This window comes from Acinetobacter sp. UBA5984, from assembly GCF_002429925.1.
Taxonomy (GTDB): domain Bacteria; phylum Pseudomonadota; class Gammaproteobacteria; order Pseudomonadales; family Moraxellaceae; genus Acinetobacter; species Acinetobacter variabilis.
In genome coordinates, this window is sequence record NZ_DJBE01000026.1 from 1 (window position 1) to 48433 (window position 48433).

Annotated in this window: 34 protein-coding genes and 4 pseudogenes; 29 read left to right on the forward strand and 9 right to left on the reverse strand. The window is 41.0% G+C overall.

Annotated elements, in window-relative coordinates:
• Positions 1 to 336: 336 nt before the first annotated feature.
• The 17 genes and pseudogenes from ampC to B3J29_RS04040 all read left to right on the forward strand — a co-directional run bounded on the left by ampC (position 337) and on the right by B3J29_RS04040 (position 20342).
• The gene (ampC, locus tag B3J29_RS03960) at positions 337 to 1497 is read left to right on the forward strand and encodes a class C beta-lactamase (RefSeq protein ID WP_261634943.1); all 1161 of its coding nucleotides are present in this window, start codon (positions 337 to 339) and stop codon (positions 1495 to 1497) included.
• A gap of 274 nt (positions 1498 to 1771) precedes the next feature.
• Positions 1772 to 2689: a LysR family transcriptional regulator gene (locus B3J29_RS03965; RefSeq protein WP_261634942.1), complete on the forward strand. Its 918-nt coding sequence runs from the start codon at positions 1772 to 1774 to the stop codon at positions 2687 to 2689.
• A gap of 205 nt (positions 2690 to 2894) precedes the next feature.
• The gene (locus B3J29_RS03970) at positions 2895 to 3377 is read left to right on the forward strand and encodes a VOC family protein (RefSeq protein WP_261634941.1); all 483 of its coding nucleotides are present in this window, start codon (positions 2895 to 2897) and stop codon (positions 3375 to 3377) included.
• Positions 3378 to 3707: 330 nt separating this feature from the next.
• A complete protein-coding gene (locus B3J29_RS03975) occupies positions 3708 to 4409 on the forward strand; it encodes a VIT1/CCC1 transporter family protein (RefSeq protein WP_261634940.1) in 702 nt (233 codons plus the stop codon).
• A gap of 532 nt (positions 4410 to 4941) precedes the next feature.
• On the forward strand, positions 4942 to 6282 hold the full coding sequence (locus B3J29_RS03980; RefSeq protein WP_180052686.1) for an MFS transporter: 1341 nt from the start codon (positions 4942 to 4944) through the stop codon (positions 6280 to 6282).
• 40 nt (positions 6283 to 6322) lie between these two features.
• Positions 6323 to 8869: a nitrite reductase large subunit NirB gene (gene nirB / locus B3J29_RS03985; protein WP_261634939.1), complete on the forward strand. Its 2547-nt coding sequence runs from the start codon at positions 6323 to 6325 to the stop codon at positions 8867 to 8869.
• 24 nt (positions 8870 to 8893) lie between these two features.
• A complete protein-coding gene (nirD, locus tag B3J29_RS03990) occupies positions 8894 to 10504 on the forward strand; it encodes a nitrite reductase small subunit NirD (RefSeq protein ID WP_261634938.1) in 1611 nt (536 codons plus the stop codon).
• Between the two features lie 272 nt (positions 10505 to 10776).
• The gene (locus B3J29_RS03995; RefSeq protein ID WP_261634937.1) at positions 10777 to 13557 is read left to right on the forward strand and encodes a nitrate reductase; all 2781 of its coding nucleotides are present in this window, start codon (positions 10777 to 10779) and stop codon (positions 13555 to 13557) included.
• Positions 13554 to 14019, forward strand: a pseudogene (gene mobA, locus B3J29_RS04000) (molybdenum cofactor guanylyltransferase). Before B3J29_RS03995 ends, mobA begins: the two are co-directional and overlap by 4 nt.
• Before the next feature lie 135 nt (positions 14020 to 14154).
• Positions 14155 to 15207: a GTP 3',8-cyclase MoaA gene (gene moaA, locus B3J29_RS04005; RefSeq protein WP_286964448.1), complete on the forward strand. Its 1053-nt coding sequence runs from the start codon at positions 14155 to 14157 to the stop codon at positions 15205 to 15207.
• A 1-nt stretch (position 15208) separates the two neighbouring features.
• Entirely contained in the window at positions 15209 to 15460 is a 252-nt protein-coding gene (locus tag B3J29_RS04010) for a MoaD/ThiS family protein (RefSeq protein ID WP_034170381.1), read from the forward strand.
• 1 nt (position 15461) lies between these two features.
• Positions 15462 to 16010 carry a molybdenum cofactor biosynthesis protein MoaE gene (locus B3J29_RS04015; protein WP_286964449.1) on the forward strand — a complete coding sequence of 183 codons (549 nt, stop codon included), beginning with the start codon at positions 15462 to 15464 and terminating at the stop codon, positions 16008 to 16010.
• A gap of 49 nt (positions 16011 to 16059) precedes the next feature.
• Entirely contained in the window at positions 16060 to 16983 is a 924-nt protein-coding gene (gene moaCB / locus B3J29_RS04020; protein WP_180002449.1) for a bifunctional molybdenum cofactor biosynthesis protein MoaC/MoaB, read from the forward strand.
• Positions 16983 to 18212 (forward strand): molybdopterin molybdotransferase MoeA, encoded by a 1230-nt coding sequence (locus tag B3J29_RS04025; protein WP_286964450.1) that lies wholly within the window; start codon positions 16983 to 16985, stop codon positions 18210 to 18212. The genes moaCB and B3J29_RS04025 overlap by 1 nt, the downstream gene beginning before the upstream one ends.
• 15 nt (positions 18213 to 18227) lie before the next feature.
• On the forward strand, positions 18228 to 18989 hold the full coding sequence (gene modA / locus B3J29_RS04030; RefSeq protein ID WP_286964451.1) for a molybdate ABC transporter substrate-binding protein: 762 nt from the start codon (positions 18228 to 18230) through the stop codon (positions 18987 to 18989).
• A 26-nt stretch (positions 18990 to 19015) separates the two neighbouring features.
• Positions 19016 to 19699 (forward strand): molybdate ABC transporter permease subunit, encoded by a 684-nt coding sequence (modB, locus tag B3J29_RS04035; protein ID WP_286964452.1) that lies wholly within the window; start codon positions 19016 to 19018, stop codon positions 19697 to 19699.
• 1 nt (position 19700) lies between these two features.
• Positions 19701 to 20342: an ATP-binding cassette domain-containing protein gene (locus tag B3J29_RS04040; RefSeq protein ID WP_286964453.1), complete on the forward strand. Its 642-nt coding sequence runs from the start codon at positions 19701 to 19703 to the stop codon at positions 20340 to 20342.
• Here the strand turns inward: B3J29_RS04040 and B3J29_RS04045 are convergent.
• The 3 genes from B3J29_RS04045 to B3J29_RS04055 form a co-directional block, all read right to left on the reverse strand.
• Entirely contained in the window at positions 20332 to 22884 is a 2553-nt protein-coding gene (locus B3J29_RS04045; RefSeq protein WP_286964454.1) for a bifunctional diguanylate cyclase/phosphodiesterase, read from the reverse strand. The genes B3J29_RS04040 and B3J29_RS04045 overlap by 11 nt on opposite strands.
• Positions 22885 to 23034: 150 nt before the next feature.
• Positions 23035 to 24621 (reverse strand): sensor domain-containing diguanylate cyclase, encoded by a 1587-nt coding sequence (locus tag B3J29_RS04050; protein ID WP_286964455.1) that lies wholly within the window; start codon positions 24619 to 24621, stop codon positions 23035 to 23037.
• 505 nt (positions 24622 to 25126) lie between these two features.
• Complete coding sequence (locus B3J29_RS04055; RefSeq protein ID WP_004783133.1) at positions 25127 to 25624, reverse strand: Dps family protein; 498 nt, start codon at positions 25622 to 25624, stop codon at positions 25127 to 25129.
• 665 nt (positions 25625 to 26289) lie between these two features.
• On the opposite strand from B3J29_RS04055, the gene katE reads away from it, so the two are divergent.
• From katE to B3J29_RS04090, 7 genes are all read left to right on the forward strand, one after another.
• On the forward strand, positions 26290 to 28413 hold the full coding sequence (gene katE, locus B3J29_RS04060; protein ID WP_286964456.1) for a catalase HPII: 2124 nt from the start codon (positions 26290 to 26292) through the stop codon (positions 28411 to 28413).
• A 57-nt stretch (positions 28414 to 28470) separates the two neighbouring features.
• Entirely contained in the window at positions 28471 to 28680 is a 210-nt protein-coding gene (locus B3J29_RS04065; RefSeq protein ID WP_034705508.1) for a hypothetical protein, read from the forward strand.
• 51 nt (positions 28681 to 28731) lie between these two features.
• A complete protein-coding gene (locus B3J29_RS04070) occupies positions 28732 to 29715 on the forward strand; it encodes an acyl-CoA dehydrogenase (RefSeq protein ID WP_286964457.1) in 984 nt (327 codons plus the stop codon).
• Positions 29703 to 30488: a PIG-L deacetylase family protein gene (locus B3J29_RS04075; protein ID WP_286964458.1), complete on the forward strand. Its 786-nt coding sequence runs from the start codon at positions 29703 to 29705 to the stop codon at positions 30486 to 30488. The genes B3J29_RS04070 and B3J29_RS04075 overlap by 13 nt, the downstream gene beginning before the upstream one ends.
• A complete protein-coding gene (locus tag B3J29_RS04080) occupies positions 30478 to 31092 on the forward strand; it encodes a class I SAM-dependent DNA methyltransferase (RefSeq protein WP_286964459.1) in 615 nt (204 codons plus the stop codon). The genes B3J29_RS04075 and B3J29_RS04080 overlap by 11 nt, the downstream gene beginning before the upstream one ends.
• Positions 31089 to 31802: a glycosyltransferase gene (locus tag B3J29_RS04085; RefSeq protein ID WP_286964460.1), complete on the forward strand. Its 714-nt coding sequence runs from the start codon at positions 31089 to 31091 to the stop codon at positions 31800 to 31802. The genes B3J29_RS04080 and B3J29_RS04085 overlap by 4 nt, the downstream gene beginning before the upstream one ends.
• Before the next feature lie 204 nt (positions 31803 to 32006).
• Positions 32007 to 33254 carry an MFS transporter gene (locus B3J29_RS04090; RefSeq protein ID WP_286964461.1) on the forward strand — a complete coding sequence of 416 codons (1248 nt, stop codon included), beginning with the start codon at positions 32007 to 32009 and terminating at the stop codon, positions 33252 to 33254.
• A 30-nt stretch (positions 33255 to 33284) separates the two neighbouring features.
• Here the strand turns inward: B3J29_RS04090 and B3J29_RS04095 are convergent, their stop codons facing one another.
• The 3 genes and pseudogenes from B3J29_RS04095 to B3J29_RS04105 all read right to left on the reverse strand — a co-directional run bounded on the left by B3J29_RS04095 (position 33285) and on the right by B3J29_RS04105 (position 36222).
• Positions 33285 to 34718 (reverse strand): alpha,alpha-trehalose-phosphate synthase (UDP-forming), encoded by a 1434-nt coding sequence (locus tag B3J29_RS04095; protein ID WP_175966962.1) that lies wholly within the window; start codon positions 34716 to 34718, stop codon positions 33285 to 33287.
• Positions 34711 to 35459 (reverse strand): annotated as a pseudogene (otsB, locus tag B3J29_RS04100) (trehalose-phosphatase). Before otsB ends, B3J29_RS04095 begins: the two are co-directional and overlap by 8 nt.
• A gap of 568 nt (positions 35460 to 36027) precedes the next feature.
• Positions 36028 to 36222 carry a hypothetical protein gene (locus tag B3J29_RS04105; protein ID WP_004783113.1) on the reverse strand — a complete coding sequence of 65 codons (195 nt, stop codon included), beginning with the start codon at positions 36220 to 36222 and terminating at the stop codon, positions 36028 to 36030.
• A 514-nt stretch (positions 36223 to 36736) separates the two neighbouring features.
• Here B3J29_RS04105 and sbmA point away from each other — a divergent pair.
• The 5 genes and pseudogenes from sbmA (at position 36737) to B3J29_RS04130 (ending at position 44878) form a co-directional block, all read left to right on the forward strand.
• Positions 36737 to 37934: pseudogene (gene sbmA / locus B3J29_RS04110) on the forward strand (peptide antibiotic transporter SbmA).
• A 616-nt stretch (positions 37935 to 38550) separates the two neighbouring features.
• Entirely contained in the window at positions 38551 to 39534 is a 984-nt protein-coding gene (locus B3J29_RS04115) for a hypothetical protein (protein WP_286964463.1), read from the forward strand.
• A 481-nt stretch (positions 39535 to 40015) separates the two neighbouring features.
• On the forward strand, positions 40016 to 41986 hold the full coding sequence (locus B3J29_RS04120) for a M13 family metallopeptidase (protein ID WP_286964464.1): 1971 nt from the start codon (positions 40016 to 40018) through the stop codon (positions 41984 to 41986).
• Between the two features lie 193 nt (positions 41987 to 42179).
• Positions 42180 to 44228 carry a M13 family metallopeptidase gene (locus B3J29_RS04125; RefSeq protein WP_286964465.1) on the forward strand — a complete coding sequence of 683 codons (2049 nt, stop codon included), beginning with the start codon at positions 42180 to 42182 and terminating at the stop codon, positions 44226 to 44228.
• 155 nt (positions 44229 to 44383) lie between these two features.
• Entirely contained in the window at positions 44384 to 44878 is a 495-nt protein-coding gene (locus tag B3J29_RS04130; protein ID WP_180002467.1) for a hypothetical protein, read from the forward strand.
• 42 nt (positions 44879 to 44920) lie between these two features.
• Here B3J29_RS04130 and yddG read toward each other — a convergent pair whose 3' ends face one another.
• From yddG to gatB, 3 genes and pseudogenes are all read right to left on the reverse strand, one after another.
• The gene (gene yddG, locus B3J29_RS04135) at positions 44921 to 45856 is read right to left on the reverse strand and encodes an aromatic amino acid DMT transporter YddG (protein WP_286964466.1); all 936 of its coding nucleotides are present in this window, start codon (positions 45854 to 45856) and stop codon (positions 44921 to 44923) included.
• Between the two features lie 747 nt (positions 45857 to 46603).
• Complete coding sequence (locus B3J29_RS04140) at positions 46604 to 47623, reverse strand: hypothetical protein (RefSeq protein WP_286964467.1); 1020 nt, start codon at positions 47621 to 47623, stop codon at positions 46604 to 46606.
• Between the two features lie 108 nt (positions 47624 to 47731).
• Positions 47732 to 48433 (reverse strand): annotated as a pseudogene (gene gatB, locus B3J29_RS04145) (Asp-tRNA(Asn)/Glu-tRNA(Gln) amidotransferase GatCAB subunit B); the annotation flags it as partial.

Genomic DNA, 48433 nt, shown 5'->3' on the forward strand with positions numbered 1-48433 from the left:
GCATACTTTTTGATACACCACCGAATAATTTTTTAGTTAATAAAATAAAATCTTAAATTTAAAGTTATGGCTAGATTTAGCTTATTTTCATTTAACTCTTATATTTTATTTTCAAATTTTATAGGTATGCCAGTTCTACCAGTTTTATAAAAAATTGGAGAGAGCTTGGGATGACTATATGTCCTCTATGAGGAAGCAACTTATAGACAAGAGAGATTGAATAATTCAGAAATTGAACTCACTAATCAATGGAAAGAGAAATAAAGAATCTACTAAGGATGAGTGGGTAAATAAATGAGAAGATAACCACTTTCTTAAATGGGATAAGAAATAAGAATGGTTTTAAGTACTGTGAAGGGATTTAAGGCAGGAATCATTGCCTTGGCTATAGGATTTAGCGTTCAGGCAAATGCAAATGAAACAAAGGGAAATCATATTAAGGCTACTATTGATCAGTCATTCAAGCCACTCATGCAACAATATGATGTATTGGGAATGGCAGTCGGGGTGATTTATCAGGGAAAAAATCATGAATATTATTATGGCCTGCAATCTCATATCGACCATAAAGCTGTTGATCGGCAAACAATTTTTGAATTAGGTTCTGTAAGTAAAATTTTTACTGGCATTGCAGGGGGCTATGCCAAAAGTCAGGGCAAGCTTTCTTTTAATGATCATCCAGCTAAATATTGGCTTGATTTAAAGAATTCAGAAATTAACAAAGTCAGTTTGCTGGAATTGGCGACTTATACGAGTGGAAACTTACCTTTGCAATTCCCGGATCAGGTTAAGACTGATCAGCAAGTTCTTGAATATTTCCAAAATTGGCAGGTTAAACATCCGCCTGGCCAATATCGGCAATATTCAAATCCCAGTATTGGCTTATTTGGTGAGTTAAGTGCAAGATCAATGAATGTTCCTTTTAGCGTATTGCTGGAACAGACGATTTTTCCAAAACTCAATTTAAAGAATACCTATATCAATGTTCCGAAAGCACAAAGGGTTCATTATGCTTTTGGTTATGATCAGAACAATCATCCGGTGCGGGTAAACCCGGGAGCTTTGGATGCCCAGGCCTATGGTGTGAAATCTACACTTCCCGATGTGCTGAAATTATTAGATGCCAATCTGAACGTGAAAAAGAACAAGACTGATATTAAACAAGCGCTTCTGGAAACTCATCATGGATATTTTAAGCTTGGAAAAATGACCCAAGCACTCGGTTGGGAGACTTTTGCATATCCGACGACGCTCGATATTTTGCTGGTAAGTAATTCTGAAAAAGTCGTGATGCAAGCAAATCCAGTAGTCAAAAATACTGTTCAGGCAAAATCACAAGTTTTTCATAAAACCGGTTCAACCAATGGCTTTGGCACCTATGTGTTGTTTGTTCCGGAAGAAAATTTTGGACTGGTCATGTTGATGAATAAAAAAATTCCCAATGCAGAGCGAATCAAGGCAGCCTATCAAGTCTTTCAGTTCATAAAACACAGTTAAGTTTATTAAGCCTGAATAGAAGGAAATGTCTCATGATTTTTAAGCTAGGGTATTTCCTTCTTTTGAAAAGAGGTTGAGTCTTGAACTCTAACTGAAGTAAAAGCCTCCTAATTTCGGAGGTTTTTATTTTGTATTGATAAGAGTAGTAGATTTTATTGGTTGAGAAAAATTCATTAATTAAATTTTAAAATGAAATTTAATAATATTAAGGTTGAAAATGGGATAAGCTTATTTAATTAGGATTGAATCAGATTAGATAGATTTCAGGTCATTCATGTTAGAACTTCGTCATTTAAAAACCTTAGTCGCGTTACGGGAACATGGTTCACTGGTTGCAGCAGCAGGAGATCTTTGTCTCACGCCTTCAGCTTTATCCCATCAGCTTCGTGAATTGGATCAATGGTTCGGAGTCGAAGTCGTCAATCGCCGAAGCCGTCCAGTCAGTTTTTCCAATGTGGGGCAGCGCTTGCTGAAGCTGGCAGATGATATTTTGCCTCAAGTCCATGTTGCGCAGAGTGATATTACCCGCATTGTACATGGACAGACAGGACGGATCATTTTTTCTTCCGAATGCCATAGCTGTTTCGACTGGTTGATGCCTTTACTCAATCAATATCGTATTCAATATCCAGATGTAGATTTGGATTTCGCTTCAGGTTTTGAGGCTAATCCGCATGAACTGTTACAAACAGGTGAATTCGATCTGCTTATTACCGCCGATCCGATTGAACTAAAGTGCATAGAGTATTTCCCGATTTTTGAGTATGAATCGCGCTTGGTGCTGTCGAATACCCATCCTTTAGTGCGCGCCCAAAACATTAGCGTCCAAGAATTGGCGGAAGAAACACTGATTACTTATCCAGTGGATAAGCATCGTCTGGATATCATGTCACACCTGTTTATTCCAGCGAATATTTTACCTAAACAAATTCGAACCACCGACTTGACTCAAATGCTGATTCAACTGGTTGCCAGTGGTCGGGGAATTGCAGCCTTGCCAGATTGGGTAGTGAATGAATATGAAAAAAAGGGCTGGGTAACTTCACGCCGTTTGGAGTGTGTAGCACCGAATGGACTGCGCCGGACTTTATATGCAGGTTATCGAACTGAAGAAAAGCAGAAAGATTATTTCGAAGGATTTTTAAAGCAGCTTGATCGATTCTCAAAAAAGAGAATCACATATTATGATTAAGTGGTGATAAAGGTTTCCTCTCGACTCTTTAAAACTATTCTTTTTGATGACGCTTTCAGCCAATTAGATCAATAAACATACAATTCTAAAACAGGCTTATCTTAATTTTGGGTGAAAGATGGGAAGAATAGGACTCAACTAATAGATGAGATATTTAAGAGTTCTTAGGTAGTTTAAAACCTATTCTGAAAGAAGAGGTGAGATCATGAATATTGCAAAGAATACCATTTGTCTTTGGTACGATCATGATGCTGAAGAAGCCGCACGATTTTATGCAGAAACTTTTCCAAATTCATCTGTAGGTGCCATCGTTCTTGCACCTGGAGATTATCCCTCTGGTAAAGCAGGTGATGTCATCACAGTAGACTTTACCGTACTGGGTATTCCATGTATTGGTTTAAATGGAGGACCTGTATTTCAGCATAATGAATCTTTCTCATTTCAAGTTGCCACAGAGGATCAGGAAGAAACAGACCGCTATTGGAATGCGATCGTCAATAATGGCGGTCAGGAAAGTGAATGCGGATGGTGTAAGGATAAATGGGAAGTATCTTGGCAAATCATCCCTAAAGCTTTACTTGAAGCATCATACAGTTCAGACCGTGATATTGCTAAAAGAGTCTTTGATGCCATAATGAACATGAAGAAAATTGATGTCGCTGCAATTGAAGCTGCCATCCGAGGTTAAGAAGTGGTATTGATATCAATTATTTGATGCAATGCATTTAGTTCAAGCTTTTGACCTTATTACTTATCTAAAGTGAAAGGTCATTGATAATAATCAGAAGTTCATCCTTCAAGATTAGCCAGTGGGTTATTTATGGCGACCGCTGGCTAAAACCCATTTAAACATCATCAATAAGTAATTTTTATTTTTTTAAAATAATTAAATAAAACTCGAAGATACCTCTGAAAGTGAAGATTCATATTTGAAATATTTAGCTTAAAGTAAGATGATAAAATAGTAAGTGACTAAAATTCAAAACCTTATTTCATCCGCTAGAAGAACGAGAAAGACATGCTTCATTCCCATCATCATGAAAAACACTATATACAACGTTCTGGCTGGTTGCGTGCCGCAGTGCTTGGTGCCAATGATGGAATTATTTCCGTAACCAGTCTGGTTGTCGGGATGGCAGCCAGTGGTGCTTCTTCACAAACACTTTTGATTGCTTGTGTTGCTGGCCTGATTTCTGGTGCAGCCTCAATGGCAGCTGGGGAATATATTTCGGTTAAGTCGCAACAGGATATTGAAAAAAATGATCTCGCCATGGAAGAGCGGGAATTAAATCTGCATCCCGTACATGAATTAAGAGAACTAAAAAATATTTATATCAAGCGAGGGTTAGAAGCTGATCTGGCCGAAGAAGTGGCAAAACAGCTTACTGCACATAATGCCTTGGATGCGCATGCACGTGATGAAATTGGAATTCTGGAACAGACAGCTGCCCGGCCCTTTACGGCGGCATTTTCTTCAGCATCAGCATTTACGGTGGGTTCTTTATTTCCATTGGTATCCATTTTAGTTTTGCCTTCACACCTGCTAGATCAGGGTGTGATGCTGGTGGGAGTACTTAGTCTGGGAATGATGGGAGCATTAGCCAGTTATGCGGGTGGTGGCAGCATGTGGAAAGGCGCACTGCGTGTCATGATTTGGGGCATCATTGCCATGCTATTCAGTTTCTGGATTGGCTCTCTATTTAATGTTGCTACCACCTAATCATTTAAAAAATATGGAATAAATTTATATTTTTCTCTATATGTCCGAAATTCAAGTGAAGTAGACAATCTGAAATTAAAATTTTTTCAAATCTAATTGTATTAGACACATCTAGATTCTTAATTAGCTAACTCATTTAAAAAGTTTAAGTTTTAACTACACGTTTTTCTTTAATTAAAAATATCTAGTTTGATTATGTTCTTCCTTGCACTAAAGCTGTGCCAAATAGTGCAGTGAAGTGGCAATTTTAAAATCTTGATAAGAATATTCTCAGGGAAATGAGAAAGAACTTGATTTGCAGCCACTATAATTTAGAAAAAATATAAAAGTACCTTTCGATAAATAATATAAATACAAATACTTATTTATAGAATTATTTTATTGGCACGCTTTGTGCTTAATAGAATTTGAGTCAAAGACGACTCTAAAGAAATTTGTAAGACGGCCAATGACGTCCGTTCTGATCGCATCTGGTGTGCAGCGATTCGCATAGCAGATAAGCCTATACGTTCAGTTCTGGAAGGAGATGGTGATGTCTTCAAATTTATATGAAAAGAAAGCAACAAAAATAAGTCTTTTGAATTTCAGCAGCGCAGCAATGAGAGCCTTCCATATGAGTTGGCTCGCGTTTTTTGTCTGCTTCTTTGCCTGGTTCGCCTGTGCACCGCTGATGCCTGTGATCGCGGGTGAATTCAGCTTAACCAAAGATCAAATCGCCAATATCAATATTGCAGCAGTCGCGATCACCATTCTGGTTCGACTGATTGTTGGTCCGCTATGTGACAAATATGGTCCACGAAAAACCTATACCGCATTACTGGTACTCGGCAGTATCCCTGTCTTTGGTGTGGCCTCTGCGAATAGCTATGAATCCTTTCTGTTTTTCCGCTTACTGATTGGCGCCATTGGTGCCAGTTTCGTCATTACCCAATATCACACCAGCATCATGTTTGCGCCGAATGTCGTGGGTACAGCAAATGCGGCATCTGCAGGCTGGGGCAATGCCGGTGGTGGTGCGACTCAAGCCTTGATGCCATTACTTCTGGCTGCTCTGGTGATGTTCGGTGTTGAACAGGCGATGGGCTGGAGAATTGCCCTGATCGTTCCAGGCCTAATGATGCTGATCGTCGGTGCATTGTACTGGAAATTCACTCAGGACTGTCCACAAGGCAACTTTAAAGAACTGCGTGCAGCAGGAATTCAGGTTGGTAGCGAGAAAAAAGGTGGCATGGCAATTCTGATGCATGCTGCACGTAACTACCGTGTCTGGATTCTATTTGGCGCTTATGCGGCCTGTTTCGGTATCGAAATCTTCATTCATAACATCGTAGCCATGTACTACGTAGAAAACTTCAGCTTTGGTTTAAAAGAAGCAGGTATGACGGCCGGGATCTTCGGTCTGCTAGCACTATTTGCCCGTGCACTGGGTGGCATCGTTTCAGACAAAGTTGCCATCAAAAAAGGCCTGGACGGACGTACCAAAGTGCTGTTTGCCATGATCTTGATGGAAGGCTTATTCCTGATTTTATTCTCGCAAATGAACAGTGCCATGTTGGCCATCATCACCATGACTGTCTTCGCATTATTTACCCATATGGCATGTGGCGCAACGTATGCGCTGGTGCCATTTATTGACCGTGATGCTTTAGGTGGTGTGGCCGGCATTATCGGTGCAGGCGGTAATGTGGGTGCGGTCGCAGCAGGATTCTTACTTAAAGGTATGCTGGATATTCAAACCTGTCTGATGGCGCTTGGCGGCCTGGTCGTGATTGCAGCAAGTTTTGTTCTGATGATTCGCTTCTCGGTTGAGCATAAGGCCAAAGAGCAAAAGTTGTATGAAGAAGCTGTCCTTGAACGAAACAACCTGGCTTAAAACACAAGATACAAGATTTAGAAAATTTAGGAGAAGGAATATGAAACTGGTAATGATTGGCCATGGCATGGTAGGACACAAATTCATTGAATCTGTGCTTGAGCATGCGGGTGATGACGTTGAAATTACGATTCTGGCAGAAGAGCCGCGTCTGGCTTATGACCGTGTACATTTAACTGAATATTTCACTGGAAAATCAGCCAAGGATTTAACCCTTTGCCGTAATGACTTTGCAGATGCGTATGGAATTGATTTGCGTTTGAGTACCAAAGCGACTGCAATCGATACTGTTAATAAAACAGTCACCACTAATCATGGCGATGTGATTGCGTATGACAAACTGATTTTAGCTACCGGCTCCTATGCTTTTGTTCCACCAATTCCAGGCAACGACCGTGAAAACTGCTTTGTTTACCGTACCATTGAAGATCTGGATGCGATCCGTGCAGCGAGCCTGAATGCAAAAAACGGTGTCGTGATCGGTGGTGGTTTGCTGGGTCTGGAAGCAGCAAAAGCGCTGCGTGACCTGAATCTGGAAACTCACGTAGTTGAGTTTGCACCACGCTTGATGGCAGTACAGATTGATGACCTAGGCGGTAAAGTGCTACGTACCAAAATTGAAGATCTGGGCGTTAAAGTCCATACCCAAAAAGCAACTTCGTCTATTGAAGACGGCGTAAATGCTAAACATGTCATGAAGTTTGGTGATGGCGCTGAACTAGAAACCGACATCATCCTGTTCTCTGCAGGGATCCGTCCACGTGACGAACTGGCACGTCAAAGCGGCCTGGCGATTGGTGAACGTGGCGGGATCATGATCAATGATTATTGCCAGACTTCGAACCCGGACATTTACGCAATTGGTGAATGTGCGCTGTGGAATAACAAGATTTTTGGTCTGGTTGCTCCAGGCTACGACATGGCACGTATTGCTGCGAAACATGTGCTGCAGGATGAATGTACAGCATTTGCGGGCGCGGACATGAGTACCAAGCTGAAACTCATGGGTGTGGATGTAGCTTCTGTTGGTGATGCACATGCCATGACACCAGGTTCACTGAGCTACTTCTATGCCGATGAAGCGGCGCAGGTCTACAAAAAAATCGTAGTTAATGCTGAAAAGACTAAACTGCTGGGTGCGGTACTGGTCGGTTGTGCTAAAGAATATAACGACCTGCTGCAAATGATGCTGAATGGCTTGGAAGTACCAGAAAATCCAGAAAGTTTAATCATGCCGGGCTTTGATCAAGCGACTGCAAAAGCAGGCGGTAGCGGTGTAGATCTGCTCCCAGACAGCGCAACCATCTGTTCATGTAATAACGTATCTAAAGCCGATATCTGTTCTGCAATTGCCGACGGTTCTACTTCGCTTGGCGCACTGAAAAAATGCACCAAAGCTGCTACGGCATGTGGCGGCTGTGCGCCGTTGGTGACACAAGTCCTAAAATCTGAACTGCAACGCCAAGGCGTGACAGTGAATAACCATTTGTGTGAACACTTCGCTTATTCACGCCAAGAGCTGTATCACCTGGTTCGTGTTAATGAAATCAAGACCTTTGATAACCTGATTCAGCAACATGGCCATGGTCTGGGCTGTGATATCTGTAAGCCGACTGTGGCAAACATTCTGGCATCTTGCTGGAACGACTTCGTACTGAAACCAAGCCATGCCGGCCTGCAAGACAGTAACGACTATTACCTCGGTAACATTCAAAAAGATGGTACTTACTCTGTCGTTCCTCGTATGGCAGGTGGTGAAGTCACTCCAGATGGTCTAATCGTCATTGGTCAAATTGCTAAAGAATATGGTCTGTACACCAAACTGACTGGGGGCCAGCGTGTCGATATGTTTGGTGCGCAGCTACATCAACTTCCAGAAATCTGGGAAAAACTGATCAATGCCGGTTTTGAATCAGGGCATGCTTACGGTAAATCGCTGCGTACGGTTAAATCTTGTGTTGGTAGCACCTGGTGCCGTTATGGTGTGGATGATTCTGTTGGCTTGGCGATCTATCTGGAAAACCGCTACAAAGGCTTACGTTCTCCGCACAAACTGAAAATGGCCGTGTCTGGCTGTACCCGCGAATGTGCCGAAGCACAAAGCAAAGACGTCGGTGTGATTGCGACTGAAAAAGGCTGGAACCTGTATGTTTGCGGTAACGGTGGTATGAAACCACGTCATGCTGAACTGCTGGCTTCTGATCTAGATACTCAAACCCTGATCCGCTATATCGACCGTTTCTTCATGTTCTATATCCAGACGGCTGATCGTCTGCAACGTACTTCGGTGTGGCGTGACAACCTCGAAGGTGGTTTGGATTACCTGAAAGATGTCATCGTCAATGATTCACTTGGTCTGGCAGCAGAATTAGAGCGTCGTATGCAGCATGTAGTGGGCACTTATCAGGATGAATGGCGTACTGCAGTTGAAGATCCAGAAGTCCGTAAACGTTTCAAAACCTTTATCAATGCCAAAGCTGAACAGCAAAACGATCCACATATCCAGTTTGCACAAGTGCGCGGTCAGATCCGTCCGAAAACTGAAGCTGAACGCAATGCCAGCCGTATTCCGGTAGTTGAAGCCTGATTCAAAGAATAAAGGAGCAAGAATATGACAATGTTTAAAGATATGAATGAACTGAATTGGGTCGAAGTGTGTGCACTGGATGACATCACGTCTAATACTGGCGTTGCAGCCTTGGTGGAAGATCAGCAAATTGCGATCTTCCGTGTGGGTTCAGAAAAACGTGTTTATGCACTCAGTAACCAGGATCCATTTAGTAAAGCATTTGTGATGTCACGCGGCATCATTGGTGACCTGCAAGGCGAGCGTGTTGTCGCTTCACCAATTTACAAGCAGCATTTCAGTCTGGCGACTGGCCGCTGTTTGGAAGATAAAGACCAAAAGCTACTGGTTTTTCCAAGCAAGATTGAAAACGGCAAAGTATTCATTAGCCCAGTGCCACAAAAAACTTATATCACCAATAACGGTGTTTCACCGGAAAAAATGAAACTGGTACTGGTCGGTAATGGTCTGGCAGGCATGCGCTGTCTGGAAGACCTGCTGGATATGGCACCAGACCGATATGAAATTACTGTGATTGGTGAAGAGCCGTGGGGCAACTACAACCGCATCATGTTGTCGCCAGTGCTTTCTGGCGAGAAAACGATTGATGACATCATGCTGCATCCACATGCTTGGTATGCTGACAAAGGTATCCATCTGATTGCAGGTGATCCAGCGGTTCGTATCGACCGTCCGCGTAAGCAGGTTTATACCGAAAAAGGCGAAGTGATCGGTTATGACCGTTTGATTCTGGCGACAGGTTCTAAGCCATTCGTTCCGCCAATTCCAGGTAGCGACTTAAAAGGCGTACTCAGCTTCCGCGACATTTATGACGTGAACAACATGCTGGACTACTGCAAAACCAAGAAAAATGCGGTGGTGATTGGTGGCGGTCTGCTGGGTCTAGAGGCGGCTTATGGCCTGAAACAGCAAGGCATGAATGTCACAGTATTACATCTGATGGACCGCATTATGGATCGTCAGCTGGATAGCAAAGCCAGCCAGATGCTGAAAACAGCGATTGAGCAGAAGGGCATCACCATCCTGACTGAAGCGAATACCGAATGTCTGATTGGTGAAGAAGGTCATGTGACCCAAGTGAAACTCAAAGATGGCACCGTGCTGGCTGCTGATCTGGTGGTGTTTGCTGTGGGTATTCGTCCAAATATCGCATTGGCACACAGTGCTGGTCTGCTTTGTAATCGCGGTGTGCTGGTGAATGACACTATGCAGACTTTTGATCCAAGTGTTTATGCGGTGGGTGAATGTATCGAGCACCGTGGTCAAACCTTTGGTCTAGTTGAACCACTTTGGGGTCAAGCGTTCATTTGTGCATCACATCTGGCCGAGCATGGCAGCTTAACCTTTAAAGCGCCAACGGTTCCAACTCAGCTGAAAGTGAGTGGTTGTGATGTGTTCTCTGCAGGTGACTTCGAACCAAAAGATGATTTTGAAGATATCGTACTGAATGACGAGAAACGTCAGATCTATAAACGCATTATTATTCAAAAGGATAGAGTCATTGGTGCGGTGCTGTTTGGCGATACTGAGGATGGTGCCTGGTATGCCGAGCTGATTGCAGATCAGACACCGATCACTTCGATTCGAAATAAACTGCTGTTTGGTCGGGATTTTGCATTAAAGAAAGCAGGCTAATTAGTTCTCTGTAATTAGCACTTCATTAGGGCCGTCACAGCCTCACCTGAAGCGCTGAAGCGACTGTTTACGTGTAGGCATTCCCTTACTTTTGAAAGATCAAAAGTAACAAAAATCTTGGATTCCCATACATTACGTCCTGTAATGATGGGAATCGGTGGCATCCATGCCACCTCACGATAGTGAATGCTTACACAAATTTCGTATTTCAAATAAAGCCAAGATAAAAATCGGAATTACGTGGACTTAGATAATTTAGGAGCACAGCAGCAATGAATAGTATCCCAGTGGTGAAACTGCATAGCTCCACAGAATTAAAAACGATGACGACTCAAACCACCTGTCCATATTGTGGCGTGGGTTGTGGTGTGACTGCACATGTAACGCCGACCACATCAGGCCCTAAAGTGACTGTTGAAGGCGATGTTAACCATCCTTCTAATTATGGCAAGTTATGCATTAAAGGTAGTAATCTGGCAGATACTTTGGGGCTGGAAACCCGTTTACTGCAGCCAATGCTGGGTCGGAAAGATCTGCGTGAAGTTACCAGTTGGGATACTGCAGTTTCGTCCATTGCCAATAAATTCCAGCAATGCATCGATCAATATGGCCGAGACAGTATCGCGTTCTATGTCTCAGGTCAGCTGCTGACCGAAGATTATTATGTGGTGAATAAATTCGTCAAAGGCTATCTCGGTACTGCAAACATCGATACTAATTCACGCCTATGCATGTCCTCAGCCGTAGCCGCGCATAAGCGTGCTTTTGGTGAAGATCTGGTTCCAGCTAGCTACGAAGATTTCGAACATACCGATATGGTGGTGTTGGTTGGTTCAAATACCGCTTGGTGCCATCCAGTATTGTACCAACGCATTATGAAAGCCAAGGAACAGCGCGACCTGTTTGTGGTCGTGGTTGATCCGCGCTTTACCAGCACCTGTGAAGCAGCAGATCTACACCTACCAATTCTGCCAGGTCAGGATGTGGCGCTGTTTAATGGCTTATTGCAGTACCTCTGGAAAAATGGTCACGCAGACCAAGAATTTATTGCTCAACATACACAAGGCTTGGAGCAAGCCTTAGTACAAAGTGAAGCTGAGTCTCCGATTCAAGAAGTTGCTCAACGTACCGGTATTGCAGTCGAGAAACTGCAAACTTTTTATCAGAAATTCGCCGAAACTGAAAAAGTTATGACCCTGTTTTCAATGGGGGTCAATCAGTCTTCGCAAGGGGTGAATAAAGCCAACAGCATTACCAATTGTCATCTATTAACAGGCAAAATTGGTAAATTGGGCGCAGCGCCATTTTCCATGACTGGTCAGCCAAATGCGATGGGCGGCCGTGAAGTCGGGGGGCTAGCCAATATGCTGGCTGCACATCTGGATTTAGAAAATCCGGGTCATCAGCAGCTGGTACAAAATTTCTGGCAAAGTCCGTATATTGCTAAACAAGCAGGACTGAAAGCAGTTGATTTATTCCAGGCCGTTGAAAGTGGCAAGATCAAGGCGATCTGGATTATGGCCACCAATCCGGTGGTCAGCTTACCAGATGCCGATCAGGTCAAACGTGCGCTAGAAAAATGCGAATTCGTGGTGGTATCCGATATTTGCCAAGATACAGATACGACCCAATATGCCGATGTCTTGCTGCCTGCATTAGGCTGGGGAGAAAAAGACGGTACCGTGACCAATTCGGAACGTCGTATTTCACGTCAGCATGCATTTTTGGATGCACCGGGTGAAGCCAAAGCTGACTGGTGGGCGATCAGTCAGGTGGCTCAGAAGATGGGTTTCACAGGTTTTGATTTTAATAATAGCCATGACATTTTTCTGGAGCATGTCCGATTATCTGCCGAGCAAAACTCTGATTTAAGTCAGCGATCTGAAACGCCATATTTCCGTTATTTCAACCTGCAAGGCTTAAGTAATTTAACTGCACAAGAATATGACGAACTGGATCCAGTGCAGTGGCCAGTTTGGGATAAGCATCAAGATGCGAAATCTGTCACCCGGTTATTTGCTCAAGGTCAGTTCAGTCATGCGGATGGCAAAGCCAAGTTTATTGCTACCACAGCGATTGATCCAGTAAATCTGGTTTCCAGTGAATATCCTTTAATTTTAAATACCGGCCGAATCCGTGACCAGTGGCATACCATGAGCCGTACCGGTTTATCTGCAAATCTCAGCACACATCGTGCTGAACCTTATTGTGAGATTCATCCACATGATGCTTTGAAATACGGGATTAAAGATGACGAGCTGGTAGAAGTCAAATCGCAATGGGGCAATTGTGTCTTGCGTGCGACTGTCAGTGACAATATCCGCCGTGGTCAAGTGTTTGCCCCGATTCACTGGAATGATCAGGTCGCATCCGACGCGCGTATTGGCAAGCTGGTCAATCCAGTGGTGGATGCCATTTCGGGTGAACCAGAATTCAAGCATACTCCGGTCATCATTCATCCATTTTATAGTCAGTGGCAAGGCGTATTTTATGTGCGTCAAGGCTTTGAAAAAATCGTACAGCCGTCGATTGAAGCCACCGTGTGGTGGACTAAAATCACTACCAGCAAGGCAGTACGTTATGAACTGGCAGATCGGAAAAAATTTAGCTACACCACTGAGCATTTAAAAGAATTATTGCCATTTCAGGATGAAAGTTTTGAATGGCTGAATCTCGAAGATCAGACCGCCCACATTAGTCATAGTGTGATACTTCAGGATGGTCATGTGATTGCCAGCCTATATATTGCACCGAAGGCCTTATTGCCGGATCGCGACTGGGTAGCAAGTCTGTTTAAACGTGAACGTTTAAGTGCTATGCACCGTAAGGCTTTACTTGCCGGACAGCCAATGTCGATGGCAAATAATGAAGGTCCACTGGTCTGTAGCTGTTTTAAAGTCGGTAAAAACCGCATCATTGAAACCATTAAAACTAAAAATATTACGGATGAAAAACAGGTGACCGCATGTTTAAAAGCCGGAGGGAATTGTGGTTCGTGTTTACCTGAAATCCGTGGCCTGATTAAAACATGTCAATTGGAGACGGTAGAATGAAAAAAGGAGCCGAGAGAGAAAATAATAAAACAGCCTATCCGCGTACTGATCTGGTGATCCTGGCGGGTGGACAGGCAAGACGCATGAATGGCATCAACAAACTGTTGCAGAAATTCGATGACCAGATTCAGCTGATCAAGATTCACCAACAGCTGAAATCGAATGTTGCACAGGTCTGGATTAACAGCCATCGCGACTATTCCATTTACCAGAAACTTATTCCCAGTGTTCATTATTATCAAGATGATGAGCCNNAAGCCACTTTATCCATTTTGTCTGGTCAAACGCAGCAGTCTGGCAACCCTGAACTTACATCTTGAACAGGAACAGCGCAGTCTTAAACACTGTTTTGCTGATTTGCACGCACAAGTGGCACGTTTTAAAAATCGTGCGCTATTTTTTCACAGTATTAACTCGCTGGATGAACTGCAACAGTATCAACAGCTCAAATTTCTGCACTAAAAACTGAATATTTTACTTTTGGCACAAAGTTGGAACACTTATTGCAGATCTTATTATTACAAGATTGGGCGTTTTGAGTTCCGCGCACTACATATGTGCAACAACCCACCCAAGGCCTGAAGATGGATGTTCAACATGAATATGATGACACAGCTTAAAAATGATGCCTTGTTTGTCGATCAATTCGGTCGTGGCAAGCGCAAGCTAAGGATTTCAGTGACCGATCGCTGCAATTTCAAATGTGTTTATTGTATGCCTGAACATCCTGAATGGATGAAAAAACACGATCTGCTCAGTTTTGAAGAGCTGTATCAATTTTGCGATTTTATGGTGCGTCATGGCATCCAGTATATCCGCATTACTGGTGGTGAGCCGTTAATGCGTCAGGGCGTAGTGCATTTTGTTGAACAACTGCAAGCGCTGAAAAAGCTGGGACTACAACGCATTTCCATGACCACCAATGCGCATTATTTAAAACAATATGCACAAGCCTTAAAGCAGGCGGGACTGGATGACCTGAATATCAGCCTGGACAGTCTGGATGCTGATCAGTTTAAACAGCTGACCCAAAAGGATTTGACACCTGTGCTGGAAGGAATTCAGGCAGCACAAGCTGCAGGTTTACCGGTTAAGATCAATACCGTGCTGATGCAGGGTATCAATGATGATCAGATTCTCCCTTTAGCGCGCTGGTCAGTTCAGCAAAATATTGTCCTGCGCTTTATCGAATTTATGCCACTTGATGGTGATCACAATTGGTCTACTGAGCATGTAGTCAGTGAACAATACATTTTAGAAGCTTTGGCGACTGAATTTACGCTCACTCAAAAAACTAATAATTCTTCCCAATCAGCTTCGGAACCCGCACGCCAGTATCTGATTGCTGGTCATCCGATTGGAATTATCTCAACTATTACCAATTCATTTTGTGGCAGCTGCGACCGCTTGCGATTGACTGCACAAGGTGAATTTTACAATTGCCTGTTTGCACCTCAAGGTTTGAATCTTAAAAAGGAAATCAAATCATTAAATTCATCTGTCGCTCTAAGTGAGTTGAATTTGTATGGTGCTTTATCCCGATATATCTGGAACAAAGAACAGGGCTTTCATGCCATAGAGCAGCGTTTAAAAAATCAAAGTATGAATCAAAACAGCCGCAAAATTAGTATGCATATGATAGGAGGCTAAGATGTCACAGATCAGAATCAGAATTGAAGCCTTCGGTGCGGTAGAACGACAGTTACCGCAAGATCTCGAAATTATCTGCAAATCTCAAAGTACCGTATCTGAAGTTTTGAATCAGGTGGGACAAGATTATCCTGATGCATTTGGCATGATTGAACGCTGTGCCTGTGCCATCGGTGAAGATATCATTTCACGTCAGACACCTCTTCATGCTGACAGTACTTTGGTGCTGTTGTCACCTGTAGCAGGAGGCTGAAATGAGCAAATTCAAACAGATTTCCCGGATCCAAGATACTGCTTTAGATCTGGAAAGTTTTGATCCGATCCAGTCTTTTCCTGAATGTGGTGGAATCGGCGTATTTATCGGAACGGTACGTAATCACCATGAAGGTAAAGCAGTCAAGGCACTGAAATATACGGCCTATAAACCTGTTGCAGAAAAAATGATTCGCCAGATTGAGCAGGAAATCCAGACCAAATACGGCGTGTCCTATGTGCGGGTGATTCATCGAATTGGGGCATTAGATATTGGTGAAAAAGCCATTATTGCAATTGCTTATGCTGCACATCGACGTGAGGCTTTTGCCGCTTGTGAGGAAGCAGTGGAGCGGGTCAAACATGAGGTGCCAGTCTGGAAAGAAGAGTTTTATATGGATGGCAGCAGTCAATATGTTGAGGGGTGTTGTATCCGTAAAGATGTAGAAATTACTCATACGCATCGTCATTCAGAACATTCAGATGAGACGCATCAACATTGCCATCATGCCAAAGAAAATATGCCATTCATCTATCAATGGCCGATATAAGTCAGAACAGACATACGTTTAAAGAAGAAATGAACTATAGGAACATGCAATGAAAAATGTCGGGATGAAAGCAGAAAGTTATCGGACTGCAGTAGCTACAGGGATTCTGCATGCACCGCCACATTGCATTGAGTTATTACGAAATGGCAATACGGAAAAAGGTGATGCTCTAAAGACAGCTCGCATCGCCGGAATCTTAGGGGCTAAACGAACCGATGAACTGATTCCGCTGTGTCATCCTTTACCAATTTATCGCGCAGATGTGGAATATGAACTGTTTGATGCGCATGTCGAAATTATTGCCACAGTAGAGACTATTGGTCCAACTGGTGTGGAAATGGAAGCCTTGACTGCCGTTAGTCTGGCTGGATTAACCCTCTATGACATGCTCAAACCACATTGTGAACCGGAAGACTTATGTCTGGATCAATGTAAATTGCAAAAGAAAAAAGGCGGTAAATCGCATTTTGCCCGTGTTTTAAAAGAAGCATTGCCAGCATCCATCATTGTGCTTTCAGATACAGTCGCTGCCGGTAAAAAAACGGATACAGCAGGGCAAAATGTTCTGGAAATATTACAAGAAGCCAATTTTGAAAATATAGCCTATCAAGTGATTCCAGATGATCCTGAACAGTTATTGGCATTGGTTCATCAACAAAAAAATGACTATCCATTGATCCTGACTGTAGGTGGAACAGGCTTAGGTCCTAAAGATCTAACAGTTGAAACTTTACAGCCTTTACTGAAACGGGAAATTCCTGGACTCATGGAAGCTTCACGCAGTTTCGGCCAGAAACGCACGCCGTATGCAGCTTTAAGTCGTGGCGTTGCGGGCTATATTGATAACAGTTTGGTAATGACTTTACCGGGCAGCCGACAAGGCGCCAAAGAATCATTAATTGCCGTATTACCAGCATTGGTACATTTATTTGATGTGCAAAAAAATATTCCACATCAAGGCGGTTATCAATAATGTCTGGATGCGGAGCAGAACATGGTCTGATTACAGTCGATCAAGCTTTAGAATTAATTTTGCAGCATACTCAAGTGTTAGCAACTGAACGACTGAAGTTAAACCAAGCCCTAAATCGTTATCTAGCAGAAGATATTTATTCTGGGATTAATCTACCGTTATTTTCGCAAAGTGCCGTAGATGGTTATGCATTATGTACCCAATCTGCAATTGAATCAGAAAGCGAGTTTCATCTCATCGGTGAAATTCGGGCAGGGCAACAGGATGAGCTGCAACTTCAGGATGGTCAGGCCGTCAGGATTTTTACCGGCGCTAAAATTCCGCTTGGGACTACTACGGTCGCACGTCAGGAAATTGTTCAAGTGATTGATTCATCGAGAATCAAAATTACAGAACAGCTTAAAGCTCATGCCGATATTCGGGATGTGGGCGAAGAAATTTCAGTCGGGCAATTATTGGCCAATAAAGGTCAGCAGCTGTCAGTCGGTGCAATTGCCTCTTTAAGCATGGCGGGGATCAATATTGTTAAGGTTTTTCAATATCCTAAAGTGGCTGTGGTCATTACAGGTGATGAAGTTGCTGAAAGTATCGAGGATTTTGCAGCGGGTAAAATTTTTGATGCCAACGGTCCCCTGATTGAAGCCTGGTTTCAGCAAGCTGGGCAGCAGGTTGAGATTTTTCATGTTGCAGATACTGAAGCGGCAGTATGGGATCTCATTCAAGAATTATCAGCAAGCCATGACCTGATTTTAACCACGGGCGGTGTATCTGTCGGAGATTATGATTTCATTCGGCCTGTAGCACTAGATTTAGGCTTTGAACAGATATTCTGGAAAGTAAAACAGAAGCCGGGCAAGCCGATGTTCTTTGCCCAGCTACAGCGCAATGATAGTTCACATTGTTATCTGCTGGGTTTGCCGGGCAATCCCGCAGCAGTGTATGTGGGCATGCAGATCTACACCGCAACTTTATTAAATGCCTTACAAGGACACAAATCTCAGCCGAACTGGTTTAATGCTGTACTCACCCATGATCTGAAAATGAATGCCAGAGAGCGCTTTTTAAGAATGTCTGCCAGCTTTGAGCAGTCGGTTTTACGAGTTAAAAGTCTGTCTAAGCAGCAATCACATATGCTGAGCAATCTCATGCAGGCCAATTGTCTGGTTCGCATTCCGGCAGGAAAAAGCCTGAAAGAAGGGGATCTTGTTCAAGGCTTATTTATTCACTAATAAGGGTAGATGCACATGAAAAAATCTCTGTTTTTATCCATGTGCATTGCCATGATGTTTTCCTCAGTCCATGCAGGAACAGTGAAGGTTTACGCCGCAGCGAGTCTAAATAATGCTGTGACCGAAATTTCCAGAATTTACCAAGCTCGACATCCGCAAACTAAAATTATTACCATTTTTGGTGCATCTTCTGCCTTAGCCAAACAGATCGAAGCAGGAGCTAGTAGTGATTTGTTTTTTTCAGCTGATCAGGATTGGATGAAATATCTGGTACACAAGAAACTCATAAATTCAAGTTCAGTTCATCCCATCCTGTTAAACCAATTAGTGGCGATCAGCCCGAAACATTTGAATATTCATTTTAAACCCCAGTCCAGTTTTAATTTTGCCCAGTCCTTTAAAGGTTATGTATGTACCGGTCAAATGGAATCGGTACCTGCCGGGAAATATGCCAAGCAAAGTCTGACCCAACTGAACTGGTTAAATGGCTTGAAAGGACGAATTGTTGGAACGGATGATGTACGCTCGGCTTTGGCTTTCGTCGAACGCGGTGAATGTGAAGTGGGGATTGTCTATAAAACTGAGGCCATGATCAGTCGAAAAGTGAAAATCATCGGTACTTTCCCAGCAAATTCACATAGTCCGATTGTTTATCCTTTAGCTTTGACACGGCAAGGTGCGCAGAATAAAGAAGCAGTGCAATTTGAACAATTTATACAAAAAAGTACACAAGCCAAAGCCATCTTTAAAAAATATGGATTTAGGCTGAATCCCTAGATAATGACTGGAGAAATAACTGCAAGATGTTAAGTCCAGAAGAACTCAGTGCGCTCTACCTATCTGCCAAGGTGGCCAGCTTTGCGACCTTATTCTGTTTACCTTTTGCAGTAGCATTGGCTTGGGTTTTAGCCCGACATGAATTTCGGCTCAAGTTTCTGGTCGAAGCATGTTTGCAATTGCCGATGGTGCTGCCACCTGTGGTTTTGGGTTATCTGCTTCTGATACTGTTTGGTAATCAGGGCATGATTGGCCAATATCTCAATACACTCGGGTTGCAACTGGCATTTAACTGGAAAGGGGCGGTGTTGGCCTCGATGATTGTGGCATTTCCGCTGATGGTGCAACCGATCCGTTTGTCATTTCAGCTTATGAACCAGCAACTCGAACATATCGCAGGTTCATTGGGCGCAGCACCGTGGAAAGTGTTTTGGAGTATCAATTTACCTCTGGCGATTCCCGGTATGCTGATTGGCAGCATCTTATGTTTTAGCCGCAGTCTGGGTGAGTTTGGTGCCACCATTACTTTTGTGGGCAATATTCCGGATGAAACCCGCACTATTCCCATCGCAATTTATTCCTTACTGCAACAACCAAATGGTGAAGAAATGGCGATGCGTCTGGTGACATTGTCTATTTTCTTGGCATTTACTGCCTTAATTGCCAATTATTTTATTTTGCAAAACTATCAACGGAAATTGGGAGGCTGAAATGTTGAAATGTGATTTTCAATATCAACAAGCCGATTTCGAGTTGAATATTAAACTGGAAATATCGCAGCAACTATTGGGGATCGTCGGTGCATCTGGAAGTGGGAAAAGCACATTACTCAAAAATATTGTCGGGTTATTGAAACCTGATCAAGGATATATTCAGTTTAATCAGCAGGATTTAACCAATATAGAAAAGCAAATAAATATTCCAATGCATCAGCGCAAAATTGCATTAGTTTTCCAGAATGCTTTGCTGTTTCCCCATCTGAATGTGCAACAGAACCTAGGTTATGCAGAAAAACTGGTATCTAGAGCAGATCGAAAATTCCAGTTTGAAGACATCGTAGAATTATTAGAATTAAAGCCTCTAATTTATCGCAAAGCCCATCAGCTATCAGGTGGAGAAGCGCAGCGTGTTTCTATTGGTCGGGCATTATTGTCTTCACCAAATTTGTTGCTACTAGATGAACCTTTAACGGGACTGGATCAACAGTTAAAACAGCAGATCTTACCTTTCCTAAAACGGATTAAAGATGAGCTGAATTTACCGATGATTTATGTGACCCATCATTTAGAAGAGTTAGCTTACTTAGAAGCTGAAACTGTACTGCTCAAACAGGGAACATTAATCAGGAACTGATTAACTCTAGCTGATTGAGCCGGGCAGGTTTTGCATAGTAAAAACCTTGCAGATAATCACAATGATGTGATTTTAAACACTCAGCCTGTTCAGGATTCTCAATTCCTTCCGCAACGACTTCCAGATCCAGCTTATGCGCTAGGGTAATCATGGCTTCAATAATTGCCTCATCTCGTGGATTGCCGGGTAAATGCTGTACAAAGCTACGATCCAGTTTGATCTCATCGATCGGTAAGCTACGTAAATAACTTAAACTCGAATAACCAGTGCCAAAGTCATCCACCGAAACTTTAATCCCCAAAGCCCGGACATTTTTTAAGATCTCAATCGACTTATCACCGCTGGCAATTAGCATGCTTTCAGTCACTTCCAGTTTTAGTAACTCATGTGGGAATTCAATTTCTGCTAATAATTGCTGTAGATCGCTCAGGAATCCACTTCTTTTAAACTGTAAGGGAGACAGATTGACGGCAACCGAAATTTGAGTCTCATGCTGCATATTCCAGGCTTTGACTTCCTCACAAGCCTGTCTGAGCACCCATTCGCCAATCGAGACAATTTGACCAGTTCTTTCTGCAAAAGGAATAAAATCGGCAGGAGAAATAAAGCCTTTTTCTGGGTGTTGCCAGCGAATCAAGGCTTCCAGACATTTGACCTTGCCCGTTTCACTGTCCAGAATTGGCTGATAAAACAGTTTAAACTGCTGTTCATGCAGAGCGACCATCAGTTCATGACGAAGCTGTACATAATCTACCTTCGGTAAAGGCTCTTTCGTGAAATTATACCAGTGCCAGGTATTACCCCCTTCGGCATTGGCGTCACGCATGGCATCTTTAGCAGCATTGATAAACTGCTTAACACATTTAATGTCTGGATCAGCATCAGCCACACCAATACTGGCACTCAGATGAATGTCATAACCATCTACGTGAAAAGGCTGAGATAATCCGGCGATGATTTCTTCGGCACGTACAGCGACTTGCTTGAGATCAGTCATTTGAGTTAATAAAATTGCAAACTCATCTCCTGAAAATCTGGAAATCACATCTTCAGGCTCCAGGTTTTGGCTCAGACGATTGCCCACCAGTTTTAAAATTTTATCGCCAATATCATGACCGAGGCTTTGATTCAAAGGTTCAAAATCATCCAGATCCAGATATAAAAGCACCAGATTTGCAGAACCTGTCTGAGCTAAATGCAGTTTTTCCTGTATCACTTCTTCAAACAGCTTATTGTTAATAAAGCCGGTTAAATGGTCATGTGATTCCTGATAAGCGATTAGTTCTTGCTGGGCAACATGCTGACTCACATCCTGTTGAATGGCAATAAAATGAGTGCATTTATGATTTTCATCAAAGACCGGGCCGAGATTCAGCTTGTTCCAGAACCAGTGTCCATCCTTACGATAATTTTTCAGGACAATCTTGATTTCAGATTTATTCTGAATGGCTTCGCTGATTTGCTGAACGCTTTCCGCTGAAGTATCGGGTCCCTGCAAGATGCGGCAATTTTTCCCTTTGAGTTCTTCCAGGCTATAACCGGTAATCTGCTCAAAGGCTGGATTAACATATTCAATAGGCTGGTCATTTTCTGCCGAAGTTAAAATAATGCCATGCGGATTTGCATCGACACTACGTTTCATTAAGCGCAGCATTTCATTGTTTTGATAGCGTTCAGTAATGTCGCGTGCCACGCTAAAGATACCGACAATTTCCTCATTCACTTTAATTGGCAAAAAAGTTAAATCGAGCCAGTATTTCTGTCCTGCCGAGTTATGTGCCTGAACTTCAAGGTGTCCAGTCAAACCATGCTTGGCCTGCTCAAAGGCTTCTAAGGCAAGAGGGCGATGTTCAGGTTCAATAAAATGATCAATTTTAGTACCGATATGCGATTTAACACCGACCTCATTAAAAAATTTGGTGGCCAGATTGGCATCTACAATATTGCCATCCAGATTATGCTCAAAAATTGCATCGGGATGAAAAGAGAAAAATGACTGATATTTATCTTTGAGTTGATTTCGTTTTTTGCGTTCTTCATACAGCTCAAAGGTTAAGGCGATCAGCGAAGCTGCATATTGCAGCAGGTCAATTTCATTGGGAGTAGGAGACTTGATCGAACGATAATAAGTACCAAAAGAGCCGAAAAGTTTGCCACTCCCGTTGGCAATTGGTACCGACCAGCAGGCTCTTAAACCATTTTGTTTAACCAGATCTTTATATGCGACCCAGTTCGGATCATTGAGTAAATCCTCACAGACCACTAAACGACGATGATATGCAGCTGCACCACAAGCGCCTACATTCGGACCGATTTTTAGATCCTTTAAAGCGGCTATATATTCTCTGGAAAAATAGGCTGGTTCTTTTATTAAATTAAGCGTTTGTTCCTGTTCCGAATACAACATGACAGATATCAATGCATCCGGGATTTTATCCCCTAACCATGCGGTAATCGCATCTATGATATCCTCTAAGGCAGCAGCTTGACCAATCAGATTAAAAATCTCTTGGCTGATGCCTCCATTATAAAAAGAAGTCATATTGTATCCTTAAGTATAAACCTCTATATAAACCTAGAAGTATTAGAGAAATTATACTGTTTTTTTGAATAAAAGATCTAAACGCTATAACACAATAACAAAATAATATATTTAAATTATCTACTTAATAACTGTATAAAAATATTATTACTAGGCACTTTTTTCACCTGTCACCACACGATTTCTCCCTAAATGTTTGGCTTGATATAAATTTGTATCTGCTTGTTTTAAAACTTCTTTAATATCAGGAGAAGTTAAAGGCCAGTGTGCAATACCAAGTGAGGCAGTCACTACACCAACTTCTAGTAAATAAGTCGATGCCAGTTTGTGCCTTAATCTTTCAGCAATTTTAGTGGCTTGTGAAATCTCTTTAACTGGCGCAAAAATAATAAACTCTTCACCGCCGGCCCGACAGCAAATATCCTGTTCACGAAAACTTTCCCGAATGAATCCGGCAACTTTGGTTAATACCACATCACCCATATCATGCCCATGACGATCATTAATTTTCTTGAAATAGTCAATATCCAAAACCACCACAGCAAAATAAGTTTTATTGCTAATCAAATCATTTAAAAATAGTTCAAAGCCACGGCGATTATAAAAGCCGGTTAAAGGATCGGTTAAAGTGTCCTGTTTAAGTTCTTCGATTTCCTGATTAAAAACGTTTACGCTAGATAATAGGGACTTCTTGAATTTAAAAACTTCAAAATACCAAGGCTTAATATGGTTAATCTTTTCAGTGATACCTGGATCATTCAAATGACTTGCCATTTTGGCAAGATCATTTAATGGAAAGGTAATAAATTTTGAAATACGCCAGATGATTAAAAAGATAATAATATAGATAACAAAAATTGTGCCAATCACTTTGTAGGCAAGAAGACGGGCTTGGGCGAATAAATCTTCTGTAGGCTGCTGAAACACCACGGTCCAGTTAGTCGTAGGAATTTTTGCAAAACTTACTAGTTCGCTAACTCCCATATCGTTGTTTAATTTTATTTTTCCTGAGCTATGAGACTCCATATAAGCTAAACCGGTATTGTGTTGGAATGTTTTTCCAATTCTCTCTCTTTCTGGATGATAAATAATTTTATCTTCTTTATCAAAAACACATAAATAGCTATTTTTATAACCATAATTTTCGCTTAAAAGTGTCTTTAATAAGGATTCTTCATGTAAATAGATAAACCCTGCAATAAAGCCTTGGTATTTATTATTCTGATCAAAGATGGGAAAACTAACCAGGACGACCAGATTACCTTTTAATGAATAATAGGGTGAGGAAATATAAGGCTTCTTTGATTCGAGTGATTTACTAAAGCCCAAAGACTGGATAATCGCAACTTTATCTAATTTCAAGGTTTCAGGCGCATATTCGATGACATGACCATCTGCATCACTGATCAAAACACTGCTAAAAGAATTAGATTGTTGAATCAATCTGTTTAATTCAGTTTTTAATAACTGCTCATTATGAAAGCCATTCTTAATAATATTGGCACTGAGGCTTAAATCATTAAATATATTTTTAAAATATAAATCAGAAATAGAAGCAACTTTAGCTGCATACTCATAATTAGTTGCAAGAGAATTATTAATCAGTTGCTGTCGGTGAATTACATTGCTCACAATCAATGTAATTGAAAAAAGAATCACCAGACTCACAAGTAAAAGGATTAAAATCAATTTACGTAAATTAAGTTTGAGTGAAATGAGCAACTTTTGAACACTCATAACTTAATCCCCTGAATCTTTCAGAAATACAAAATGTATACAATATATTTCAATAATTATATTGTGTGATGTAGTTCTCTATTTTAGATGAATAATATTCAGTTTGTAAGCATTTTTGAAGCTTAATCTATTGCTTATTTTGTAAGCAGAAATGGTTTGGTCCATTTGTTCAATATATTTAAAAGATATGGAAAAAGACTAAGATCAAAAAAATAATAAAATACTGATTTAGTAAAAATTATATTTTTATAATATAAGAAAATTTTATTTAAAAGCTAAATTTTCTATCTAGCCTAATATAATTAAATAGATAATAAATAAAGATTTATTGATTAAAAAATAATCTTTTAAAAGGTAAATATTTATTTTTCAAAGCCTTCACTATAGGGTGAAAGGTGGGATAAATAAGTGCTCAAAAGGATATCAATTAAATTTGAACACTTATTTATTTTAGGAAAAGCTAATTTTCTGATTTTACAGTTGTTTTCTAAATGAGAAAAATTAATTACTCTAAAGTACTTCTTAACATCCAGGCTGTTTTTTCATGCACATCAAGACGTTGCGTGATTAAATCTGCAGTCGGTTGATCGTTGACTTCATCAACAACTTCAAAAAGATTGCGTGCGGTACGAGCTACCGTTTCATGAGCATTTACCAATAAACGCAACATTTCTTGAGCATCTGGTACACCTTCTACTTCTTTAATAGCAGTCAGCTTAACAAATTGCTGGTAAGTGCCGGGTGCGGCAAAGCCTAAGGCCCGGATACGTTCTGCAATCAGATCAAGAGCATTCCACTGTTCGGTATATTGGGTCATAAACATGCTGTGCAGACTATTGAACTGTGGTCCGGTGACATTCCAGTGAAAGTTGTGGGTCATTAAATAGAGGGTATAACTGTCTGCCAATAATTTAGATAGACCTTCGACGATTTTGGCACGGTCTTCGTAAGAAATACCAATATCAATTTTCATAGCTTTAGCATTTTTTTCTGAAGAGCCCATGTTTTACTCCTTAACAATTTTGTAGAGAGATATCTTTTAAAATAGAAGTTTGCCAGTCATGGCTGAAAAGATAGGAAATCTTGGCAGCATGACCTTTTATATGGAATAGATTTTTGCCACTATTTATATGTGGAAATAATTTTAAGTACTTCTGAGTTATATAGTTTATAGGACGGGCAAAGATATAAGTTTAGGCGTTCTGTATAGCCTGGTGACAGGATTGTAACTATATAAAGAAATTAATTTTGCCTTATAAAACTCAAATGTCTGGATCAGTTTTTTAAAAACTTGTTTTCATTTTTAGATGATTAAGCCTTTATTTCATGATTTTATCTTTTAGTAAAAACTATCAGCTTTAAATTTTTCGAACTTTGTGATCGTTACTCGGTAAAAAAAACTGTGTAGTTAAGAAAAATAACAGAACTGTGCCTTTATTAAACAAGCCACTACAAAGACTCAGCAATGTATTCGTCAAATCTCGTTATGTTAGGGATATAGACGAAATCAATAAAAAGATTTTCATACTCAGCAACAGCTCACCATACACAGATAAAAGTGGAACTTTATTTTTCTGTAAAAACGGCAAGATGTTGAATAAAACTCAAGCGAATTTGAGATAGGCAAAAAAAGACTTCACTAAACTCAAGATCAGCAAGGAAAATGTCATGAAAATTAAGGCGAACAGTCCAGCCACAGGTAAAAATGGTTTAGATAAGCAGAATACCAATAAAAAAAGTGAGCAGCTTGATGCATATCGTAGCGACTCAACCGAACAGACACTGACTACCAATCAAGGTGTCAAGATTTCGGATAACCAGAACAGTCTAAAAGCGGGCGTTCGTGGGGCAACTTTAATGGAAGATTTTATTCTCCGTGAAAAAATTACCCATTTTGACCATGAGCGTATTCCAGAGCGAATTGTGCATGCACGTGGTGTTGGGGCACATGGTTTTTTTGAAGCTTATCCAGGCAATGAAAAATGGACTAAAGCCGGGTTTCTAACCAATACCGGTGCCCAGACTCCTGTCTTTGTTCGATTCTCTACAGTACAAGGTCCTCGCGGTTCAGCAGATACGGTACGTGATATTCGTGGTTTTGCGACCAAGTTTTATACGGATGAAGGTAACTTTGACCTAGTGGCCAACGATGCGCCAGTGTTCTTTATTCAGGATGGCATCAAGTTCCCTGATTTTGTCCATGCGCTGAAACCTGAACCACAAACTGAGATTCCATCAGGTGCGTCAGCACATGATACTTTCTGGGACTTTGTCTCTCTTGTACCTGAATCTGCACATGCGGTGATGTGGGCGATGTCGGATCGTGCTATTCCACGTAATTTACGATCTATTCAAGGTTTTGGTGTACATACTTTCCGTTTAATTAATGCCGAAAATAAAGCTGTCTTTGTGAAGTTCCACTGGACGCCTAAACAAGGTCTGACACAACTGGTATGGGATGAAGCGCAAAAACTGGCAGGTAAGGATCCGGATTTCCATCGTCGTGACCTGTATGAAGCGATTGCTTCCGGTAATTACCCGGAATGGGAATTAGGCGTACAGATCGTTCCTGAAGAAGATGAAATGAAATTTGATTTTGACTTGCTGGATGCAACCAAAATCATTCCGGAAGAACTGGTTCCAGTGACTCCAATTGGCCGTATGGTGTTAAACCGTAATGTTGATTATTTCTTTGGTGAAACTGAGCAGGTTGCTTTCTGTCCAGGTCATGTCGTACCAGGCATTGACTTTACCAACGACCCGCTACTACAGGCACGACTGTTCTCTTATACCGATACTCAACTAAGCCGCTTGGGTGGTCCAAACTTCCATCAGATTCCAATTAATAAGCCAGTTTGTCCATTCCATAACAACCAGCGTGATGGTCTGCATCAACGTCTTATTCACACCGGACAGGCCAACTACGAACCAAACTCGATTGATGACAACTGGCCAGCTGAAGCGCCAGGTGCGACTCAGGCAGGTGGCTTCGAAAGCTATCAGGAACGTATTGATGGTCATAAAATCCGCCAGCGTAGTGAGTCTTTTAATGATCATTTCACTCATGCCCGTTTATTCTATCAAAGCCAGGCACCGCATGAGCAGAAGCATATTATTGATGCCTATGTCTTCGAACTGAGTAAAGTACAGCGCCAAAATATCCGTGAACGTGAAGTTCTCGAAGTGCTGTGCAATATTGACTTGACGCTGGCTCAACAGGTCGCGGATCAATTAGGTATTGAAATCCCAGCTGAGAAAAAAGCCGCAAAACTGCCTGATGTTCTGATTTCTAAGCGTCTGTCTTTTGAAGCGTTTAAACCTGCCGATATTAAGGCACGTAAAATCGCGATTCTGGCACATGACAAAGCCAATGAAGCCAGTATCAAAGCTGTACAGGCTTGGGCCGAATCAGAAAGTGCTGTGGCTGATGTTTTAACACCTCGTCCAGGACCAGTCCTGAGCCAGCAAGGTACAGTGATTCCATCTGATGGTATGCAGAAAGCTGAACCTTCGATTGCCTATGATGCCGTAGTTATTGTCGATGGTGATAACTATGACATGGTGCTGAAAGATGGTATCGCGACTCACTATCTGCTTGAAGCTTATAAGCACCTGAAACCGATTGTCTTCCTGGGAGATAAAAGTCAGCTGATTGAAGACTTAAAACTGATCAGTGATGAAGGTACTTTAGCAAATTCTCAATTCGATACTGTGCAAGATACCTTTAAGACCTTGATCATGAATCACCGTGTTTGGGCACGTGAATTGATCTCAGAAACTATTCCTGCATAAATACCATGAGAATAGAAGCTTCGGCTTCTATTCTCTATTTCAAGGGATAAAAAGTTTATGGCGAGACCAGATCCTAAAAAATTACTGGCACAGATGCAAAATGCGCAATGGAGCAGGGAGCAGGATATCTATCTGATCGAACATAACCATCTACCTATGAGTCAACTTAGAGAACAATTGCCTTTTAGTGAAGAAGAAATTATGGCACGCCGTAAGGTACTAGGACTAATGACCCGTTTAAAACAGATGAAAAGACTTTTTCCTTAACTGGCTTTCATCAAATGACCACAATATCGATATTTTTGAGGAAGCACTTTTATGGACCTCAGTTCAATATTAGAAAGATTTAAAAATTCATCATTAGAACCTAAAGAAAATATTCAAACGACTTTGAAGGAACTGGTACAACTTTCGGATCAGGTTCCTTTTCCTGCATCAGGGGAAACTTTAAAACGCTGGCAAATTTTAAGCCAGATCTCGGCAACCAATTTAAGTCTGGGTAAAATATTTGAGTCGCATCTGGACGCAATTGCGATTCTGTATGAATTAAATATTCCCGCAAATACTCATCAACTTTGGGCAGTCTGGGCAGCAGAAGGCGGGCCTCAACCATTGCAGCTGGATGAAGGAAAGCTCACTGGCATCAAAACTTGGTGTTCCGCTTCGAGCTGGGTAGAGTCAGGTTTACTGACATATCGGGATGAACAAAATCGCTCTCAGTTATTGATTATAGATATGCAGCAGCCTGGTATTCAGCATGATCATACTGTCTGGCAAGCTGTGGGGATGCAGCATACGTCAACAGCACAACTGGAATTTAATCAGGTCCCTGTCGAAAAAGTTGCCGATCCACATGCTTATCTGGATCGGGTAGGATTCTGGCATGGAGCAGCAGGCGTTGCTGCTTGCTGGCATGGTGCGACAGTAGCTCTTGCTGAATATCTGCAGCAGGAACAGTTAAGAAAACCACATATGTATAAAGCCATGTATCTGGGTGAAATCAGCCGTGATCTTTTAGCTACTCAGGCTTTGTTTTATCGGGTTGCAGAATTGATTGACCAGCAACCTAAATTTCCTCATCAACTTCAGATTCAGGCTTTGCGTGCGCAGGTTGAAGCTACTGCATTAAATGTACTGAATCAGGTCGGAAAAGCACTTGGCGCAGCGCCTTATTGTACCAATTCTTATTTTGCCCAGCTCGCAGCAGATCTGCCAGTATTTATCCGTCAAAGCCATGCTGCCTTTGATCTTGAGCGTATTGGAGAACTAAGCGCACAGGAGGAAGACCTATGGGCACTTTAAAACATGAGATTGTTGAAGATCGAGTGATCCATGGGGAAGGGACACGGGTAGAAGAATGGCGTAACTGCGAAATATTACAGCAGATGCCAGAATTTGATATTTCCAGTGTAATTCCTGCAGATGCCAGAGTCTGTATTGTGGCACCGCATCCGGATGATGAAATTCTGGGATGTGGTGGACTGATGCAACGTCTGGATAAACTCGGCTATAAGATTGTACTGTTTGCAGTAACTAATGGTACGGCCAGCCATCCCGGTTCGAGTCTGTATACGCCAGAAGAACTGAACCAGATTCGTCCAGCAGAAACGCGTCAGGCTCTGGAAGAATTGTCCTTAGAACAGCCGGTTCTTCGGATTGCTTTGGATATTCAGGATGGAAAAGTGGCTGAGCAGCGAAATTTGCTCAAACAGCAATTGCATTCGTATTTGCAGCCTAATGATGTATTAGTCACGACTTTTGTTCATGATGGACATCCAGACCATGAAATAACCGGTCAGGTCGTCCAGCAGCTCGCGACTGAGTTACAGTTACCTTATATTCAAGTTTTAATCTGGGCATGGCACTGGGCCACACCAGGAGATACTCGAATTCCGTGGGCTGTTGCGCACAAACTCAGGCTGACAGATGAAGAATTAAAATGTAAAGCCCGAGCTGCACGATGTTTCAAGAGTCAGATTGAGAATGACCCGACGACAGAACAGGCACCGATTGTCCCTGAACATGCATTGGAGCGTGTTTTACAGCCATGGGAGGTTTATCTGTATGAACAGTAAATCAACCTATGATCATGCCTATTTTGATGCTCTGTATGCCCTGAACCAGGGAGATCCATGGCATTATGAACAGCGCTGGTATGAACAACGTAAACGTCAAATTTGTAAAGCACTCTTGCCCAAACTGCATTTTGAATCTGCCATAGAAATCGGTTGTAGTAATGGCATGCTAAGTCAGGAACTAGCCCCACATACAGGAGAACTCATCTGTCTGGATGCCAATACGACAGCGATCCAGCTAGCGCAACAACGTCTGCAAGATTATTCTCATGTCAATTTTGTCCAAGGCGTTGTTCCGGAAGACTTGCCAGAGCGTAAGTTTCAGCTAATTGTACTGAGTGAAGTTTTATATTATCTGGATCAGGCCGCTTTAGAGAAATTGACCCACTGGCTGCAGCAGGCCCTTGATGCAGAAGGCTGTATTCTGGCTTGTCACTGGCGGGCACCGATTTCAGGTTTTAGCTTGACCGGTGAGGATATTCACGATCATCTAAATGCTCACTTACCTTATAAAAAATGTTCACAACTTCAGGAACCTGATTTTCTGATTGATGTCTGGATAAATAGCACACAGTCTGTGGCAGAGCAAGAGGGCCTTAAATGAATAAAATTGGCGTGGTCATTCCTGCCTGCAATGAAGAAGCCTATATAGAACGCTGCCTGCTGGCCTTAAAAAAAGCACAATTTGAATTTTATCAATACCTTGGTTCATCTGGAAATATTCCCGAGATTAAGATTTTAGTTGTCTTAGACAGTTGTACCGATCAAACCGCGATCAAAGCGTTGCAACTGGGGATAGAAGTCATTAGTTGTGACTTTCGTTCGGTAGGTAAGACCCGTCATTTAGGAATTCAAAAAGTAATTGAACAAGGATGCGACTGGATCTGTTGTACTGATGCGGATTCATGTGTTCAGGAGGACTGGTTCAAGATCATGTGGCAGCACCAACCCACTGATGCAATTTGTGGAGTCGTTGATGTCGACGAATGGAAGCATTTAAGTCTGGAAGCCCGATTGAAATATTTAGGTCACTATCAGGATAAAATGGATCATCGCCATATTCATGGTGCAAATTTATGTTTTAAAACAAGTATATATAATGATTTTAATGGGTTTCGCCAGCTAGATTGTCATGAAGATGTCGACTTTGTTCGCCGTTTACAACAGGCAGGAGTCGACATTACCTGGTCCAATCAATTGAGGGTAGCGACCAGTAGTCGACTACAATCAAAAGTTGCTGAAGGTTTCGCCTGTTTTTTACAAAATCTTGAGTTACAGGAAGCAATGAAAAAACCGATTAGCGTATACAAATAAAACTATAAAATTATAAATTTTATACAATCAATTACTTGTAAAAAATTTAAAAATTCATTTCTAAAAGCTATTTCATTTAGAAAAATTCTGTTTATAATTCACGCAAATTAAGCCCTGCTACTTATATTTTTCAGCTATAAGTCCGCGGGGTTTTTCTATGGATGATCGGTAATGGATGCCTGAGCTCTTTCTTTTGGAATGACAATGTTAAATTCACAGCTAATTTCTCGTCTTCAGTCTCCATCACCGTATCTCTGGCAGAAAATCGCCACTGCACTGTGTTTTTTTAGTCTAGGTTTTAGTACAGCTGCCTGGGCGCCATTAATTCCTTATGCGCAGCAGCGCTTATTGCTGAATCATGCTGACTTTGGTTTGCTTTTGCTATGTGCTGGAGTTGGCTCAATGCTGGCAATGCCATTGGCAGGTCGTATGGCAAGCAAGTTTGGCTGTCGTGCTGTGCTGGCTGTTATTCTGGCTGCATTTCTATTCATCTTACCTGCGCTAGCGATTAGCCCTACCAGCTTGATGATGGCAATTACCCTGTTTTTCTTTGGTGCCAGTGCAGGCGCTTTGGGTGTAACCGTAAATATTCAGGCTGCCCAGATTGAAAAACTCATGGATAAAAGTTTGATGTCGGGTTTCCATGGCGTATGTAGCTTGGGTGGTCTGGTTGGTGTATTGGGCATGACCATGTTAATGGGATTTGGTCTGGCACCTTTAACTGGCGCACTGGTCGTAAGTGTGATGTTGCTTGCGATTGCGATGCTGGCAATTCCATTCTGCTTAGGTGGTCAGTCATCAACTACAGAAGAAACTAATACGGCTACAGCAAAACCTGCGAAAAAAGCGTTACCAACATTCGCAATTTTAGGTATTGGTCTGATCTGCTTTGTATCCTTCCTGTCTGAAGGTGCAGCGATGGACTGGAGCGGTATTTATCTGGCAACTCAGTTTAACGTACCTGCAGCGCATACCGGTTTGGCTTATAGTTTCTTTGCTGGCTTAATGGTACTTGGACGTTTTAGCGGTCATCTAATCATTCAAAGCTTGGGTGAAAAAACTACTATCTTATTAAGTGCATTACTGGCTGCAGCAGGCTTATTCATGGTGATCTTTGCACCAGTATGGCAAGTCGTTTTAACCGGTTATGCGATCTTGGGTCTAGGTAGTGCCAACATCGTTCCGTTAATGTTCTCTCGTGCAGGCCGCCAAAAATCTATGGCTTCTCATATAGCATTATCTTATGTATCGGTATTTGCTTACACTGGCTCATTGATCGGACCAGCCCTCGTAGGTTTCGGTAGTGAAATTATTGGCTTACGTTTAGTGTTTACAGTGATCGCAGTTGCTTTAATGAGCATTGTAATCCTAAACCATCTGACTGCCGGTCACAAAGAATCAGAAAAAGCAGAAGGTCTTATTGCCGGCCTAGACCACAAAACACCAGCATAAAGCTGGTGTTTTTTATGGGCTTTTCAGACTTTAGGCATGCATATTGAACTGAGTCGAAATACCTTTGGCCACTGGTCGATAAATTCGCAGGCTTTGTGATTTTTTCAGGTCCGACAGGAACTGATCACGCCAGCGAATGATATCGAAATTCTTTAAACCTTGCTGTAAATAGCGGTAACGTTCCAAACGTTCCGACTTAGGCATACGCAAGGCTCTTTTCAAGGCTTTGGCCATACTGTCCTGATCATAAGGATCAACCAGTAAGGCTTCCTTCATTTGCTCGGCAGCCCCGGCATATTTAGACAGAATCAATACTCCTGGATCTAATGGATCTTGCGCAGCAATATATTCTTTGGCGACCAGATTCATCCCGTCACGGATTGAATTCACCCAGCAAATATCCGCCTTACGGTAGAGCTGCATCAGGGCTTCATGGCCCAAAGTGTCATAGCTACAGTCAAAAGGCAGCCAGTTTGCATTGCCATGCTGATGGTTTAAATTCTGCACTGCAGCCTGGAACTGTTCATAGAGTTTTTTATAGCTGTTAACATCCAGTCGGCATGGGCAGGCAATCTGCAATTGCTGGAACTGATTTTTAAATTCAGGCTGTTCATCCAGCAACTCCTGGAATGCATGAATTTTTTCCAGCAGCCCTTTACTGTAATCAATCCGGTCAACCGAAATGATGGTCTTATGGGCATGGGCTTTATCCAGATCAAAGGGTAGGTCAGTGACTTGACTCTCAGCAGCCTGCTTCTGAATTTGTGCTGGATGTACACCGATTGGATAAGCCTTCACATAAATCCGTTTAGACTGATAACTCAGGATTTCATCATTGCGATGCTGGATATTTAATACCTGTTCCAGGAAATCGATACAGTTGGCCTGATCGCGTGGAGTTTGCAGGCCGATGACATCAAAATCTGCCAGATGTCGGGCCAGTTCCTGATAAGGAGGCAGCGTTTGCCAAAGTTTCAGTTCCGGGAAAGGAATGTGCAGGAAGAATCCAATCCGGTTGCGCATGCCTAATTTACGGCAGTAATGCGCCACACTCAGGAAATGATAATCATGAATCCAGATGATGTCATGTGGTGAAGCCACCTGTTTCAGGTGTTTGGCAAAACGCAAATTGACATCTTTATAGGTTTTAAAATCCTGTGGCTGATATTCGACACGTTGATGCTGGTCATGCATTAACGGCCATAAGGCATTATTAGAAAAACCACAATAATAACCCTGATACTGGGCTTCGCTCAGTGCACTGGTATGATATTCCACATTCTGATGTTTCAGAATCTGAAATTTCTGTTCCTTGTTCTGGTCAACTCTGGAGCCATTCCATCCAACCCAGATACCGCCTATATCTTGCAATGCATCCTGCAATGCAACAGCCAATCCACCAGCCTTCATACTTTCTGGGTTAGGTAGATTCACACGGTTTGATAACACAATGAGTTTAGACATGTGATTTCTCCAATGGTTGTTGTTCTTGTACTTCAATTAAATTTAAAAATTCTTTCAGGAAGGCCTGAACTTGAGAGACNNGTCATCACCGATAAACATGGGATAATGATCAGTGAGATGGTGTTGCTGAATAATCTGTTGAATCGCTGAACCTTTATTGGCGCCTTTGGGCACCAGTTCAAAAACATACTTGCCAGCTTTTAACTCAAAGTCGGAAAACTGGTTGAGACATTCCAGCGCAAAAGCATGTACGCGATTTTCTAGTTGAGGATGTTCACGAAAATGTAGCGCAACAGAATAATCTTTAACCTCAATCCGCAAATCAGGGATTTGAACTGCCTGTTCCTGAATATATTGTTTTAGGGATTGTAGCTGCGGCTTATTTAAAGAGATTAATGTCTTTAAATCAGCTTGATAGATTAATTCCAGACCATGTGATCCAGCGATATTCCATTGCAGAGGGTGAATAAGTTTTTGTGCTTGTAAAATAGAACGACCCGTAACTAATATCAGCTGAATATATTGTTGTAAATTTTCCAATATATTTATAATTTCAGAATGAATTGTACTTTTATCTGGATCTGGGTGAAATTCAGAAATTGTTCCATCAATATCAAGAAATAAAACAACCTGATTTGAGTCCATATTCAGGTTGCAATCATTTAAAATCATCTTTGGCGATATATAAAAAGATGAGCTAGATGAATCTTCTAAATCTTGTTCCCTATGTATGCCTGACATAAATCCACCTAAGTACATGATATAAAATAGATTAAAATTTAGAGTTAAACTGTGTGATTTTTAATCTAATTAGTTTTATAACATATTCTATTTTTCAAATTGGCGTTAGGCGCAGAAAAGAAACACTTTTGACATGTAAAGTTACTTTGTAAAATTTGGAAATATTCAGCAGGAAAGGTTGATATTCTTTGTATATTTGTAAAATAATTTTTCAGTGATTTTTAATATATTAATAATGATATTTAAGGTATTGCATATTAAGTGATTGAGTAAGTTTAATTGCTATAAATAAGATTCTTTTGATTATTTAATGTAAAAAATGGTTTTGATTTATATTTCTAGAAATTAATTCACTAGCTTTCTATTAAATAATAGGCATTAAATTGGAAATATTAAAAAACACATTTAATATAAAATAGAAATATAGTGCAGCCTATTAATTTTTTATTAAGGCCGGTTTTGAAAGGAAGGATAAATTATAAAATCTTGGTGCTACATAGAAGAGTTAGGGTTATATCATTGAGAGACTAGGTGTAGACATAACCCCATAAAGAGGAGAGCAGAGTGCTTATAGCTCTCTCCAGACATCGTTCTCATCTTTCAATGGAATAGTAAAGTTAAAGTCATCATCATTACTGACTAAAAGGCTGGTAGGCGTTTGCATTACAACTTTTAAAACAGTACCAGCTTCAAAAATAATCGGGTGACAGTTTTCCTTTTCCAAGGTTACTGGCTTAAGTAATTCAATCACAGAGCTTTCCATATTTTTATTCCCAAATATTGATACTTCGCTGTTTTTTAATCTTAACATGATTTTTGCAAATTTAACTAATTTTTGAAAAACCGAGACATAAGTCAACAAGTCGGTCAATTTTTTCTTAAAAAACGCTTAAGCCAGTAAATTAAAGGGCTAAAAATTAAGATTTAATTTTCAAACGATTTGTATTTCTTAAACTCGAATATTTTCAGTTTATTTACCGACGAAAAGAAGAGAAGGAGACAAACGGCGTCAAATAGTAAATCTAATGCAAAATCTGCTTGTCACTTTTTGACAGGCCAGTCATGATCTCCTCCATTATATTGCGTATGTTATGCGCTAGTATTAAAGCAAGAATCATATAATCTGATATTAATTTGGCTTTAGCGATTTTGTGTTTGTATGTAATTTTTTACATTGAATTGCAAATTTATGCTGCAGTTCATTGAAAGTCTGAAAATAAGAATAAACTGTGCGTCATTTGGATGACCTGTACATCTATAAGGAGAATTAAACCCCAATGTTTAAGTCATTTTTTCCACAACCAGTGTGGTTTTTTAGTAGTCTGGTACTGTGTGTGGTTTCTGATCAATCTTGGCCTTTGGCATAGTGGTGGATCAGGCTGGGGTGTCTATTTGGGTATGACTGAAGGTTATCATGATCTTAAAATGCCGATAGGAATCAGCCGCTTCTGGGCGCCAAAATTTCTCTGATTCTATCTCTGGTTTTTTGTGAGTACTGCGATATTCGCTACCTTCTGGTATTTTAAAGCGAAACATCCCTGGCAGCGCTGGTCCGTATGGGGCTCGGCCTTTATCCTGTTCAATATCTGGTTTGGGGTGCAGGTTAATGTCGTCTTAAATGAGTGGTACAGCCCATTCTATGACCAGATCCAAAATATGCTCACGCAAGGGGGCGGAGATGTCAGCCTATTATATCAAGGTGCATTGACCTTTATTTATATTGCCATGGTCTATGTCACGCTGGCGGTGTTTAACCTGTTCTTTGTCAGTCATTATGTATTCCGCTGGCGTACGGCGATGAATGACTACTATACGGCGCATTGGGAAAATTTACGTCATATTGAAGGGGCGTCACAGCGTATTCAGGAAGATACCATGCGCTTTGCCAAGACTACAGAACAGCTCAGTGTTTCGCTCATTGAATCTCTGATGCTATTAATGGCCTTCCTGCCAATCCTGTATGAGTTATCTAGTCATGTAAAAGTACTGCCGATTGTTGGTGAAATACCGCATGCATTAATGTGGGCGTCAATCGGATGGGCAGTTCTGGGTACTGTGATTTTAATGATTGTCGGGATGAAACTACCTGGGCTGGAATTTAATAATCAGAAAGTTGAAGCGGCTTATCGTAAAGAGCTGGTTTATGGTGAAGATTATGCTGATCGTGCTCACCCGCTCACCTTGCAAGAACTGTTTAGCCGGGTACGTACGAATTATTTCCGGCTATATTTCCACTATGCCTATTTCAATATGGTCCGCATCTGGTATCTGCAACTGGACAATATTTACGGGTTATTTATTTTGTTTCCAAGTATTGCCGCAGGTGCGATTACACTGGGTTTGATGATGCAGATCTTGAATGTTTTCGGTAAGGTTCGTGAATCCTTCCAATATCTGATTTTATCCTGGCCTACGATTATTGAATTGCTCTCCATCTATAAACGTTTGAAAGCATTTGAATCCCATCTCGATTAATTTTTCTTATATTCATAGACAATTTTAAAAGCCAGACCATCATAGGTTTGGCTTTTTTATTGATTAATTTTTATTCAAAATCCAATTGAAAATTACGATCTGGAGAGGTGCTAAAAAATTAGGATGAATGGCACTAAAACATCCCAATATTAGGGTATCCAAGCTATTTTTTCTTGTCTAGAATTTTAAAGGCCAGCCAGAGTGGTGTTTAATTTCCCATAATATGGCGTATAAAAATAATTAGTGTACGTAAAGGAAATTATTCAAATTATAATCTCATTCAGACAGCGATAGAGAGCATAATTGCCGTTATCTTCCATGATAATAATATCTCTAATTTTTGTTGAATGAGTAACCGGAGAACTGATCTGTTTCTTCGGTTTTTTATATCTTTTTTTCTATTTCTTCATCTTTAAATTGGCGAATAATCCAGCGTATTTGTTGACTTGAAGAATGTTAATTTGATCAATTTATTTGGCTTTAAGCTAGATGAATTAGGCACTCTATTTCCCATTTTTAGTGATAGTTCTCACTATATTTTTATATTTATCAATCTGTTGAGATTGTTGTTTTAGCATATTTGCTATATGTTATAGAGGCCTGGGGGAGATAAGCAGTGAAGCTAAAATTAATAATTCCAACAATATGTGTAGCAAGTCTGGCTGGATGTAACAGTATTCAGCAAATGAAATCAGATATGCAGCATCCTTATGCAAGTCCTCAAGAACTGATTGTTAAAAGAAATCTGAATCAGGCTGACGGTTCGGCAAAAGAATATGTTTATTCATGGGAAAAATCCAAACAGCATTTAGAGCCGCAATCCCTTTATCCACGAACCACTTTAAGCCAGTACTGTCACGAACGGGGCGGCAAGTTTTCTCTGTTATACAAAAGCCAGTTGGCTTCAGTAAAAGATTCTGCCCAGAAAAACCGTTTAAGCAAAAACCGTTATGTCACCCAAGGCATTGGTGCCTATCAATGTACGATGCCTCAAGGGCAAAACTGGATTGTTTCCATTGAGCCGATTTCTGAACGTCAGCCAGAAAAAAATAACACTACCCGTGTAGTCCGGATTCTTAGCAAACTTCAAAGCTCAGCTGAAGCGCGTTATTTCTATCAGGGCCATAAGACTACGACTAAGTCTAATAAAATTGCCGAGAAGAATGCAGCCAAAACCTCAGTCAAAGATGAGAAAAAGGAATTAGATAAAAAAGAAGCCGATAAGAAAGAAATAAAAATACCTGCTATTGAACCGGCAGTGGTTGCTGTTCCTGCTACTCGTACAAGTAGTATCGAAACGCCACAACAGCAGCAGATGAAACTGTATGTAGCTGCACGCCGTGATATCAATAGCGGTAAGAACCTGAACAATGCCTGTAATAATGCCCAGCGTGCCTATAACTATGGCAAATTACAGGGTACAGAAGGAACACGTGTCTATACCGAATCCGGCATGTTAGTGGCACGCTGTTTAAGCAGTATTCCAGCCTATGCCAACCGTATTCCAAATTCCAAGGTTCAGGCCAAACGAGTACTGCAGAATCTGGCCACCAACTATAACCATACTGGGGCAAAGAATCAGTTGAGACAGTTAAAATAAGTCTATTATTTTTACATGCAGTTTGATCATTTATTTAGCAGAGTAGATGCACATGAAAAGTCATCTACTTTAAGGATTAGTGATATTGAAAATAGGATTTCTTAAGCATAGGCGAACTTAAAAATAATATTTTTCTTTTGAATACCAATGATAGAAGATAAATAGTTATCCTATTGATAGGAATAAAAGTTAATTAGTATTAGGTTGCAAATCGAACCTTATTTCACAGTGAATTTCCCATCGCCATCTCAGATTTTCTCTTCTATATCTCCTGTTAAATACAAGCTAATTCAACGGCATATTCTAGAAATTATTGGTATATCTTTTGCTTAAAAATTATCAGTTTTGTGCTTATGGACTGAGCAAGAAAAACTAATTGATTTTTAACATACACAATAATGAGATTTATCGCTTGAGAAAACATATTTTAAGTCATTTGATTCTTGTGGGTGCATTTCTACATTCGTCTGTGAGTTATGCAGTGAGTACAACTTCATTAAAATCGGCAATTGATCTGAATGCGATTGATCGGACGGTTGATCCAAAGCAGGATTTTTATCAATTCGTGAATGGAAACTGGCTGAAAACCGCAAAGATTCCAGAAGATCAGGCATTGTCGGGTGCATTTGCTGAAGTGAGTATGAAATCAACCCAGCAGTTATTTGACATTTTTAATGAACTGGCTAAAAAACAGTATCCGCAAGGTAGCAATGAACAAAAGGTCGCAGATCTCTATGCCAGTTATATGGATACCGATCGGCTGGAACAACTTGGGCTTGAGGCATTGCAACAAGACCTGCAGCGGATTGAAAGTATCAAGACCAAAAAAGATCTGGCAGAGTTTTTTGCCTATGCGGAAAAAATCAATCTGAATTTGCCCTTCTCTACCCGTTTTTATCAGGACCGTAAAGCTTCTTACAAGGCTATGATGTATGTAGGGCAAGGTGGCTTGGGGATGCCTGATCGTGATTTTTACCTGAGTGAGCAGCCTCGACAACAGGAAATTCGCAATACTTATCTGCTTTATATCGCCAATACCCTGAATTTTGCCGGTCAGCCTAAGCCGATTGAAGATGCTCGCACTATCTTGGCTTTGGAAAAGGCACTGGCAAAAATTAGCTGGTCCGCTGTGGAGCTACGCAATGATGAGGTGAGAACCTATCTCGTTGAGACTAAAAATATCATTAACTATATGCCTTCTTTTGACTGGATGAATTATTTCTCAGAACTGGGCTTAAAAGGTGCAAGAAAAGAGGTTGCGATCTCGCAGATTAATTATTTGCGTCAGCTGGATCAGTTATGGAAGGTCGTTCCAATTGAAACCTGGCAAACCTATTTGAAATTCAACCTGATCAATAGTTATTCACCATTTTTAACAGAAGTTTTTCAAAATCATCATTTTGAATTTTATGAAAAAACGTTAGAGGGTGTACAAGCACGTTCTCCACGGAAAGAGTCCGCTCTGGAACTCACTAACGGTATTTTAGGTAATGTGCTTGGCAAGCTCTATGTAGAAAAGCACTTTAATGAAAGCCAGCGCCCGGCCATGCTGGAAATGGTAGAAAACGTCCGTAAAGCCTTTCATCTGAAACTGGATCAGGCAGACTGGATGGGTTCGGATACCAAAAAACAAGTGCGGCATAAACTGGATAGCATCAATATCAAAATAGGCTATCCGAAAACATGGCGAGATTATTCAGCCCTAGAGATTCGTAAAGATGATCTGATTGGTAATATTCAGCGGACCCGGCTGTTCAATTACCAGCGTGAACTGGATCAGGTGGGAGAGCCGATTGATCCAGAAGCCTGGCACATGTCGCCACAAACAGCCAATGCTTACTATAACGTCAAGCTCAATGAAATCGTATTACCTGCGGCCATCTGGCAGGCGCCATTTTATTATGATGATAGTCATGATCCTGCAGTGAATTATGGTGCTATAGGGGCTGTTATCGCACATGAAATTAGCCACGGTTTTGACGATAGAGGAAGCCGCTTTGATGCCAAAGGCAAGGGTGAAGAAACCTGGAGCGAGCACGACCGTAAAAAGTTCAATGAACGCACCAAAGCCTTAGTCGAGCAATATAAACAATACGAAGCTCTCCCAGGGCATAAGGTGAATGCGGAATTAAATAAAAGTGAAAATATCTCTGACAACTTGGGCTTAGGGATCGCTCATATGGCTTACAAGTTATCGCTCAAGGGTCAGCCAGCACCTGTCATTGATGGCTTTAGTGGAGATCAGCGTTTTTATATAGGCTGGGCACAAGTCTGGCGTAGTAAAAGTAATCCTGAATATCTGTTAAATAGCCTAAACCTTGCCAGCCATGCACCAGGTCATGTACGTGGCAATGGCGCTGTCCGTAATCAGCAAAGTTTCTATGGAGCTTTTGAGATTAAAGAAGGGGACAAGATGTATTTATCACCTGAAAAACGAATCTCCATCTGGTAACAGGTTTTAAAAAACAGGTCTGTTTATCTGAAAAGAGACAGGCCTATTTTTTTATCTAAACGACCAGCAGGCAGAGCCAAGACCAGTTTAAAAATTGGCATATATGCTGCTTATAAAGAATTAAGTGATTGATGATAAGATCAACACAGATATTTAAATTTAACAGCGCAATGAAGCGCGAGGATAGCAAGCTTTGAAAATTTTTCTAAAAACCGCATTGGTAAGTGCTTTATTAGCCGTTTCCTCTGCAAATTATGCTTCAGATCAAACCGCTATTGCAGCACTTGGCTCGGGGATTCATCTTCAACATTTTGATAAAAAAATCGCACCACAACAGGACTTCTATCAGCATGTAAACGGGCACTGGTTAGAGCATGCGGAAATTCCGGCTGATATGCCAAACTGGGGTGCATTCACAATTTTGCGTGAAAATTCGACCCAGCAATTACATGACATTGTAGAAGAGCTGGCGAAAACCAAATCGGAATATGGCAGCAATGAGCAGAAAGTGGGGAGCTTGTATGCCAGCTTTATGGACACGGAAACTTTAAATGCAAAAGGTATCCAGCCGCTCAAAGCAGATCTAGCCAAAATTGAGGCCATGAAAAGCAAGAAAGATTTTACTTTGTTGCTTGCAGACTATGCAAAAAACCGTGTCAGCACGCCTTTTGAATTTGGCGTGATGCCTGACTTGAAAAAGTCTGATCAAATGGCGGTGTTTTTGGGTCAAAGTGGTTTAGGTTTACCGGATCGTGACTACTATTTAAAAGACGATGAAAAACTGAAAAGTGCCCGTGAAACTTATGTTAAACACATTGCTAAGCTGTTGACGCTATCGGGTGAAACAGAGGCAGAAGCGGCTGCACATGCACAATCTATTCTGAAGTTAGAAACTGAAATTGCCAAAATTCAGTGGGATAACGTGCAGAACCGTAATCTCGAAAAAATGTATAACGTCTATACATTAAAAGACGTCAAAAGCCTGGTGCCAGAATTTGACTGGAAAACCTATTTTAAAGCGACGGGTTTAGACAAAAAAACCAAAACCGTGATTGTGGCGCAAAAAAGTTATTTTGAAGATTTAAACAAGATTTTAAGCAGCACACCCCTCGATGTATGGCAAACCTATTTCAAATTCCATCTGATTGATGGTGCTGCACCTTACTTGAGCCAGGAATTTGCTGATGCAAACTTTGAAATGTACAGCAAAACCTTACGCGGTGTGACCGAGCAACGGGCACGCTGGAAACGTGGGGTTGATATGACCAATGCGGTACTCGGTGAAAGTCTGGCACAAGTCTATGTCGCAAAACATTTCCAGCCTGAACAGAAACAGCGCATGGAAAAACTGGTAGAGAACCTGATGCTGGCATTTGAACAGAATCTGGAAAAACTGGACTGGATGGGCGCGGAAACCAAAGCACAGGCACACCGTAAGCTGAAAAACTTTAGAGTGAAAATTGGCTATCCAAATAAATGGCGTGACTACAGCAAGCTGGAAATTAAAGATGGCGACCTGATTGGAAATCTGCGTCGTACCAACAGTTTCAATTATGACATCGCGCTGGATAAACTGGGCAAACCGGTTGACCGTGAAGAATGGCATATGCTGCCGCAAACGGTAAATGCTTACTACAACCCGATGGGCAATGAAATTGTTTTCCCTGCTGCGATTTTACAGCCGCCATTCTTTGATATGAATGCCGATGATGCCGTGAACTATGGCGCAATCGGGGCAGTAATTGGACATGAAATCAGTCATGGCTTTGATGATCAGGGCAGCCGCTTTGATGCAGATGGCAACATGAAAAACTGGTGGACTGAAGAAGACGATAAAAAATTCAAGGAAAAAACCAAAGCTCTGGTTGAGCAATACAATGCTTATGAAGCGATACCGGGCTATCACGTCAATGGTGAACTGACCTTGGGTGAAAATATTGCCGATAACTCAGGTCTGGCGATCGCCTATGAAGCTTATAAATTGTCTCTTAATGGCAAGTCTGCACCCGTCATTGATGGATATACCGGAGATCAGCGTTTCTATATTGGTTGGACACAGGCATGGCGTGCCAAAGTTCGTCCGGAACTGGCATTGCAGCTGTTAAAAACAGACCCGCATTCACCAGCAGCCATTCGTGGCCGTGCCACCTTACTTAACCAGAAACCTTTCTATGAAGCTTTTAGCGTCAAGCAAGAAGATCCAATGTATCTGGAAGAAGATAAACGGGTAAAAATCTGGTAAGTCTGATTTCCTTATTCGATTCCAAAAATCCTGACTGATGTCGGGACTTTTTTTATCTCTCAGGTTACAGAGTTCTACAGGTTTTCCAACCTTTTACATGCTACAAAGAAACTGCATTGTTCAAGCAGTTTGAACGGGTAAAAAAGGAAAGGAATATGGGGTTCAAAGCTTTATCGGGTCTTCGGGCAGTCTTCATGACCACAGCATTGCTGGGTACAACTCAGATTGTGACAGCCGGTCCAACGGTTGATCAGCTTAGTGACTGTTTGATGAAATCCACGACAGCCACTGATAAAACCACAGTCTTGCAATGGACCTTTGTGGCATTGGGTAATCATCCCGATCTGAAAGCTTTTAGCAATGTAACCGCAACTCAAAAGGAAACACTCGACAGAAATTTAGCGACAGTTTTACAGCGGATTCTGGTTGAGCAGTGTCCAACCCAAACCAAAGCGGTCATTCAGGCTGAAGGAGTACAAGCAGTGGGCGAAAGTTTCCAGGAGCTTGGGCAGGTCACAGGTGAGGAAATACTGAAAAATCCGGAAATCAAAAGTCAGCTGAATGGTGTACTCAAATATATCGATATGAGCAAACTGGTCACGACGTTTTTGACCCCTGATGTGTGGAATAAACTAGGCATCACCCGTTAATGGATTGCAGATGCAGCCAAACTTAAACCGCAAAAACGTGGTTTAAGTTTTGTAGAGCTTGCCTGGAAACAGTCGGTCCCGAATTTCATTCCAGTTGGTCGACAGCCAACAAATAAATGAACCTAAGGTAACCATCATCGTACCGATCCAAAAAGTATGGGATAGACTGGTATTCAGTACCCACATCGAAATGACAGACGAAAAGATCGGGCTAAAATATGATAAAGCAACCAGCATCGCGATATTGCCCTGGTTAATCCCGATATTCCAGGCTGCATAACCTAAACCAGTCATGATTGAAACCAGCAACATATACAGCATAATATTCAAGTCAATATTAAGAAGTTGTGGCAGTTGTTCGTGATCTAACAGCAGCGTCTTGCTCCAGAGAACCACACTTACCATCGCGAAAAAGAACACGATCGGGTTATGTCCTTGGCTATATTTTTTGGTAAATACACAATACAGCGACCATAAACTCGCTCCAATAAATGCCAATATGTAACTGGTCGGATTGGCTTGCATGTTATGAATGACGGTTGCTAAATGAATATCGCCGTTACCCGTCTGGATATAGAAAATACCTGCCAGACTAATACTGAGCCCCACCACCACCAAGCTATGAAATTTTAGTTCATGAAATAAAATCAGCATGGCAATGGTCATACTCGGCCACAAATAATTCACCAGACTAATTTCAATGGCTTGCTGTGCAGTTTGTGCGAGTGCTACGGCATAGGCAAAGCAGATTTCATACACCAGAAATAATGCAGCTGCACTCAGCAGATAAAACTTGGGTATGGTTTTGAGTTTGGGAACGCCAAAAACAGCCAGTAAGAGCAGGGTGCTTAAGCTATACATCATCAGTACAGCAAGATCAGGTCCAATACTAAAACTGATTTTTTTGAGCAATCCCACGATAGATGACCACTGTAAAATAGCACTTAAGCCAATCAGCGTAGCGAGGTTTTTCGACATGATAAGGGCGGGATGGGAGAATGTGCAGATTGTATTCCTGTTGAGTGATTTTCAATATGGGACAGACACGATTTTATGATTAAATTCAAAAAAATCGTTAACAACCGCTTTATGATTTGAATATCCCGATCATGAGTTTAATGATCCAGAAAATGGGCGTGAAAATTAGCTCGATACCATCGGAAAGGTTGGCAATTTTGCTTTCTCTGGTTGTGAGTGTACGTGGTTTGATAGATTTACGTCTTTTTGACTGATATGCGCCAATGATGAAGATAAGAATGATCAGGATAATGCTAAGTAAAATAATGTAATTTGACATTTTTTTGTTTTTATCGGTTTGTTTTTGATTTTATAGCATGTTTTAAATCCTCTCCCTAGCCCTCTCCTAGAAGGTGAGGGAACTTCCAATATTAAATTTATAGTGTCATTTAATCAGTAATGATTTCTCCCTCTCCCTGTGGGAGAGGGTCGGGATGAGGGCTCTAGTCACGCCTAAAAAAACATTGAAAGTTGAATATGTCCTAAGTCTTCAAGTTTGGCAATCGATGATACTTTTTCGATGGTCATGTTGTTTTTAATGTGAAGTGTTTGCTTGATTCTATATTTAAAATTCTGAACATTAAATGTTTTACCTCTCTCTAACCCTCTCCTAAAAGGAGAGGGAACATTCATTATAAAATTCATAACAGTATTAGATACACAATGAAAGCTCCTTCTCCCACTGGGAGAAGGCGGGGGATGAGGGTACTAGTCATGTATAAAGAATGATTTTGAAAGTTGAATATACTTTTTAAGGTTGGAATTGGTTTTTCTAACTCGATCTTTCAAATATAAAAATACCATTTTTTTTCTATCGCCCTTTTCAATCTTATTTTGTATTTTTAGTAAATTATAGCCTTCATCAAATTGGATAAATTTTTTCTTCATCCGACTTAATTCCACTCTAAAATCAATGATTTTAAAATTTTTAATGGGTAACAGACCTGATTGTATACCTAAATCTATTTTTTGTTCTAAATCTAAAATATTTAAGGGATGAGACCATTCTATTTTGTACTTTTCAATTTTTAAGTAAGTAGCATGTCTTTTTATAAATATAGTATGTATTTTATCTTTTAAATCATAAAATTGAAGAATAAAAGCTGTATCTATCGGTACACTCTTGTTCTCATATTCTAATCTAGCCGGTTTCAATAACCTAGTATAAGAACTATAAAATTGATTATGGGGAGTTAACGTTTTAACTCGATACATACCTTCAGATGTATGAAGAAAGATAGAGAAAGTATGTAGTATTTTACTTAGTTTTAATGAGTATGCATTAGGTCCATTTGAATAAAAATAAGCTGGATTAAATTTTTCATAATAATATTCATATCCCTTTATAATAATGGGGTTTTCTTTGGTTGCATTTTTTAAATGAATATATGTATTTGACCCAATTTTTACATATACATCAAATATAATTACTGGCTTATCTTTTCTATTTATTAAAGTTAAATCAATAAATGATGTATCAAAATTATCTTCAAGATTACCAAAAAATTGAGTTGTAGATAGATTACCTAATATTGAAAGTCCCTCTTTTCTATAAAAGTTTTCGATGGCAAAAAGTCCACCAATAGCACCAAATATATAGGCGATATATTGATATTTTTTTTCAAAAAAGCAAATTAGGTTAAAATTGTATTTTGAGAGTTGATAAATAAAAAATAAGAAAAATAGAATACTTATAATCCAAAAAATATATCTTAAAGATCTATACATTATTCTTTTTGTCCAAAAATTGAGGGGCAATTAAAGCCCCTTAATTATAAGTGATAAATAAAAAGAAAACCCGCTTTCGCGGGTTTTCTTTTTTCCAAAATGATCAGATTAACCAATCAATTTCTTCATCAACTCATTCACTTGAGCAGGGTTCGCCTTACCACGTGATGCTTTCATCACCTGACCAACAAGACCGTTGAAAGCTTTCTCTTTACCAGATTTATACTCTTCAACCATCTTCTCGTTAGCAGCAAGTACTTCCTTAATGATTGCTTCAATCGCGCCTGTATCAGTTTCCTGTTTCAAGCCTTTCTCAGCAATAATGTCGTCCGCAGTTTTGCCTTCTTCCCACATAAAGCCGAACACCTGTTTCGCGATCTTGCCGCTAATGGTGTTATCAACAATACGTGCGATCATGCCACCCAGTTTCTCACTCGACACAGGAGAGTCAGCAAGGTCTAGGCCAGCTTTGTTTAAAGCACCTGAGAATTCACCCATGACCCAGTTTGCAGCAATTTTACCTTGTGCAGCGCCGCCAGCAGCTTTCACCACATCTTCGTAAAACTCTGACATTTCACGAGTCAGTGTCAGTACGTGAGCATCATACTCAGTCACGCCAAAGTCAGCTACGAAACGCGCACGACGTGCAGCAGGAAGTTCAGGCATTTGCGCTTTAATCGCTTCGATTTGCGCATCTGGAATCACCACAGGCAACAAGTCAGGGTCCGGGAAGTAGCGGTAGTCGTTCGCTTCTTCTTTAGAACGCATTGAACGGGTTTCCATCTTCACAGGGTCGAACAGACGAGTTTC

Excerpts from the sequence above, each read along its gene's own strand:
- B3J29_RS03970 (WP_261634941.1), top strand. The coding sequence starts at position 2,895 with ATGAATATTGCAAAGAATACCATTTGTCTTTGGTACGATCATGATGCT.
- B3J29_RS03965 (WP_261634942.1), top strand. The coding sequence starts at position 1,772 with ATGTTAGAACTTCGTCATTTAAAAACCTTAGTCGCGTTACGGGAACAT.
- B3J29_RS04075 (WP_286964458.1), top strand. The coding sequence starts at position 29,703 with ATGGGCACTTTAAAACATGAGATTGTTGAAGATCGAGTGATCCATGGG.
- moaCB (WP_180002449.1), top strand. The coding sequence starts at position 16,060 with ATGAAAAATGTCGGGATGAAAGCAGAAAGTTATCGGACTGCAGTAGCT.
- ampC (WP_261634943.1), top strand. The coding sequence starts at position 337 with ATGGTTTTAAGTACTGTGAAGGGATTTAAGGCAGGAATCATTGCCTTG.
- B3J29_RS03975 (WP_261634940.1), top strand. The coding sequence starts at position 3,708 with ATGCTTCATTCCCATCATCATGAAAAACACTATATACAACGTTCTGGC.
- B3J29_RS03980 (WP_180052686.1), top strand. The coding sequence starts at position 4,942 with ATGTCTTCAAATTTATATGAAAAGAAAGCAACAAAAATAAGTCTTTTG.
- B3J29_RS04085 (WP_286964460.1), top strand. The coding sequence starts at position 31,089 with ATGAATAAAATTGGCGTGGTCATTCCTGCCTGCAATGAAGAAGCCTAT.
- yddG (WP_286964466.1), bottom strand. The coding sequence starts at position 45,856 with ATGTCGAAAAACCTCGCTACGCTGATTGGCTTAAGTGCTATTTTACAG.
- nirD (WP_261634938.1), top strand. The coding sequence starts at position 8,894 with ATGACAATGTTTAAAGATATGAATGAACTGAATTGGGTCGAAGTGTGT.
- B3J29_RS04010 (WP_034170381.1), top strand. The coding sequence starts at position 15,209 with ATGTCACAGATCAGAATCAGAATTGAAGCCTTCGGTGCGGTAGAACGA.
- B3J29_RS04015 (WP_286964449.1), top strand. The coding sequence starts at position 15,462 with ATGAGCAAATTCAAACAGATTTCCCGGATCCAAGATACTGCTTTAGAT.
- B3J29_RS04095 (WP_175966962.1), bottom strand. The coding sequence starts at position 34,718 with ATGTCTAAACTCATTGTGTTATCAAACCGTGTGAATCTACCTAACCCA.
- B3J29_RS04025 (WP_286964450.1), top strand. The coding sequence starts at position 16,983 with ATGTCTGGATGCGGAGCAGAACATGGTCTGATTACAGTCGATCAAGCT.
- B3J29_RS04040 (WP_286964453.1), top strand. The coding sequence starts at position 19,701 with ATGTTGAAATGTGATTTTCAATATCAACAAGCCGATTTCGAGTTGAAT.
- modA (WP_286964451.1), top strand. The coding sequence starts at position 18,228 with ATGAAAAAATCTCTGTTTTTATCCATGTGCATTGCCATGATGTTTTCC.
- moaA (WP_286964448.1), top strand. The coding sequence starts at position 14,155 with ATGAATATGATGACACAGCTTAAAAATGATGCCTTGTTTGTCGATCAA.
- B3J29_RS04065 (WP_034705508.1), top strand. The coding sequence starts at position 28,471 with ATGGCGAGACCAGATCCTAAAAAATTACTGGCACAGATGCAAAATGCG.
- B3J29_RS04140 (WP_286964467.1), bottom strand. The coding sequence starts at position 47,623 with ATGTATAGATCTTTAAGATATATTTTTTGGATTATAAGTATTCTATTT.
- B3J29_RS04055 (WP_004783133.1), bottom strand. The coding sequence starts at position 25,624 with ATGGGCTCTTCAGAAAAAAATGCTAAAGCTATGAAAATTGATATTGGT.
- katE (WP_286964456.1), top strand. The coding sequence starts at position 26,290 with ATGAAAATTAAGGCGAACAGTCCAGCCACAGGTAAAAATGGTTTAGAT.
- B3J29_RS04050 (WP_286964455.1), bottom strand. The coding sequence starts at position 24,621 with ATGAGTGTTCAAAAGTTGCTCATTTCACTCAAACTTAATTTACGTAAA.
- nirB (WP_261634939.1), top strand. The coding sequence starts at position 6,323 with ATGAAACTGGTAATGATTGGCCATGGCATGGTAGGACACAAATTCATT.
- B3J29_RS04070 (WP_286964457.1), top strand. The coding sequence starts at position 28,732 with ATGGACCTCAGTTCAATATTAGAAAGATTTAAAAATTCATCATTAGAA.
- B3J29_RS04090 (WP_286964461.1), top strand. The coding sequence starts at position 32,007 with ATGTTAAATTCACAGCTAATTTCTCGTCTTCAGTCTCCATCACCGTAT.
- B3J29_RS04130 (WP_180002467.1), top strand. The coding sequence starts at position 44,384 with ATGGGGTTCAAAGCTTTATCGGGTCTTCGGGCAGTCTTCATGACCACA.
- B3J29_RS03995 (WP_261634937.1), top strand. The coding sequence starts at position 10,777 with ATGAATAGTATCCCAGTGGTGAAACTGCATAGCTCCACAGAATTAAAA.
- B3J29_RS04045 (WP_286964454.1), bottom strand. The coding sequence starts at position 22,884 with ATGACTTCTTTTTATAATGGAGGCATCAGCCAAGAGATTTTTAATCTG.
- B3J29_RS04105 (WP_004783113.1), bottom strand. The coding sequence starts at position 36,222 with ATGGAAAGCTCTGTGATTGAATTACTTAAGCCAGTAACCTTGGAAAAG.
- modB (WP_286964452.1), top strand. The coding sequence starts at position 19,016 with ATGTTAAGTCCAGAAGAACTCAGTGCGCTCTACCTATCTGCCAAGGTG.
- B3J29_RS04080 (WP_286964459.1), top strand. The coding sequence starts at position 30,478 with ATGAACAGTAAATCAACCTATGATCATGCCTATTTTGATGCTCTGTAT.